Here is a 50,527-nt window from a genome sequence, read left to right on the forward strand (position 1 = left end):
AGTTTACCTTTTGAATTTGTTCATTCCTAAGTTTTGTTGACTTTTTGATGAAATCGGAGTATAATTCACATAGTAAATCTTGGAGGTGAAGAACATGCAAAGGATCAAACGCAGTGATTATCTGGATTGGCTGGTACGGCATAAGGATAAACAAATCATTAAGGTAGTATCCGGTGTACGCAGATGCGGAAAATCCACGCTATTTGCCATCTATCATGATTATCTGCTGGAAAACGGAATGGATGACCGCCAGATCATCATGCTTAACTTTGAAGATGTTGAGTATGAAGAACTTTCAAATTACCGTCTTCTGTACGATTATGTCAAGCAGCTTCTGCTGCCCGACCGTATGAACTACATCTTTCTGGACGAAATACAGCATGTTGAACAGTTTGAAAAAGCTGTGGACAGCTTGTTTCTAAAAGAAAACTGCGACGTATATATTACCGGCTCGAACGCCTATTTCATGTCAGGTGAGCTTGCTACCCAGCTTTCCGGCAGGTATGTGGAGTTAAAAATGCTGCCTCTTTCATTCAAGGAATTTTGTTCCGGTTTGGACGAGCAAAAGCAAAGCTTGACGAAAAACGAGAAATTCAATCTCTATATTGAATTAAGTTCCTTCCCGTATGTCCTGCGGTATGGCTATGACCAAAAGGAAGCGCGGGAATACTTAAGAGATATCTACAACACTGTTTTGCTAAAGGATGTTGTAGCACGGCTGCGCGTATCCGATGTGAATATGTTGGAGAACGTTACAAAATTCTTACTCCATAATATTGGGAACCGTGTTTCGGCAACTAAGATCGCCGCTACATTGAAATCTCAGGGAAAAAGCATCGACCAGAAGACGGTAGATCGATATATTCGGGGCTTGACCGACAGCCTGATGCTATACGAAGCCGGCCGCTACAACATCAAGGGTAAACAATTTCTGACACAGCAAAATAAATATTATGCCGCCGACGTTGCGATTCGGAATACCCTGGTCCGTGGAAAGGACAGCGATGTGGGCCATATTCTTGAAAACATCGTATATCTGGAACTGCTGAGACGAGGCTATGAGGTCTATGTCGGCCAATTAGACGACGGCGGTGAAGTAGACTTTGTGGCTATCGGGACGGATGGCGTAGCCTATTATCAGGTGTCGGCAACAACCCTTGAGGAAGAAACGTTGAAACGAGAGCTGGCCCCATTCAGGAAAATTGCCGACAACTATCCCAAATATCTGTTGACGCTGGATGAGGCTTTCGGAACAGCCGACTATGACGGCATTCAAAAGAGAAATGTTCTTGATTGGCTGCTTGGAGAGGTAAAAGAACAGCGCTGATAACGGACCGCGCCATTCCCGCAAGCCGCCAGGGTATTCGAGATGCTCTACAGGAATTGAAGTTGTCTTCCACGCAAAACCTGCTGGATAAGAACTTTGGCCTTAGCCTTTCGGACCAATACTGGATTTGCCCCGCTTCCGCCTCATCTTCAAATTCAGAAGATAACAATTGATGCTTCTGGCCGTCTTTCTGGTGTTCGAGCATCTGAACGCAGATGGAAGTCGGCTTAACTTTCTATCTATTCCGTAAAGAGTCAAGAGCATTAAATACGTTCACTATACCATAACCCCAATATACGTTGGGGTATTCCATATTTCTATCCCGTTCGGAGCCTGTAACCAAGAGTGTGCGGACCCGCGCCCCGTTCATGTTAGGCTCATTTCCTTCCACAACACCCCACTGTAAAAGGATTGCGCTTAATGCTGCCGTAATAGAAGCAGAAACGCTGGTTCCGCTCATGGTCCCAACACCATGGGGATAAATACCCTGCACATTAACGCCTGGAGCCACAAAGTCAGGAGACATCATAGGCAGTCTGGTAGGCCCCCAGGAAGAAGCAATGTAGAGGCTGTTGGAAGCGGAATTATACGCACCGCAAGTAATTGTGCCAATGGCAGTGGCAGGCACAACAATGGTATATTGAGGAGTCGAAATATTAAAATCCACCTCCGGACTGATCATGCCTGTAATAGGCAGCCATGCATGATACTTGCCATTTAGTATCGTATCTCCATGCAGTGTAATTTGCCAGATTCCGGGGGTAGGATCTATGACGGTAACAATAGCTACGCGACTTCCAGATTGGAAATAGGATACTCGAACCAATGATTTTTCAAAAATGAGAGTTTGCGAAAAAAGTGTGCCCCGTGTATAAGGAATATTGCGCACGGTTTCGCCTGCAGGAGACTTGATTGAAACAGAAATTTTATCCCAGGGCTCACTCCAAATATAGGTTGAAAAACAACTTACCCTGTCTCTAACATTGACCTCCATTATTTGGGTGTCTCCTGTATTCAACAGCGTCCCGTCAGTATGATGGCGGGCATTACTTTCGTTTCCTGCCGCGGTGCAAATAACCACACCCGTCATACTGGAAACGAATGACATGTATGCTTCCGGCAACGTATAGCCATCATGGCCTCCAAAATTGGTGCCTAAGGCTATGCAAATCGCAACAGGACGATGCAATTCATAAGCCCTGTCTATGATGAATTGTATTCCCAGCATAACATCCGTTGCGTCAAAAACATAGTCCATATTTTCTTTCGGAGTACAAGTTGTGCTTAGACTATAGCGACTGGCTCTCTTAAGTTTAACGGCAATAATTTCTGAATTCGGTGCAACCCCTGAAAAAGTATTACCTTCCCTGGCAGCTGCTACGGATGCCAGAAAAGTGCCATGGCCTACCGTGTCCTGATGAGGTACTATTTCGTGTGGATTTTCTGATTGTAAGGCTATGTTAATATCCTCCTGGGTAAATACCGACCCAAACCTCATATTAGGAAGAAAATTTCCCCTTATGGTTTGATCCCATATATATGCAATTTTAGAACTTCCAGCCGCATATTGAAACTCCGGAAGGGTATAATCAATACCTGTATCTACAAATCCCAGAAGAACGCCCCGTCCGCTTAAGTTAAGATCAGGAAGCCGATGGAGGCGTAAGGCGCCGGTTGCTTCTAAAACACTCTTGTCTAAAAGAGTATAACCAACGGGATGAACATCCACCAGGCTTTCACCTAACCTTCGAACGACATCTGTAAAATAAAGTTCTGATACATATAGGATTGCAAAAGAGTAGGATAAGATGGTCCCCAAACGAACATAAGGGTTTTCCTGAATAAATATTCTAACCTGTTCCGTGTACATGATGTGAAAGGATACTGTTGTGGGAAGCTCTATAAAATCCTCCAAGGGTAATTCACTTGAACCATCTTCCATAGGATTCCCGTTAATATAATCTGCCATTTCATTTTCTCCAATTGATTTATATAAACAATGATTTATATAAATCAATATATGTGAAGAAGCGTCTTTTTTGCATGAATCTATATTTTTTACAACAGTGACCGGGCGGTTCTGTATTAATGATCTTATCTTATTGTCTCGTATTTAATGCTAACTTTCCCATCTTCGTCCTTATAAACCACGATCCTTTTCTCCCCCAATGGAACCGTCAAGCTAAATATATCTACTTCATCAGGAACTGCCGGCTGAAATACAAAACCATCGGAAGTATCTGGGTTTAAGGTAATGCCTGCGATTTCTTCTATTATGATAGAAATCGGAGCACTGGCCCAGGGATGACAGAAGCTGAAATTCCATTTTTTTGTTTTTTCCCACACTTCAGAACAGGTAGTCGCGCCGTTTTTAATCATGTTCATCCAACTATTTTCCTCTTCACTGATCAGGAGCTGATAAACCACATCTTTTCTTCCTGCTCTTGCCAGATCCTTCATGATAAAATAGGTAGTCATTACGCCACAGTTAAATCCCCGTTCAATCAGCAGATTCGTCATGGTTTCTTTCGCTTCTGCCGGAGCAAAATCAAAGTACAAGGGATACATATTGGAATGAAGCGCACTGTGATTACTTCCTTCCGCATCTATAAACAATTTTGTTTGCTCATTATAAAATACCTTCAAGAAGGATTGATATAGCGTATCCCAGCCCGGTGTCAAAGGAAGGTCAAGAATCGTTTCTATCTGGTTCAATACCTTATATGCACCAAGGTAAAGTGCATTGATGACATTATGGCATCCCTTACCTACCGGATCATTCATGACATCCGCCCCTCCCAAATCAAAATCATAATCATCCCGGAACTCCTGCGGCCAGTCTACGAGATTCCATTTCTCATAAACATCTTCCAAAAGAAAATCCTGCCTTTCAAATGTTTTGAAATAGGTTACTATGCCTTTGGCAGTCGGATAATACGTTCTCAAAAATTCTTTATCTCCGGTAAAGGAATAATCCGTCATCAGTAATTGCGACCAGAGAAGTGAAAAGTCTGCGATTTCCTGCATATAACTTCCTGGTGATACGGACATTAAGCCCTCGGAAATAGTACGTGTTTGGGCAAACTGATCGACACATTTTCTCAGCATATCGGTTTTTCCCGTAAGCCATACCTGAGAACGGGAAGTGATCATCGAATCACCCAGATACTGCCCCTTTTCTCTTGTTGGACAATCAATATACCCCTCCTGAGTTCCCAGCCTTACCCCATTTTTGCATAACTGAAACACAGCATCAAGATTTGGTACACTGCTCGTTAACGTACATAACGCTTCATCCATAGGATAATGGCGCAAAAGCAACTTAACTTCAAGCAGTTCAACGCCCTCATCGACAATCAGCTCTGCATAACGGAATCCTTTATACTCATATGCCTCCAGCCGGCATTCCCCATCCGCGAGCGTCCAAAATTCCTGGTATTTTATTTTTTGGGGCCAGTCATAATGAACATCTCCATTTTCATCTAAATCTTCCGCACAGCGGATTTCAATTTTCTGGCCGGATGCTCCCTTTGCTCGTAAAACAAGGCTTCCTGTCACTTCCTGTCCAACATCAACTTTCCAATGCCCTTGGCTGATTTCGCTGATGAGTTCCACCGGCTGTTCTTTTATAGCTAAGGTCTGGGTAGGTTGCTCGATCAGCTGATAATCCGCCCACTGAGCCAAACTCATTTCTTCCCACGTGGAATCATCAAACGCCAACTGATTCCATTCCTCATCCCATTTACGGCTGTCAAAATCCTCCAAATACTGAACGGTGTAGCCCACAGTTTCTCCACTATACGCATTTGAAATCATGTGTTTCCAGGCTAATGAAGTACTGGTCAAAGTCTGTTCGTTTACAATTTCGGCTGCCACGCCAAACCTTCCATCCGCACTATTAAACACACGATTTACCGCCCCAAAATAGTAAAGATGAACTGCAATTACGTTGTCCCCCTCCAAAAGATAGGGTGTAATATCGATTTTATTGTAGTAATATTTTTCAGGATACGCTGGAGCGGGACCTTGTGTAATGAAATTGCCGTTTATATAAAGTTTGTAATAATCGTCAGCGGATAGATAAAGTGTATACTCCGATGGGGTCTGGTCCACCGTAAATGTGGAACGCGCCAGCACATGTAAATTTTCCACACCAAATTTGCGGAGTTCTTTGGGTTGTGTTTCTTTATGATAGGGATTCTCCGGTTCAATATCTTTTAGCTGATCAATGGTATACCATGTTAAAGCGGGCGTTATCATATCCTTGTGAGCTCCTTTCCTGTTATCCATGAGAATTGATAGCTTTCATTATTTACTGAGAAAGAGATTCTGATTTCTTCGCCTTCCACGTCTTCGCCAGCCTTTTGATAAGTTACCGTGCCGTTAGATTGAACCTCGACATCACTTATCACCGGAGCTGCTTCTGTTGCTTGATAAGGAACGATAACTGTACCAAAATAGCGATTTTCAGAAGTTTCCGTATCCTGATATTTTACGATGACCGATTCTCTTAAAACATCCATTGCATCGGATACATAACCGTCTGTAAGCTCCGATTCCAGATTTCCGGTGGCGCCGAAGGCAACCCGGACATCGTCGCTGCTGTCGGTAATCTCTCCATTCGTAATCTTCAAATTTTCACGCTCTGTATCTCTGTTATAATAAATCTGGACCTTGGAATCCGTCTCCAAATGTTCGACTTTATCCACGATCAGCAAATAGAGATTGTCTACGAATGCAATCAGCCGTTTATGGATAACCGGTAAGAAGTTATGCTGCTCTGCATCTGCAGCCAACACCTGCCCATCACACAGATCATTAATCCAACCGATATATGCCTCTTCCGACGGATAACTATAAGTCCAGGAATCCTTATAAGTAAATGGATCTTTGTTATCAACGGTCAGCGTGTTATGGGAGGACGCCTGTTTAAAGATTTTCCGGAAATTGCCGCTGATTTTTTCGCCGTTTACCGGAGTGACTTCCTGTTCGTTTCCATTATAGGTAAAACGTCCCGGATCTACGATCAGCGGCTTCCCTAATGCCATAAAGTCAAATCCCATAGGGTCTATATGCTGATGTGTGTCATAAATCGGTACCCGGCAGGCAAAAAAGACACTATAAGCTTGGGTGGTCCAATCGGTTCGGAAACAGATTTGCTTCAAATCCCTGGTTCCTTCATCTTTTTGAAAACTGGACGTAGGAAGGCTGATTGCAGCCTCAGCCGGTTTTCCCAGATAATCCATAAAACCGGTCAGATCTGTCATGTCCCAGATATATTCCAAGGCCAATTTTTTTACTGCGGTTTCTCCGGTCAGGCTCTTGATTCCCTCCAAGCACGTTGGATCGTTATATGCCTCATAAGCATACACACCCATCCGAACAGGGAAGGAATCGCTGGCATCAGAATCGCCCCATGGCACATTTCGCCCATTGGGACGCAATGTATGAAAGGTATAAGAAACCGCCTTGTCTAACAATGCCTGATAATCAGCAGACATTTGATCCCCGTCCCGTTTGGCTGTCATTTCGGCGAAATAAAAATAATACATGGTTTCATTATGGTAATGTGGGCACCCCTCTAAGTGTCCGCCGGCATCTGTAATTTGAATAGATGCGCAACGCTCTAACTGGAGCTTTGCAAACTCCTTAACCGTCTGGGAATCCTTTAATTCCGGAAGATTCACACTAGCTGCATAAAGTCCCAGACTTTCCATTATGTAATGGTTATGGTCTGCATTCGGATAATATTGGGGGCTGATTTCATAGAGCACTTCCAGATGCTCATAAACGGATATTGTATAGGGTTCTACAATATCCGCAGTTAATAGACCGGTACCAGCTAAATACTGAAGCACAGACGGCCATGTTTTAAACATGCGGATGCCTGCTTCCAGTGATCGCCAGGGAGCTGCTACACCCTCGCCTCCAGAGAAATTATTGGTAGTTAATGCAGGACGTGGATTCTGTTCAATCCAGTCCAAAAGTTCTTGTTTCACTTTTAAGGCATATTTTTCATCCTCCGTTAGCAAATATGCCTGAAGGAGCATGACCCAGCTTTCCATCCGATTCAGTACATACAAAAATTCAACATCACTAACTCCTTCTGGATAAGCGAACCATGCTGGCGGGTTGCCAACAAAGCAAAAAGCATTATTTGTACCTACCAGCAAAAGATTCCCCTCCATTGCTTTATCCGCAAACATCAGAATCATTTCCCGACTGGTCATCTCATAGGTTTTCTCCACCAGCTTTCCGTCGGTCATTTCCATAATCGTCAGGAATTGCGTTTCTGTTTCCGTTTTTACATAATCTGCAATGGCTTTTAAACGATCATAATCGCCTTGAAACCGCTCATTCAGGGTGTTTGTCAATTCCTCAACCGTCATATTTGGATTTTGTAAAACTTGGTTCAAAGTCGTCATAAACAGCTCTCCTTTCTTCCAGTAAGTAAGTGTATCTTGTGCTTACGATAGTAACAGTTGCTGCTTAAAGAACTCTCTCAGACCTCCCTTCTGTTAACGTTGTGATTTCTCCCAGCGGTCTTTAAAATAATGGGCTGCTAATTTGGGTTTTCTATCTCTGGTAAAAATCCCTTTTTTATTTCCTCCTACGCGCATCATGCCTTGAATCGTATTAAAATCTGCAAAATTCCACAGCTGCTCTCCTACGACAAAATCGTACTGGTCAAGAATGCTGTTCATGACGCGATAGAATTCCGTCTGGAATTCTTCGCTCCACATGTTGGGCAAGACACTATGCAAACCCGAAATAGTATCCGCCCCATACTCAGTAATCATCCAGGGCTTCTTTATCTTCTGCCAGTATTCCATTTCATTTTTAAATGCTTCACCGGCCAATTCCAAATCGCCGGATAATTCATACCAGCCATAATACCGGTTGACACATATGACATCCATAGCCGGTGCGGTAATATCCCGCAGGTAATCATTTTGGCAGGCTACCAGGGTTACCGGCCGGTTTTGGGAATCCAATTGATGCGCCAAATCATAAAGCGGTTTAAAATAATTGTAGGCCTCCTGCGGCTGCTTCTCCGTATCCGGCTCATTTGCAATAGACCACATAACAACACAGGGATGGTTTTTATCACGTTCTATTAAATCCTGAATGACTTCCCTATGGTGTTCTGTTGTTTTAAACTTCGCATATCCCCCTTCCGGATCATTCCAGCCAAAGTTTAGTCCGACCGCGGGTACCTCATCAATGACCACAATTCCCTCCCGGTCACATAAATTCATCATTTCTTCAGAATAGGGATAATGTGACGTCCGGAAGGAATTCGCATGAAGCCATTTCATCAGCGAAATATCTTTCACATTTAAAGCCTGATTCATGCCCCTTCCATAAAAGTCACTGTCTTCATGTTTTCCGAACCCCTTAAAATAGAATGGCTTTCTATTAATTAAGAACTGCGTCCCTTTTACCTCTACTGTACGGACGCCAAACTCCTGTTCATAACAATCATCACCAAAAGTTACAATCGCCTGATAAAGATATGCATTTCCCGGCTCCCATAATTTAGCATCCTTTATGATTAAACACCCGGTTTTCCCTTTCGATTCTGCGACAACCCGCTTATTTTCATCCAAGATGATCACGTTGACTTGTCCTTCACCCTGGCATTCTATCGTATATTTGACAACACCATCCGCCCCTTCAATATCCGGAGTGAGTACAATATCTTTAATATAAGATTTCGGGGTTGTATAAATTTTTACTGGCCTGTGTATTCCCGCATAATTAAAAAAATCAAAATTCGGTGAATTCCTGTCTCTTATTTTTAGCATACGGATACTTTCAAGGTCCTTTGATTCACTACCGAAGAATGCGGTTCCATGCTCATTTCCAACCGGAAGCGTTGAATAACTCACCCGATTGCTGACAGCTACGCAAAGGAGGTTTTCGCCATCATTTATCCGATTCGTAATCTCCGTTTCAAACGGCAGGAATCCTCCCTTATGCTCCGTGATCAGCAGACCATTTAGATACACTCTGGCTTCATGTGTTACCGCGCCAAAACGTAAAACCACCCGGTTATTTACCAGCATTTGCGGGACGGTAAAGGTGCATTGGTAGAATGCCCAGCCGCAATGGTCCCTGTATGCCAATTTTTCCTGCTGGTCATTATAGGAGGCCGGCACATAAAGATTGTCCGCGTATTCCAATGGCCTGGCCATCCAATTATTTTCAAAACCGGTACCGTCATCAAGTTTAAACTGCCAGATACCGGATAAATCAATGACCGCCCTGCTTTTGTTTGATTTTATATATAACATTTCGCTCTCCTTTTGCCACTTATCCTTTGATCCCCGAAGCAGCCACGCCCTGCACAAAATATTTCTGCAGGGAAAGAAAAATGATAATCACGGGAATCAGGGTAATCACGCTTCCTGCCATAATCAGTCCATACTCTGCCGTATACTGGCTGATAAATAACCGCAGCCCTATCTGGATTGTTTTAAGTTCTGTTTTCGTTAAATAAATATAGGGACCCAGGAAATCATTCCATGTACCTACAAAAGTAAAAATAATTAAGGTCGATATCGCTGGTTTTGAAAGCGGCAGCATTACTTTTGCCCAGATTCCATATTCCGATAATCCGTCAACTCTGGATGCCTCACACAATTCGTCCGGAATCCCGGCATAGAACTGCCGCATCAGAAATACGCCAAAGGCAGAAAACGCCTGCAGCATAATAATTGACATGTGCGTATTCACCAGATGTAATTTGCTCATCAGCACAAACTGAGGCACCATGTAGGCTTGCCACGGCAATGCGATAGTCGCAATATAGCCGAGGAAAATGACTTCCCTGCCAATAAAGCGCAGTTTTGCGAACGCATACGCTGCAAAGCTTGAGGTGAATACCTGCAGGAAAGTGACAATCACCGTAATTTTTACCGTATTCATGACAAACGTCAGCAAGGGTATTTTGGTCCAGATATCCTGATAATTTTCCCATCGGGGATTCTCCGGAATCCAGACAACGGGAAACGTAAATACATCTTTATTTAATTTCAGTGAGGCGGATACCATCCAGAGAAATGGTAACAGCATCAGTGCGCTCATCAACATCAGGCCGGCATATAACAACGTCTTATTCATAAACTTCATATCAGCTCTGGGCATCCTCCCATCCTCCTTTTTTATTCTAACTGTTGGCATATTTTTTCTCTCCCCGGAACTGGATCAAGGTTACTGCGAGCACCGTCAAAAAGAGGACAATGGACACCGTACTTGCGTAACCATAATCAGAATATTTAAATGCCTGGTTGTAGATATAGTACACCAGCACCATGGTCCTGTCACCCGGTCCTCCCTGTGTGATGAGGAAAATCTGGTCATATACCTTGAAACTGCCAATTGTCAGCATAACGACCACAAAAAAGGTTGTGGGCTTTAATTGCGGAAGGGTCACATTCAGAAATTGCTTCCATTTGCCGGCTCCGTCCAGTGAGGCGGCTTCATATAAGTCGGCGTTAATCCCCTGCAATCCGGCCAGAAAGATAATCATATAATACCCAATGCTTTTCCATACGCTGAATAAAATCACGGTAATCATCGCCCAGTTTTTATCCGCGGACCATCTGGGAAGATTCTCTATGCCTAACGCGGACAAGAGCATATTCACCGGTCCCATGCTGGGATTAAACAGCATATTCCAGACAGAGGCTACCGCTACAATCGAAGCAACATACGGAAAAAACGACAGGGTACGGAAAAAATTACGCCCCCGTATCTTTGCATTCAGCACGATTGCCAGAAGTAAGGATAATACCAAGGTGAGTGGCACATAGCCGAGGGTATAGACCAAGGTATTCCAGTATGCGTTCTGAAATTTACTATCCGCGAATAAACGGAGATAGTTCTGGATTCCCGTAAATTTCATGGGGTTTACCATGCCCCCATCCCATTCCATCAGGGACAGTACAAAAGAAAAGAGCATGGGTACTAAAGTGAATACGGCAAATCCGATAAAATTAGGAGCTATAAAACTATACGCTACCAGATGGTCCCTGATTTTGCGTTTTCTAGCGGAACCTGTTTTCAGTTGTTTGTTACTCACCATAAGACCTCCCGTTTTTTTATGAAAGCGGACGAACGAAAGGAATTCATTCATCCGCTGCCCATTTTTTCATTTTACCTATCAATCTGTCGGGTATCCCGACACGCTGCCTATTCCAGCAATGCACGCATTTCTTCATCAAGGCGCTTGATCCCCTCATCAATTCCTGTATTCCGGGTCATGATGTCATCATGCACCTGATTAAGAACCTCTTCCGCCTCCACTGTCACATCACTGATTGGCATTTCCAGATAGGAGTGGACTGTATTAAGCGCTTCTTTACTGTTTTCATCCTGTGGAAAGCCCTCTTTTCCACTGATGATGTCAATCACCTCATCATTTTTTGCCGCCGGGAACGACCCGGAATCCGCAATGATTTTTGCCCCATCTATACCAGCCATAAAGGAGATGAACTTCCATGCCGCGTCTTTATTTTTGGATTGGGAGTTGATTCCCAGTGAAGTCACCGTGCCGATTGTCGTACCTGCTTCCACTCCTTCAGGATGAGGGAATTTTACAATGCCCCAATTTTCGCACTGCGCCTCTCCCGTATTCAGTTTTTCGATGATAGTCGGCGCCCACCAGGTCCCCATATGCACCATGGCAAGCTGATTGTTGTAGAAGATTCCGGAATAATGCGTATTATTGGCTTTCAGGGAACCGTAATCCATCACAATTTCCTTCTGCTGTGCGTCAAGGACACTTTCATAATAGGGTTTTAAAAAATCATAGTCTGTATTAATGATACTGTGGTCTCCATCCAGCACTCCAAAAAGCTGAACGGTACTGCGCCAGGTATGAAAATGCGTACCATATATTTTCTCCGCTCCGGTTCCGCTCGTCATTTTCTCTGCCAGTTCCATGTATTCATCAAAGGTCATATCGTTCGTCGGATAATCTACCCCGGCGGCATCGAACAGGTCTTTATTATAGTAAGTAACCCAGAAATCACTTCTAAATGGAAGCGCATACAACCCATCGTCAATCAATAGTTCTTCGTTCAGACCATCATAAATACCGAGATCATAATTGTTTTGTTTTACAAGTTCATTCAGATTTTCAAGATGCCCGATTTTTGTAAGGTTCGCATAGGCCGGAATATCACCAATGGTTATCAGGTCGATGGAATTATCACCGGCCAACTGTGTGGTGAGGGCCGTTTGATAATCGTTGTAGCCAAAATTAATATATTCAATATTAATGTCGGGATATTTTTCCATAAAGCCATCCAGAATCGGCTGGTAATAGGTGACATTATCCCAATCCCATAACGCCCATTTTAACGTTATCTTGCCACCGGAGCTATCATCACCATTGTCTGCTTCACCGGCTGTATTCTCATCTGCAGCCTGTTGATTATTGCTGCAGGCTGTCATTCCCGCCAGCATACAGCACATAACAGTGCCCGCCAATGCCTTTTTCAGTGTCTGTTTTACCCATTTTTTCATCGTAGTTCCTCCTCGTCATTTTATAAAGAACCTGTTTAAGACAGATTTCTTTTCCATTATTTTTGCCCTGCCGTCAATTCGACAGCGATTTCCTCATCTTCCGTGAGTTCTGCATAAACCGGCAGATAAGTAAAACCCCCCACCGGGTGAAACTCCCTATGATAATTCCCGGTTTCTTCTCCGCGAATCCTCAATCGGCCTTTTTGGCACCGGATTCTTAGCCACTTGCCTTCTGAAAGGATTTTAATTTCCTCATTGGCGATCCGCACCACTTCATCGCTTTTCCGGCTGATGACCGGCAACGTCAGTATGGCATGAGAAGCCGCTGTTCTTCCCGTAATGCGGCAGCAAGTTTCCATAACAGAATAGGTAAACTGAAAACGCTCATACGCATTATCGGAATCCCTGGAAGAAAGATGGCCATTTACCACAATTTTTTCAAAGCCCTCGCTTTCCATCGTCTCAAGCTCCGCATTGTCATCGTAAACACTGAAACCGGCCTGTTCTCCGACGCTCCTTTGGATTCCCGGCGTCTGGCAATGAATCGGCATACTTTTGGGAATCTGCATATTGGCATCCTCCAACAGGTAATATCGCGTCATCGTAGCCGCGAGGACCGGACCATACTGCCGATTCCAGAGAAGCCCTATGGAACCGCCTCCCGGCGTGGAATCCGGAGCATAATGGTAGTCCACGGCACTGCAGCTTACATACCAATCCTGATTTTTTACCACCACAACCTGATCGCAGATATATTTCCGTATGCCTTTTTTCATGAAATCATAAGATTTTACCGGCATTTCTATGTCATAGCCTTTTGCGGAACAGATTGCCAGCATTTTTGCATGGCAAATGGTGTGGTGAACACACGCTTCTTCCCCGGCTTCTTCATACATGGGACCGCCATACAGAAGCCCGTCCCGGGTACACGCTTTGAGCAGCATCATGTTCCGGTAAGCCACCTCCATAAATTCGGGTCTCTCTTTCCCCAAAGCGGCATACGCTAACTGGCAGCCGTCCGATGTCCTGCTCCCCCAGTAGGTCCACTTTGAGTTCCGCGTTCCAAAACTGTTGTCCCAGCCTCCATCGGGAAGAAAAAAATCCATGTGGGCCTCCATCACCGATACCGCAATCTTTTTTATGTACTCATCGCCGGTAGAAAGACTGTACTGTACTAAAGACGGAATGGATTCCTCCACGTTATAGCCGATATCAACCGGGCGGCATCCCTTCCTTGTAATAAAGTCAGCCGGCTTTCCCTCGCCAAAGATCAGGCCGTCATCGCCGATATAACGGATGGAACGGTAGATAAGCTCCTTCCCCTTTTTCCGAAAACCGTCATTATTTAAATAGGCCCCGGCTAATTCAAGCGCCAACCCACAGCCGAAATAGTAGTTCACATTTGTTTTCAAGCCGTCAATCATGTTGCATAAATAGGAGGAAGAATCCTCAAGCCGTTTTCTTGCCGCTGCCCGGGTCTTTCCGCCCAGCAGATCTTCAAAAAACAATAAGCTCTCCGCAAGCTGGGTAACCATGAACACGGTGATGCCCCGCCAATCGTTATTGGGATCGTTCACCATGCTTCCGTCAGAACGGGTCACGTTATATTCTGACCACCAGAATAGTTCGTCCGCTGCCTTTTTGTACTTTTCCTCTCCTGTTACCTTTGCCATGTAGAGGAAAGGGAAGAGGGCGTCCATGCTTCTGCCGTGAATTTTGATACAGGCAGGGCAGAGGATTCCGCCACGAAACTGACGGCCGGAGGATTCCGGCATCTGCAGGTAAATCAGCCGGTCTGTCCAATCTTTTAATAGATTCATTTGTTGTATCATTTTCTGTCCCTCTGTTTGCTTAAATTTATACAAAACGAACACATCTACTAAAAATTTTCAGGCCAGAAAGTTAAAAGAGCAGGGAATAAAAACCGTTATTTTTCGCCCGTTTATTTAGTTGTTTTGTTCGTTTTCACTTTGTATTTTAGCAAATCTATGGACATATTGCCATTTACACATGAAACACATTTTTGTATAATTGAACCATATCGTAATCAGATTTTGAAATGGGAGGAAAAGTTTGACACTTACCTCCCCGGGTTCTGCAGCATGCCAGCGGCCGACAGAATAAATAGAACAGGGAAAAACAAGCGAAAGACTGTGAGGTTACAAGAACGTGTTTCATACCCCCATCAGTGCCTTTCGCGGAAAGGCGGTTTATAGCAATGAGAGAACCTCTGGGAAAAATCCGAAAAAACTATTCCTTAATTGAATTATCGCCTATGTACCGGCAGCTGCATTATTTTTCATTAAGACCCGGCTATTATATCACTTCCCACCAGCATCCCTTTTACCACGTAAATTTGTATCTTGAAGGTTCGATGACTTTTCACGCGAATGGAAAAGAACATAGTGTTAACGCAGGAGATCTGGTTATATGTCCACCGGGATTGGAACATAGCCTTTACACAGAAGAGGGGTATACGCAGATAGGTATTGATCTGATTCCTTTTCAGGATCATGCCGGATTATTTGAACAATTTGAAGCCTGTATTTCTAAAAAATTTTCAGTGATGGCTATTCAAAACCACAAACGCTTTGCGCTTTCAGAATACTTTTTTAAAGATTTATCCGATTTTAACCGGCTGAAAGCGATCCACTATATAGAATCCATTCTTCTTACTGCGATTGCGGTGATTAAAGAACAGACCTCCGTACAGTTTAAGGATGCTTTTCTTGATGTCATGAACCAGACCAATGCCTACAATCTTTCTGTTGCGGAAATTAGCAAACAGTTGAATATCAGTAGAACACATTTAGAGCGACTGACGCATAAAGAATTTGCCTGTTCCGTAAAGACTTACTGTAACAAGCTGAAGATCTCTTTGCTTTGTCATTACTTGGAATATACGGACATGTCCTCCAAGGAGTTGTGTGAAATCGTGGGATTTTATGATGCGAGCCATCTGACCACTTTTTTCAAGCGGCATATGAATTGTACTCCTACAGAATATCGCAACAACTGTAGGTAGGTAAACTGTCTATTGATGCCAGCGCTATGCAGTCTCTTCTTAAACATATAGGAAAAAGGTCTTAACAGAGAATATTGCTCCGTTAAGACCTGATTATTATATACCCCATTCAGTCCGACATAGTTAATGCGGGTATGTTATACCGTTTTTTATTAACAATCTGCCTATCTCATAAATGGCGCCCAATTCAAAGTCCTTGACTTTCTGGATAGCTTGGTTATTTTCTATATTCCTGTAGTATGTTCCATCAAATATAATTTTCTCATACAATGGAGCTAAGTTAACCATCTCCGTTGGATAAATTATGCCTTCTCGCTTAATAATGCCGCTTAAAATCGAATGATTGCCATTATAAACGATTGTAACGCCAATAGGTAAGAATAAAATTAATCTATAATTCAATTCTTGAAATTTAAACGGATTTCCGCAATCAGCACCTATTCCTGTAAGATTATCTATGAACCTGTTCCTTTCCCACGCAACAGGGATTACCAGATTGTCTTTCAAACTTATTGATATTTTTTTATCTTCAATAGTTACACTATTATAGAAATACTCATTATTTTCACTTTTTATAGTACGACCAAAATCAATAAGCATTTCTTCTACAGGAGTGACTCCTTGCCCTGTGAATAATTGCATTAATCGCTTCTGTAGAACCGAGGAGCCAATTGCATTAATATATTTAAAAATCGGATGCAAAAAATCGCCGGGTGTTTTCGATTTACCAATAATGCCTTGAGCTATAAAAAGAACGCTCTCCAGTTGTATTTTCATATCATTATTTCTTCTGTTAAAAAAAATCATACTCCATCACCTTCCCTTCCTATCACATTTGTTCCTGTATTACCCAGCTCAGGCCTGCAAAATATTTGGTATAAGTGCTTTAACCGGGTAGATGTAATTACCTCCAAGTAATGAAGTAATGGTTTTGTTGACTGTATATGTATCAAATTCCGTTTCAAAATCGTTGACGACAACCTTGGAAGAGGTGACCGCTGAGCTTTATGTTCCGGAGGCTTGGGCTGCCGAGGCGGAAGGTTTGACCTGATAGATTCTAACCTCTTGTTCTTCCTTGCCACCGTTTTGGACGAAGCTGTATGTATAGAGATAGCCGTTGTGGTAGGTAAAGAATCCTCTTATTTTAGAGTCGGTAACCTTGGTGGGCTTCTCACTGCTGTTTAAGAGTATCTGATAAATATGTCCGTCCGAACGGTTATAGTAAAACACAGTATCTTCCACGATGATGTAACGGCTGTAAGGAGCCGCCTGCCGCACATCGGAGCCGTCCGGGTTGAAACTATAACCCGCTGATGAAGTATCACCAAAATCAGCCGGAGCAGAGTAAAAGTACAACCGCCCCTCGGAAGATACCTGCAAATAATAGTTGCCAGCTCTCATACGGGCATTTTTCAAAACAAAAGTATTTACGGCGTTTTTCTTGATATCATAGCACATAACAGAAAGCGCATTTTGAGTTAATAGGAAGATTTGTCCATCGTAGATTGTCATCGCATCGCCCAAGCTGGAATTTGACTCGTATATAACTTGAGGACTGCTGCCGTCAAGGTTCATGGATATTAGTTTGTTCCCTGGTTTTACAGTAGAATCGCTATATAGCACATAGAGCTTATCGTCCACCGCCAGAATATCCCAGATGGTGACGGAATAGTCGCTGCTGGCAGCTGTTCGCGCTGTGTACAGGCGGCCAAGGTCTGTGCCGTCGGTACGAATCCGATACACATCTGCCTGTTTGCTGAAATAAATCCAACCGTCCATAAGATTAAGATTTTGAATTTTATAGTCACCCGTAGTATGTATTACCGTTTTCGCACTACCATCTTTCGCCTGTTTCACAAGACTATATGGTGTTTTTTCAGAGGAAAACATCACGTAATAAAAATAGTCATCATCCGTCACAAACATTTTTGATTCAGCGTTGGGATACCGACCATATTTTACTGATTCTGCCGCCTGTGCAGGCACAACAAATGTTGCGGCCAACAGACATGTTAACAATATAGTAATCAGACTTTTTTTCATTTTCAACTCCTCCTAAAGTAAATAATTAGAACTATCTGTTATTCGTACAAATCATTTGTAAAATTTAGTGCTGCTTAATAATTATAGTGTGCTTGAGTCTTTAATTGGATAAATATTATTTTGTATACTCAGTTTCCTCTAGTCTCAAACAACTATCTTCATATATAATCATCAATATGAAGTATCCTACATGTGCTTTTATACTAAAAATGAAGCTATTCCTAAGGAAAGAAAATAGCTCATCCTACATAGAAAAGTCTAATTAATGTATCTTATAATGTACCAAATCATATGGATAATATTTGACATCTCTTAACATACTATCATCAATATTCAAAATTTTTGCTACTGCACCACTTTCATAACTCCAGTAACCACTATATAATTTCTCATTATTATTGTGAATTTCATACCATGCCATTTCATTATGTGCTATATACCATTTGTTTTCTAAATAATCTTTTAAATCGTTTCCTTGAGTCCTACTATGACTAATAATGTTCTTAAGATAGCCATATGGGTTTTCCATTTTAAATTTCCAATGGCAATATGGACAATCTTTTTCTCGAGATGATAATAAATATCCTAAAAGCCAATCATCCATATTATTTTTAATAATTAAATCAGTTAAAATTTCCCACTCTTTTCTATCTATTTCAAACATAACAGCAATTGAAAGCATCCAAAGTATTTCAGTATACCCTGATACATGATTCCAATATTGTGGCATATTGAATACTATTTTTGAAAATTCTTCTTTAAGAATTTCTAAATCTTCTCCTTTAGAGTATTTAGCTTCAAAAATACTAAACTTTAGATCATATATTTTTTTCTTGACAGGAAAAATTCTATCTTCTCTTACTTCTCCCTTTTGTAATTTGTCAGAAAATTTCAATATTCTATTTTCCTGCTGAGCGATATATTCTTCAAAATACTGTTTATTTTTTATTTTATCTCTCAAATCAACTTCTCCTTTACTTAATAATATTTCCACTAGCGTCAATTGCGTATGTAATGATATTTCCGTTAGTATCTATTTTAGTTAAGATTTTTTCATATCCTTCTAGTAAAATATCATCTGCTAGATCAATTCCTACACTTTGTTCCAAGCGTGACACCTTATTTCCACCAGTTATCCAATCATCACTCATTTGAGGTGTACCGTCTGAAAGTATTGACAATTTAGAAGTCCCATACTTAGCTTCCCCAATAACATATGGTGGATGCCCGTTAGGATTATAATATACACCATCTATTCCCTGATGTGTAGGGGTATTTAAGTCGATAACCCTGTCCGAACTAATTCTTTGATAACCTTGGCTTTCGAAAAAGTCATCCATCTTCATTTCACCATAGTTACCTTTTTGTTTCGTGGTTACTAATTCTATGTCTCCATTCTCGATGGCTTTTATTATATCTTTCTGAGCACTTCTCGCTGTATCAATAGCACTATCCGAACCCCTACGAGCCGAATCTGCGACATCATCTACTATATTATCTGCCTGTTTACCCGCAGCTTCTACTACTTCATCAGCCTGCTTTGCACCTGCTTCCAGCACATTGTCAGCTTGCTTCGCAGCGGCCTCTGCCGCTTCTTTTGCGCCCTTACCAAAGAGTTTTTTAACACCGCGGACCACATTATCCAATACACCGAAGGAAACCGCTGCTATTCCGAAATTCAGCAGAAGCTCTCCTGCTGTTGTGTCTTGCCCAAACACCGCATTTTCCACAATGGTTTCTACTGCTCCAGCGACTCCGGCTCCCAGCATTGCGGAACCGGCTATCAATTCGGGAACGAGCACCGCACTGGTTACTGCACTGGTTGCACCGGCTACAGCTCCGACAAACCCCTTAAACAGGTATTCGCTCGTATCCGATACTTCACCGGATATTACGTCCGAAACAGCCTGCCCAATTACCATAGAGCTTCCTACTGCAATAGCCCCTATGATGGCTACTCCTGCCAGGCCTCCGGTACCAACTGTGAGTGCTATGGCGCCAGCCACTACGGCAACCATAGCCAGCCCACCTAATACATTCCCAATCAGCTTGCCCCATGAAAACTTTTTTTCTTCCGCGGCCTCTTCCACTACTTCTATTATCGGCTCATCGTCATAATTCGGATAACCGGTATGTACGGAGCCGGATAAATTCGTTGCCACTCCTATTATATCATACTGGTTGTTCATGTTCAACGCAGCCTGGCCTCCGCCAGCCTGGGCAAACGTTACCTGCAGCGGCGCCGAAACACGGATCAGCTTTTCCGACTCAAAGGCAATCTGCTCCCTGGCATGAATGAGGAACGACTTATGGGACTGAAAAAGCACCTCCAGCTTATCGCTCAGGCTCATCTGCAAGGGGGCCTGCTCGCTGCCGCCTCCGGATAACCCTAAACTGTCTGGGAGAAGCTGTAGCTGTTTGCCGTGCTCCGTGGCAAAATACCGCTTGTTGGGGTCTGCCATCAGGGAACTGGCGGAACCATTGGTTCGGATACAATTAACTGCCTTTGCACTGTGCTCGTCGTGGCTCCCAAAATACAGCGACACCCTTGTTCCTACCTGTGGCATGCAATACATCAGGTTACCGGTGGCAGGTGCCCACAGGTACGGATAAGCAGTCCCTTTGCTTTGCTGTTTGTCAATGTCCAAGTGGATTTTCAGGGTTTGCCCCTGCGTTTCCAATACCGTACCCAGCAGGGACATGCCGGTTATTTTCTCGTTATAGGCTTTTTTCGTCCCGGCTATCGTATCGCGGCCGACATAATAGGAAAAGACCAGATGCCCCTGTTCCGTGCAGGCATGCTTTTCACAGATCACAAGGTTTTTCTGTTTAAAGGTGGTCTTATCTCCCACTACGTGGTTTTGGCCGTCCCGGACCACATAATAGAAATAATTCATGCGCTTAAGACCCGCCTCCGCTCCGCCTAATGTATAGTAGGCATCGGAGGTGACGGAATCATAGTCCGTTTCCGAAAAGACGGCTTGTCCGCTGCCATTTCGCATTCCGAACCAGAACCGCGGCTTGCTGTCTGTCACCTCCGGGATGACGTAGCTGCCAAAATGGCTGGCAAGCCGTTTGATGAACTCCCAGTCCGTCTCAAGATACTGAATGAGGGGCTTTCCGATCTTTACATCCTTACCGACCGTAAAGATGGCCGCCGCATGAGGCGTATCCTCCAGAACCTTGTTCACCACATCCTTATAGGTCATGGAAATATCCTGGAAAGAACGGGACTTTTTCTCCATATCCAATAAATATGTACCGGAAGATATCCTTCCCTTTATGTAGTAGATTTCTCCTTCCCGATTTACCAGGACTTGCCGGGCCAGGCCCCGGAACAAAGAAGAGGTCTGTCCGGTATCCTCCAGAACATCGATGGAAACTTCATGACCCGTAATTTTCTTTTCGATTTCAGTAAATCCTGTATCCTCATCCACGATCCCGTTAAATTCCACTTCCGCATGATTATTGGGCCGGACATGCAGCTCAAAATCACGCAGGATAGCTAACCCAAAGCCGCCGTGGATTCTTATCCTGTCGTATGTCAACGTCGGCATATCATCACTTCCATTCCATTGCCATTACCTCGTCTATAGTTTCAATTGGGGTGAGCGTGAGGCCCCGAATATCTCTGCGCAGCAAGCTTTCAATGAAATCAAGACGTCCCACTGCTTGAAACCCTTGAACGCCGGCAAGCAGAAACACGCTCTTATCTCCGGTTTTAGAAACATTTATGATTGCTTTTTTAATTACGCTGCGGTCCAGATTGAATTCGCTTTGTTCGGTCAGGCAGTCCACTTTATGCAGGACCGGACAGAAATACAGCTCCGCAAGCTGGTTTACCGTGTCCAGCAAAACAATTTCCTTGAATATGGTGTCGGGTTCATATAGGGTAATGACCTCCTGCATTTTTTCTGAGACCAGCAAAAAAGGCCGGAAAAGAATATCAGTAAACGTCGTATGCGGATTTCCCTGCAAAAACAGCAATTCACGCTCCGGGAGCCTGCTTGCCCGGGCCCGTTTCATATCCCGGACATCGATGCGGTCAAACCAACTTTCAACAACCGGGACATCGGTATAATCTGTGTCAGCCTTGATTAAGTAATATTCCATCCTCTCCCGCCTCCTTCCCATAGGAATAAACGATCCTTCCCCGGTCAAGATATTCTCCGAACGTAAAATGAACCGGGGCGGCTTTCTCCATGTCCAAAAAACAGGGGGATTCGATGAGCAGGGGGATTAAATCGTCATAAATGAATTCGGCCAAAGCGAAAAACAGCTGCGAATACTGAATCGATAAATCCTTGATCTCATAATCCATTACATGGGTAAATTCTTTCCTTAATTGCTGCGTGAGATAAACCATATCTTCCCTGATACATTGAAACAAAAATCCAGTATGCCAATATCCCTCAATTTCACTTTTATCCAAAACGAAACTGGCATCGTACAGACCGATATGGAGCTTTGGATCCCCAGTCAGAATACTGCTACGTAAATAGGAGGTGCATATCCATTGTACTGGCTGTTTCCGTCCGACCGCCTGTAGTCGGATTGCATTAGAAAACACCTGGCTGTATGTATTTAGAAAATCCTGTTCGATAGCTACCCTTTTCTGCATGTAATTTTGATGAATCAACCGGGCGCTGGCTTCAAATCGCTCCGCAAGAACGGAGGAACTATACTGAAAGATTTGCCTTCTTCTATTTTCCATCCTTCCTCCTTTCGTATTGCTATTCCATTGCTTAAATTAAACTGTATGGAACAATCCTAACAACCTTTACCATTTGTCCACTTTCAAGAAATCGGCAATATCATTAATATCCAAAGTGATATATCCCTTCCCTCCCTGTAAAATAATATTTAAAGTATGATTTTGTACGAAGAATGAACTCCTGAACACTAACGGACCTATGGTTTCCTCAACCGTATCATACCCATTCGCTATTACCTGCTCCTGTGTAAACGAACACTCTTCCAGTTCCTTCAGCAAATCTGCAGAATCCATTCCGCTTAATTCTTTTCTAAAATATTCTTCAGGCGTATCCATAATTCCCCTTGCATATTCAGGAACTTTTGCTATATTTCTCTCTTGAATATGCTTTACAAATGCTTCATTCACTTCAATCAAATCATTGAGCATAACCCGTTTTCCTGTTCTCATATCAATTGTGATATAATCATCAATGTAATCTGTACGATTGGCACTATATTCAAATGAATTTACGAAAGACAGATATCTTTCGGAATGGCAATAAATAGATAAATATACGGCGGAAGGATTCACGACCTTCCCACTGATCCAGGAGGTCATTGCCTTTTCAATACTCTTATTTGCCTTTTTAGTAACCTCCTTTTCCTCCACACAATAAAGCTGGATTACAGGAAAGGAAAATATATTGTTCCAGTAGGAATCAGAAAAATAGGAACTGCTTCTAAATTCAATTGTATATTCTTTTCCTGGCTGTTTCACAGGGGGAGCAGTATTCCCTTCCTCTACGGATACTGTATCTTGTTCTGGCAATAGAGCTTTTGCAGCATTGTTTAGAGAAACCGAACTATTTTTATCTGTCGAAGGATGATTGTCAGTAACACTGCATCCGGTAATCGCAGCGGTCAGCATTACAAGAAATAATATTAATCCTATTTTATTTAAAGCATTCGACAGCATCATTATAATTCTTCTCCCTGTCAGTCCATCCATTTGGAGCATTACAAATTGGCTGGTTATTTACATTTAACTTCCCATCTTCAATCTTCCACGATACCTTACCATCTCTTATATTAATAGCTGCCTCATTTGTAAGTCCCTCCGGCCAACCATTTACAAGATACTGTGTTATAAGGAATACGCCTTTTGAAGACCCATATTTATCAACATATTTATTTAAACTTGTATTTCCAGCGGATTTTGCCTCTTTAGTACTCCAGAACCAGCCTGCAGCCTCCCATGGATATTTTTCTGAAATATAGGTTGCTGTGTCTTTTCCATCAAAAGAATCGTTGACTGTCTTCAAAAACTGGCGGTGAGTATCTTCCCATGTTATTTGAATATATCCAGCACCACGCTCATTTTTTTCATACTTTCCCGCAGTGGTTCCGTCTTTATTTAGCCTTTCTAAAGAGTTTAATCCCTTTCCGCTTTCATGCCCGCAAGTAGCTAAAAATAAGGTTTTGCTTTCCTTTGATGTAATGCCGTATTTTTCTAATGTGTTATTCAAGGCGGTAACTTTCTTGTCTGAGGTATCATTCCAGCCAAAAGATTTCAATTGTGCAGCAGTAATATACTCTTTTCCTGAACTTCCATCCGTTCCATTTTTATTTGCTTCCTTAGCTTTGTTACTGCCGTTAAAATATTGTTCTGCTTTTGCTCCCCCTGCTATTACGGCGGCTGCTCCGGCAGGCATTCCAGCAATTGCAGCTGCTCCGGCCCCTCCAAGTGCCATTGCTGCTGAGGCGGCAGCTCCTGATCTGGATTGTGTTTCTGTCATTTCCTGCCCTGAAGTTTTCGGCTCAATCAGTCCACCTTTGCTGCAAACCAGGAAGGAATCCGTTGTGATGGCCGGACTTCCGGAAACCATGGTTTTCGTATGGGGCTTCAACCAGGAAGAACATATTTGAGGGTCACATTTTTCTCCGGTTTTTTCACATATGCCAAAAAACATAACATTGACATTGGCCTTATTATCATCCGCATTCATCATGGGCTGATTGGTTACGTAGACCCCATGGCACAGCGGAAGATTTAGTTTTCTTGGTGCACTGCCGCACCTGCATTGAAGTTCTGCTCCCCGCACCAGATATTCCGACCCATTTCCTTTACTCATAGCCTCCTCCTTTCTGCTATTGCATCTTGGTCTGAGCTCCTTCGACAATCACATCATTCTCCAGCCGGATTTTACTGTCGCCCTGTTCCAAAGAAATGGATTGGGGCGCTACCAGAGAAATGGAGGAGGTCTCGCTTGCAATATCCATATTTTCCGTTGTCTTTATGCTCACCGCTTTGTCGCTGGTAATTTTTATCCCTTCATCGTCCAGAAGCTCCACCGACATGCCCTTGTTGTTGGTAACAAGCACGGAGCCGGGAGTAAACAGCACTTCCTTGCCATATTTGTTCTTGATGGACTTATAATCCGGGTTATCGCGGGCACCGCTGGCCGTAAGGTGAACTGCGCTGATGGCGTATGCCACATGCTCTTTTTCGTTTGGGCAATACAGTCGGACTTCATCGCCTTTTTCCGGCATGGCATAAAATCCCGTGCCATCGGGAGATGAATACACAGTGGAATAAGGGATCCATACGGCTCCGGAATTCTGTCTGTTTTCATCTTCTTTTACGCTGACCTGAACCATATCCTTGGAAATACTGGTGATGTTCGCGGCTAAAGATGCTCCAATGATTTTTTCATTATATTGTTTCACCGTTTTAAAGCCGTTTTGGGTTTTGAGATAGTAATGGTGCACAAGCTCTCCGCCTTCCAGCGTACTGTGTATTTCAAACACATAAAGCGGTTTTCCATGCAGCGACACGGGATCTGCTACATCATAAATCTCCCTGTCCGTAAATTCATAGCAAGCAGCGTCCTTTTCCGTTAGTCCTTCCACGCCGTTATTCTTTTTCCGGATATATTCTTCCACATTCAGTTTCACGCTGTAATGGGTCGGGTTGACGGTATGGGAAGCCGGGCGGTTCGGCATTCCAAAGAAAAATTTGACACCGGCGATTCTGTATTCAGCTACCACAAAACTGTTGAAGCGGCTGGCCTGGCGCTTGGTAAACTCCCAATCTGTCTCCTGGTACTGCAATAACCATTTCTGGATGCTCTGGCCCTTTCCAACCGTCATGATACAGTTACCGCTCTTGTAATTTTTAAGATAGGAATCAAATACCTGATTGTATGTAAGACCGGTATTCTGGAAAGTACGGATATGTGGTTTTATATCCATCCGCCAGCTCTCGGAAATTAAGTGGCCGCACGCCACTTTCAGGTCGTTATGTGTTGTTGTCTGAAAACTTTTTACAATCCCCTGAAATAAGACTACTTCGTTACCTGCCTCATCCCGTCCTAGAATGGCAGCCTGGACGTTTTTGAAAGAAGACTGTACATATTCCTCCGCTTTTTCTTCCGGTATGATTCCTTCAAACAACGCTGATGCGTGCATATTTACGCCTTTTGTAATTTGAAGATTTAAAAGAGATAATAAATGAAAAGGCGTAATAATTATATTGCTATCTCTCATGGTTGTTCCACATCCTTTCTGATCTAAAATATCGCATTTGGAGGCTTTAATTACTGTCCCGTTCATCAGTAAAGACTGATTTTATGACCTGTACTGCAATAGGTTTCCACGCTTCGGCCTCCTCAAATTTGCAGTTGAAGATTCCGTGCAGCAGCTTGCCCTTTATATTGGTGAAATAAAACAGGTTATACAATTGGGCGTCAAGGCCGTAGTTTTTAAAATCGAACCAGGCTGCCACTGTGTCTTTCAGGTCCTCTTCTTTTTTTTCAATGAAAAGGTTAGCTGGCTGGATCTTCTTGATAAGGCCCCGGAAGCGGTCACGGGCTTCTTTTATTTGTGATGTATTCACCTGCTCATCGAACAGGCTGAAGGTGAAGTTCACATCTCCGCCTGCATTGGAGTATATGAGCTGCGGCCGCTGCTCGGACGGATACTTTATTTTTGCAATCTCTTCCGGCATGATTTTAAAAGGAACCGGCAATAGAATGCTCATTTCTCCATCGAATAACTTTCGTCGCTCGAACGACAACAACCCTTCTTTAATGTAGACACCTTTCTCAAGGCTTGTGTGTTCTGCTTTTTTAGCTTGGTTACGCAAATTGATAATCTTCTCGTCCATATATTCCATATGGGTCCCTCCCTTCAAAACACTATGATTTCATCCGGTACCATGGTTTCGTCTATGCCAATAATGCCAAAATGTTTATCCCAGAACAGATGAACGGTATACTCAAACGGTATGAATGCATCACATAGGTATTCCACCTGCCGGCGAAGTTTAAGTGTTTCTTTCTTTCCAATATAAATCAAAAGCTCCAGCTTCTTATCCGTATTCAGATATACGATGGATCTCGGATAAAGTGCTTTTATCACTGCCCGAAGATAAATCAGGGATGAACCCGCCTGATACTGCGCAACCAAATAGGCCGAAAAATATTTTGAATGTTGCCTGTCATCGGAATCAAACAATTCCTTGTGCCGGGTCCCGAACTTTCCGTCATAAAAATCCCTTTTAAAAAATTGCTGATAATATTCCCACCGGCAAAATCCCTGCCGTAAATCCAGCAGTGCCAGGTAATGCATCAGTACATCAAACAAAGCTTCCTTAAGTTCTGCGTCGTCTTCATATTCTGTATCCAATAAGGATTTGAAGATGATGTTGAACCGGTACATTGCATTCACTTCAACAATAGGGTCGGCCAACTCCCTCTGGTTGATATCAGAAAAGGCGACTTCTGTATAAGGGGTTACCGGCCGGGCCGGGTAAAAGATGATGTCCTCAAATGACACTCCCTGCTTCTGCGCTTTTAAGGCTACGTCCCAGATATAATTCATACAAGCACCCCCACACATCGGTATTCCGGATAGATATACTGTACCTGTGAAACAAGGAAACTCATGGTGTCCCGGATCAGGAAATCCTTTTGCCCTAACGACTTAAACCGTAGGATCATCGTCTTTTGGTCTCCGTCTTCCCGGATTTCATCCATGATAAATGGATTCATGTCATAGGTTTCACCAAGTACAGGAGTTTTGGCAATGTGAAGGGAGTTAAACTCCAAACAGGCGCCAGCTTCAAAAGAATTGAGGATTCGCATTAACTCCAGTTTTGTTCTGATGACGGTTCCATAATGCAAGGCCATACGTCCGGCAAAACTGTCCGTCTGCTTGTTGGAGAGTAACTCATAATGATAGTGGTCGGTAATCGTATCCTTACGTTGGATGATTCTTGTTACGTTCCACTGGACTTCTTTCTCCTGGGAAGAAACCGCGACCAGAAAGTCTCCCTCCTGCCGGGTCGTCACGATGCTTGAACTGTCATAATCCACTAGATATCCGTGTTCCATCCCCACCTTGGATAAGTCAAACCGGTATTCAAAGTTCACTTTATCTCCTGCCGGAACCGGAAAATCATCGCTCTCCACAAGCATTTTCTCTATATTCCAAACCGGTATCTGATCCAGGCAGATATACTTTTCATATTCCTTGTAGGCAATATTTATTTTAGTAACCATATTTTCGGGCAGAGGGCTGTCCTGAGCGATTCCCACCAAATACACATCGAAAAATTTCAATAAATAGGAACAATTTACGGTAACCCAGGGAATGTGGTTGGCACAAAACAAACGATACAACTGGGATATGTTATCTACATATCTTTTGGCAGTAGACAGCTGGAAGGTTGCAGGTATCTCTCCCTGCTCCGTACTAAGGGTACCATGAAAAATCCGCTTTGATTCTTCAAGCTGTTTGCACTGTAAATAGTCGGCTTCAAGAAAGACTGTGGACATATGGCACCTTCCGGAACTTGAAAGCTCCTCTTGTATCTGTCCCATTAAATGAGCTGACTGCTGAAGATCCTCTTCCTGCATCGGTTTTAAAAACAAATGGCTGCCGTCCATTTGAGCCCGGTCCATCACGGTGGAATAGACGGTGTATTGATTTCCCAATGTTACTGTAAAACATATGATCAATGTACAGACCCGCGGCCGTATTGGAGGTTCCAAAATCAACGGCCAGAGGAACAGGGGATTCCACAGGATTCCGTACAGAAAAATCCATCAATGGCACACTGTACAGCTGAATCTCCGGCGGCAGCACACCCGTGCTTTCGGTATACAAGCCCCATATCACATCGGATAAGTTCCGCGGGAACAGGTACATGCGGTAATCCCGCACGGTTGCTTCCCGGCAAACCAGATGACTGCTGCGGGTAATATACAACTTATTGACTCCGGGAAAGGATTCAATGTTCAATATGGCGCATATATTCTCCTCTTTATCCAATATGACGGCATTCACACCATCCAGGTCACCAATGTAATCTATGGCATACCCGTCAAACAGGTTGGTATCCAAATTTTTATATACCGTCAATTTACCGGGAATCGAAATTTGATTGGGCAGGAATATCTTTTTTGACTCTCGCAGTGCGGTCTCTAAACGTTGAAAACCGCTTGTATGATGACTTTTAATCAGGCGTGGGGTACGGCTGCCGCGGAACCGAAGGATGAGATGGATCAATTCCTCCCGGTCCATGCGGTCCACAGCGGCATGAATAATGGTCTCCCGTTCACAAATATCCCGGAGCTGAAACAGTGTCATTCGATTTAACTCTTCCTTCCGGTAGAGCATACGCCGCACGGGTTCTTTTCCTTGTTTAAATGTATAAGATAGCTGTTTCATGCTTTCGCCTCCAAAATATCTTTTATCCTCAAGTCATTAGCAAAGGAATTACTGTCATCTGGCATCCTTACTTTACGGATTACTCTCCGGACTGTTTTCTGTGGTGTTATCCATATTTTTCGAAGTATCTTCCGAATTGCTTCCTGTCAGGTATCCATCCACGATTTCTATTTTCGTCTGTGTTTTTTCCAGCTTACTTTCTTCCTTCACGTCCGCATAGATCTCACGGGCAAGCAGGTACTGCTTTTTGGCATCCGCATATTTCTTCTGGGTCAGCAAGTGCTCCCCTTCTTCAATATACTGATTAGCCCTTGCAAGCCGCTCCTCGTTTTCTCTCTGCCGTTCCTCTGCCAGCGCCAGCTTTTTATCAATGGAATCCACAATCTTCTCATTCCCCAGTTCGGAGTATTTCTCTTTCGCCATGGTGTAATACAGGCGGGCCCCTACGATATCTCCCTCTTTTAATGCGTTGTCACCCTGGATTATGAAGTCAGCGGCTGCGATCTCATTTTGAGTTCGTTCCTTACCCGCTTCTTTTTCCTGTTCTGCTTCTTTCTCCATTTTTGAATATAAATCATCCAGCGCGTTGTTAGCTTTTTCCCTTCCATCTAAGTCATAGTTCTGGGTAGCGAGCATGCGTGCCTCAAGATATTTTTCCTCTGCCAATGCGTAATTTCCCTGATCTGCCAGTTGGTCCCCGAGGCTCAGCATATCAAAGACATTGATATATTTCTTGGTCACCTCCAGTTTGTCGGCAATGTATCGCTCTGCCAGATTATCGGAAAATCTGGAGCGGTCGTGGGCGTGAACATATCCTTTTAAGGCTTCCTCATACGCTTCTTTTATCAACATTTCATCGCTTTCAATGACTGCATCCGTCAACTTCTGATATTCGGCAATTTCATCCCTGCGAGAGATATCCTTGACTTTAACTGCCAGGTCATAGGCTTTGCGCAACTCTTCCTTTGCTCTTGGGAAATTACTATCCTGTATATACTCAATACCGCTTAAATAATATAAATCCATATTTCTTTTGTTCTCCTGCCAAATCCTGTGCCGGATAAACAGAGTGATTCCTAATATAAGAAGGATAAGCAATACAGGAATTGCGATTTTCAGCACTGTCTTAATTTTTTTTCCTTTGTTGGGATCCACATAAGTTTTATTAACGAATATAGCCGCAAAAGTATAATTGTCGATTTCCTCCGGATGCGCATCTAATATCAGGCGTTCTACATACCCGACGCTTTCTTCCGGTTCCCTGCCTGCCTCTTCAAACACGGCCTGCAAATCATAGCTATCGATATTTTCCCATATCCCCCTGGTGAACAAGACAATAATATCGCCGTCACGCAGCTTGGTTTTCTTAGAAACATCCGGTACCAGATTTTCTTCCTGGCCTAAATACCGCGTGAGGTTTCCACGTTCTTCGTGCTTGGCTATTTTATCCTTTGGCAGTTCGTCCTCTTCCATCAGGGACCAGCTTAGCGAGTGGTCCCTGCTTTCTAAAAGAAGCTGTCCGCCGCGATAAAGATGGAACCGGGTATTGCCCACATAGCCAAAGCGCATTGTCGTGTAGTCGGTCACCACCACGGTGATAGAAGCTTTCATACTAAGCTGCTTATGGTTAATTTTCAGCCTTTTGTGTGCTGCCATAAGATACCTTCTGACTGAACCTCTAGTCATAGATGGATGCCCATTAAAAGCAACGGCAACCGCTTCTGCCGCTATCCGGGCACTTTGACTCTCATCCCCCGTTTCAATGCCATCTACCAGGATATAACAGGCCAGTTTGTCCTGTTCTATAAAGGCGAAGTAGTCGTTGTTATGTAGCCTGGTTCCTTCATGGCTTATATAAGCGGTCTTAAATTCTGAATTATCTCTTCTCATTCGGTATACTCCTAGATCCGGTTCACTTGTGAGATGATAAGGGAAGCATTACCCTGCTCGGGATGATTGTTATTTTCCAGTTCCTCCATCACCTGACAGGCCTTTTGCGCACTGTTTTTTCTTGTTTGCAGAATCTTCTCCATCTGCCCGGCTGAAAAGAATTCATACACCCCATCCGTCATCATGACAATACTGTCTCCTCTTTTGAGGGAAACAGGAACATCATAAATCTCAACATCTTGGAACCCATCGTGTCCCACAAAACTATACAACCGCTTTTCCTTCAAAGCGGCCAGCGCCTCCATCCGGGATATTTGTCCCTTGCGGAAGGCATTTTTCGCCAATACGTCAATGGTGTGGCCTTCACTTAAGGGAATCAGCTCTCCATGCCTATACACGGATATTCTGCAATTCCCGACGGATGCGTAATACAAAAAACCTTCTTTAACCACTGCACATAAAACGCTGGCGCCGGCCGTACTATCCGTAATACGCTTTAAAATCGCCTGATTTGCACTATGAAGTGCCTGCCGGAAAAAGAAGGCCGGATTTTTTGTCGCGCCGGTTATCTCGAACATCCGAACAATGGTATTTATGGCTTCCTGTGCTGCAATCTTTCCTTTACCGCTCCGCCCGATACCACCAGCAATCACATATAAGGTTTGATTTTCATAATTTGCCCAGTCGTATGCATCTGCGTTCACCTGCTGATTTCCCACCGTCCCTGCATAGCCCGCGTCCAGTTTTGGGATACTGTTTAGACTGCCAAGGGAAATTCGAACAATCAGAAGCGCCGTCAAGATACAACTGCTAAGGATGATGTAGGGCATCGTTTCTCCTCCTGTAAAATAAGATCCCGCTTCCCTGCGGTAAACCGGCTGCTATCCCGTGGAGGATGCCAGATCAACCTCCTGGTCATCGGTCCACACGAAATTGTCACCGCAAAGGGGCCGGAAGATCAGTTTTGTTCGGCCGAGCTGAATGGCACTCATATCTGTCAGCAGGGTCGGGGTGTAAACGGCCGTTCCCCCCAGATAAGTAATACCGTTCGAATCCCCAGGCAGCAGCATAAACCGACGCGTCTTGTTATCATAAGCAACAACTGCGTGATTTCGTCGGGAGATTTTGTCGTCTCCTAAGATCCGGATATCCATATCATCCGACCTTCCAATAAAATTTTTACCCTCGTGGAGTACATAGCTTTGTCCCTGCCGGGGTCCTTCAAAGCATGCCAGCCAGCCGCATACCGGATCGATTTCCTCATACAGCAGTTTTGCTTCCAATTCATTTATAACTCCGCTGCCCAAGTTATCCGTTTCCTTTTCAACGACCATATGGCAGTAAGGGCAGATATTGCCGTGCAGGCGTGACTCGAATAGATGTCCGTTTTTACAGCGTTTAAAACTCATCTTCATTCCTCCCTATCGTTCTTCATTATTTCACTGATAATACTGTGCTATCAGCGATGTACAGCTCATCACCCGGTAATAGCTTGCAGGGAATGCCAACGGTCAGCAGTTGTTGCCGTTCTTTTCCCGGACGCCGGATACTTACATCCCCCCGTAGAGAAACATTCTCAACGTACCAACCGGTATACGTATAATTCAATACCGCGTGCTGCGCTTCAATTGTCGCACTGTATTCCGTTTGGGAAAGGTCAATATCCGCCAGTATTTTATCCGTACTTTTTCCAATCAGAAGTGATGTCTGGCCTGCCAAATCCCAGAATTGGATTTCTCGTTGGTTATCCCCAAAAAGAACAAGTGCCGAAGCTTCCAACCTATTTAGAAAAGTTCCTTCACGGGTAACCAACCCAGCCTTTATCTCGATCATCACTACACAAAGGAAGATCATCAGACAGACCGCTAAAAGTGGATATTGAACCTGAATATTATCAACTTCCCTATATATCAACACCATGCAGATAGCGGATACGATCAGAATCATGATATCCAGCAGGTATATGGCCGTTCTTTTCGCATTCATATTTTTTTCTCCATGAACCTTATTTTTTTAAGCCCATAAACTGTTCAAACAGCGCAGTGGCATCCAATGGATTCCCCTTGTTGTTGACATTCTCTTTTTCAGTGATATTCTCTTTCCTGAAATAATCATTAAACCCTCGCAATAGGTTTTCATAATCAATTTTTTTATTCTGTGTAGAACGTTTGGTTTTGACTCCTGCCGGTGCCTCTTTCGTCTGCTGCGTTTTAAAAAGCACGGAATCATATTTTTTCCGCTTTTCCACATCGCCCAACGTCTCCCATGCTTCCCCAATTTCCTTGAATCGGGCTTCCGCAGAAGAATTCCCTTGATTAAGGTCCGGGTGGAACCGTTTGGCGAGCTTACGGTATGCCTGTTTGATGGTTTCCGTCCCATCGTTTCTACGGACACCCAGGACTGCATAATAGTCTTTCATCAGCTACCTCATTTATGGAGGAGGGCGTGTCCCAGCCGGACACGCCCTCCTATGTGTTTCGCCAACGTGTAAGTCAGGCGTTGTCAGTGCATTCTGGAATGTGGTGTGGTGTAGGATCAGCTTGCAAAACCGCCTTCAACCTGTATCTGGTCCAGCTTGTCTTTCTTTTGGCGGACCGTAAGTGTAAATTGCCCCACACCGGCTACATCCTTGAAATTTTCTTTATAATCAATCACAAATGCATCTGGATATGTAATCTGCCGGACCACCTGCCCGGCCGCAATGGTAGTAACCGTGACCTTCTGGTAGGCATCTGCACTTTCTGCCGGAATCAACGACCACTTTGCCGCTTTTAATGTGCTGTCGGCCAAATCCCCATCCGCAGCCGTACGAATTTTACCGGTAACAATAATGGTGGCGCCGGTATCCCTCGCGCGGGCATTGGAATCCTTCGGAATATCCGTGACAAATTTAACGGTTTCAACCGTTTCCTGCGTTAACTCAAATGCGTTTCTACCTTCTACCTTAACAATGTATGCCATATTAAACGCTCCTTTCTCAAAAATAGATTATTCGCTATAACCACCTTCAATGGCTACGCCAGTTATCTTATCTTTTTTCTGCCGGATATGCAGGAAGAATATGCCGTTACCCGTGGTATCGGAAAAGTCCTCATCATACTCCACCACAAATGCATTTGGGATGGTAATTTTACGTACAATCACCCCTGCGTTGACTACAGACAGCTCCGCCTTCCGGTAACTGTCCAAGCGTTCCGCCGGTACCAGTGACCATCTGTGCAAGCCGATACTGGGTTCCCCTTCTGCACTGGCGATGGACGGAATGATTTTACCCCGTACTTTGATTTCAGTACCCAAATCGGTGCTGCGGGCATTGGAATCCTCGGGAGTAAGTATCTTATACTCCATCTCTTCGATCTGCTTTTCATTTAATGAAATTTCTTCTGAACTAGTGACCTTTAATCTAAAACCCATCGTTTCAACCTCCTTTGATTTGCTGTTTTATCGTCTTAAGCCATTTTACCGGCCGTAGAACGCTGTAATTGTATTCTCATATTCCTGGAACTGCCACTGAATACAAACTCAATATCACAGGTACCGTTCGCTTCATCCAGTGTGTATCTGATATCATCGCCCTTTTGTATAATGGTATTGACGTAATCCTTCTGATTTAGCCATTTACTCATCTGGCTGTTGGGATTTGCGGAGAAAAAACTGATGATGTTGTCCTGCTTGTAATCTCCGGTCGCCTGACGGAATATCCGGTTAAAGTATGCTTCCACCTGCGTCTGGTAAATCGGTTCAAAGGCGGTGCCGTCGGAGGCAAGGCTCCTGGCCTTGTATACCGTGAGCCTGTCCACTGGCAGCCCGTTGTGTTTGGCATTTTCGGAAGCAAAAATGAATCCGAAATTTTTGTTGTTGATATCTGACTTTACACTACCGGTAAAACCGGTAATTTCCTTTGCCAGCGTTGTCTTCGTCACCAGTGCATTGTTTCCGGCTTCGATATCGTAGCGTACTCCCGGAAGCTCCGGATGCACGTTTTTTACAAAATGCTCTTTCAGATACTCCGGGCACTGGCAGGCTGCCATAATTCCGGCGCCCACATAAGCCGCGCTGATATAGACTCCCTCGATCCAAAGCCGCATAATATCTTCTTTCTCTTTGGATAAATACACCTGCTCGCCGTCTGCTACCATAAGAGCTCCTGTGATGACACCGGATTTATCTTTCGGCACTACCGTGATATTTGGCAGGCATGGAACCGCATATGCACTGTACGGCTTGTCCATGAGCGGTTCGCAGCGATTGACAAAAGTATTGATTCCATCGGTAGCAATACGGTTAAACGTCGTCTCTTCCCGTGTTTCAAAAGAAAAAAATGTTTTAATTCCGTATTCATGTAATACTTTTAAGAGCTGGCCTAAGGTTTCCATGGTATTCACATCCGCATTCTCTACTTTTTTATTTCCAGTAAAGTATTCCCGGTGTGTTCTGACTCCTGCCGTCCTCGAAAGACTCAAATTAGGAAATATGCTGAACCAAACGGTATTGTCATAATCGTTTTTACTGTTTACGGTGTTTAAGTATGTAAGCAGGCGGGGCAGATTGTTACTTTTCGCAATCATTTCAGGAGCGATATTCATTATCAGCAGGGAAGGGCGCATGCCTTTTCCTTTGACGGTATACTGCTCGAAAAACTCCCGTACTCCCATCATTTTCTCAATGAGCGGTTTCACCGTCTTGATAAAATCGTTTTTCATCTCAGTGTATAATTCAAGATAGGCGTTGTGGTTTTCCGTCTCCTTTTGTATATCGATTTCTTGCTCTGATGCAGATGTGAGCGGGCAGAATGTGCGAACAACTAATGCTTTTATATAATTCGATGCTTCATCTCCGCTTGCTTCTTCATAATCCTTTTCCAACACTTCAATTAATCCTTGGTTACTTGGATTATCCGTAAGCGTAAGCGAAGTCTCATCTACCTTGGGTGCTTCCAATACCTTTAGTTCCCCATTGTCCCCCATTCGAAGAATACCGGCTGCAATTCTCTCACTTTTACCATCACTCTCCTGACGGCCTAAGAGCAGTCTTGTCTCGCAGTCTTTAATGGCAATGGGAAACATATTAAACACATTGCCATAATTTACACGTATCTCCCCAACCAGTTCATTTAGCTTGTCTCCCAGATCCCGTTTCTGGGGATCCCCATCTTCAAGTGCTGCATACTGTGCATTAGAATACTGCAATTCTTTGCGGATCTGAAGAATATCATCCATCTCTTTATTTGGCGTTATCATATCCAGATCACTTTCATATTCGCAATCTACATTCTTAATACCCAGAGCACGCTTATGATCCACAAGACCCGTAAACATTTTAAAGAAGCTGTTATTCCTGTTTATAGAAATTTCCGTCACTAGGTTATCAGGTATACCCTCTAACTTGGTAAGAGAATGCCGAACCCTTTTCGTTTTTGAATCGAATACGGAATACACTTTAGGATTAAACTTATTCTCGAACTCTTCGTATGATGTTACGAGTAGAGCTTCATTAATTCTCTTTATGTGTTCGTCGGAAAGAGAATCCACCCCCCGCACATCTCCCACAAGTGTGAGAATATCTGGTTTTTCCGGATTAAAAAAATCAAAAACCATTGTTCGGTTCGTTTGCCGAATATCGGCCATATGCAATCACACACCTTTCATTCTTTAGTTTTTTGAAGTTATATCTTGATCAAGCATGTATGTATGTCTTGTTTCTTCCTTCCGATCACCTTCTTTCACATTTCTGTAATATATCTCGATTTCATCCACGTCCTGCTCAAAAACAATGTAGAACTTCTGCCCATAAGAGAGCTTGGCGTGTCTGCCCGATACTATTTCACTTCCAGAAAAAAGAATCTTGGCTTTTGAGCTATTTTTAATCAACAAGGTTTTTTCTGGACCTACATAAAACCATATCTTCTCTGCACCGGCAAAAGGAAGCCGGATATTACTGACTGAGAGAATCTCTGAAAGATTTATCCGCTTCTGGTTGCCAAGGCGGCTTAAGTAAAAGGTGAATGGCGGGATCTCGTAATCTCCTCCTTTCGCCCAGACGATATACACATCCAATTTACCGGAGAAGCCATAATCATAATGAATCTCACTGTGAAGTTCGCCGCTTATCTGTTTTTTTCGTTTTCGAACAAACACAAACACAAGAATCGCGATCAGGATGATGCAACCACCAGTTATCGCAGCAGCTTTTTCTGTAAATCTTGATGGTTCCGGTACTGGGCGGATATCGTCTATTTGTACTTTGGCCGTTGGCAGTTCAGGAACAATGCCATCATGTTTTATATCCAGAGTGAGATGGTATTGTCCGAATTCCACCGGCGTAATGACAGCCGCTAACTTATGATCGTCATTCATTTTAAGGTCCAAAGAAATCCCTTTTTCCTCACCTGGAACTGTCAGTAATGCATTACATGAAAAATACTTAAGAAAATCGTCTTCTAATATGCTTTTGCCGGATACCGTGTCCACGATATCCGCTATCAGGGTTGTTTTTTGTATAAACTCCTTTTTACCGGACTGCTCCACTTCACTGTTTGCTGTAACGGTCACATTCAAAGTGTAATCAACAATCAAATATACCTTTACAGCCTTGCTGTTACCCTGGTCAACGGAAATCTGCAGGCCAGCTTTATCAGGCCGGCTTAAATCAACCATGGAGTAGGACCGGTTACTTTCCGTAGCTATCGTTCCTGGGTGGCTGACCTGTATCCCTTTAACAGGGGTGGTCGATGAAAACAGGATTCTCGCCCGGTTCACATGTTCCGTAGGCAACACAATCTCCATTGTCTGCTGCCCACCAATGGTATTAATTCCGGTAATCTCAGAGCGGTTATATTGGAAAGAGGAAAAATAGATTGATTCTATACATTCGGTAAATCGATTTGAATTTTCAATCCGAAGAAGCTGTCCGCCGGTCTCGGATGACAAAGCCTCTATCTCTGTAATGGTGGAATCCGATTTAGGTGCCTGACGAAGCAATATGGTATCAATAACAATTCCTTGTTCTTTGGCCTCCTGAGTAGAGTCCTTAACGATTTTGACATGCTGCTCATAATCAGCAGCAGTTGCAGCTTTTCCCAAATATAGTCCACCATCTGTAATATCAGATATCAGTATAATTTTTCTCTTTGTCGTATTTTCCTTGCTGTCTTTTAGTAGAAAGACTGCTTTTTGAATTCCAACCGCAAGATTCGTGTTTCCTGAATATGATAGGTGTTCTATTTCCGATTTAATGCGTTGTTTCTCATTCATATCCGAAACATCAATTAAATCGGAGGCAAAAACAATTTCTCCATTGACGGTGACAAGTGCAAATCGTCCTTTCTCTGGAATGAGGTCCACTGTAAGCTTAAGAGCTTCCTTTAAATACTGTTCTTTATCCGCAGTGTTCATGGAATTGCTAATGTCTGCAACAAGTACAATATCTGCCGGACTATCCCTTTGTGACATATCTGCCGCCTGTACAGGTAGAACAAGGGTACTGCAGAGAAATATTAAAAAGGCTAATCCGAGCGGTATAATCTTTTTCATTGATTTCCCCCCTTCTGAACTCACTCGACTTTTAACTAAAACAGAACTATAATTTAGTGATTTTTAATTGGTAATATTTATCATTATTACAATGAATTTACTCTGAGAATTTCTTTAGTTTTTGAGCCATGTTCCTAATTTACTTTTTTTGCTCCAAATAATAGGTATTTATTCACACTCATGGAGCCGGAAAACAGCCTCGTGAAGCTCTGACTCCATGTCTCCTTTAACAGCGTCCAGCTTTATTGAAAAAGTAAAATCCTCCTCAGATGCTGTCGTCTTTTACGCATCTAGGAGGATTCATTTTTTACTTTTATTCACACAATTTGCGATTCACGCTCAGACTATGCTGTCAGTTCTTATGACAATCTCCTTCAGCATACGAATCAGTTCCAGGGCACTTCGAAATCCCACGTAGTTTTTGTTCGTCAACTTGCCCATCACTCTTCCCTGTATGCTTGCATTCAGACGGTACTCGATTTTTATTGTCAGTGTGCTTTTTGCCCGAATGGCTCGGGTACTGAGCGCCTTCATATCCTGTAATTGAATTTTTGCCTTGACCGGCACTTTGTTTTTTCCCTTCGTCCTGTATGCATATTGTTCCGCCATCCTCTTATTAAGAAACCTGGGTTCCATTGATGGCTGGGGACTCCCAATCCAGTCGCATATTTCATCTAATTTAAGAACCAAATCCCCGAGGCTGGAAAAACAGACCGGCCTATCAATGTAACAGTTAAGAATTTCACCATACAAATCTTCCCCCTTTTTCCCGTAAAAACAAATAAGCATTGTACTGACACGGTCCGTTGCAGTTATACTGTGGCAGAGGTTCCGTGTTTCCTCGACTTTTATCATACGTTTCCCATCCTCTATTTCTAAACACTCCCTTATTGGGGAAGGGAAGATCGCAGGATTACATTTTCCCCCTCTATAAAGTTGATACTGTTTAGATTCTGGGGGTTCCTTTATCCATTTACCGCTGCCCTCCACATAATACCCATCAGGAGTTACTTCAATGCCACCACCGGCGCAGCGTCCTTTTTATTCTTAAAAGCAGACCAGCCTGCGACTCTTGTGTTTTTTCGCTGAAATCTTCCTTCGACAATACCCGAATCGGATAACGCTTTGCGATTTCCGTTGCCTTTTCTTCGCAGCCCGCGTCTTCCACCGGTACCAAGACGGGATAACAGCCCTTAATTTCCTGCAGGACATATCTTTTCTTATTGTCTGGATTGTTGATACATTCATACACTCCGTTTTTAGATCGTAAAATGTCTGCCATCCTTTCCATCCCACCTTCCATCAGTTTGTGTAGGTATCAGGATTTGCGGCGCACTTGAAACCAGACAGATCCGTCACTACATCGTCCTTTGCAAATTCAATCCCGATTGCTCAGAAACTATAAGCAACGTACCAAATTTCAGCCTAAACAAATTAAAAATGTCATAAAACCCCGTTTTAATGTCATAAGCCCGTATTTCAATGCCGTATTATTGACTTCCACTATTTCTGAACAGGGCAATGCTGTGAGTGTTTTTGTACCGTTTCAGCGCTATGCAGGATCGCCGTAACAATATTTGCCTGCGTCTGTGCGGCCATGCCCGCAAAACGCGCATGGACATCTTCGCTCATACAGGTCACATGCATAGACGGCAGTTCTTTCATCGCCAGCTCTTTTACAAGGGCACGGCACTCACTGCAACAGCACATGTCCACAAGATGCATCAGATGATCCAATTTTTCTTCCACCAGTTCATTCATTACATTCCTGGGAACAAACGGACTATTGTTATATACTTGATACATTACTGCTCCTTCCTGTCTGAACCATCAGACTTGGGTGACCATATTTTTTCTAACAGCTAACATGATGTCTGCACCGCATTTATCATGTATCCATCCCTGATAGTTTGCTGATCCGCTGGCTTTTCAGGAATTCAATCATCTGATTCTGGAGCGTTTGAAAAGACTGGTGAACCGGGCAATGGTTCTGTTCATCGATGTTATACCGGCTGCAATAGTGGTCGTCTTCTAAGCAGCGGTTGATTTGGATTTTGCCTTCAATCGCTAAAATGATGTCGTACAAGGTAATGTCGAAAGGGCTTATTGCCAGGCGATACCCGCCAAAAGGTCCCTGCACAGACTCAATAAAGCCAGCCGCCTTAAGCTTTGCAGTTACCTTAATCATGTACGAATAGGTCATACAAAGTTTTTCCGCCATCTCCCTTGAACCGCACACCTGTCCGGGATGCTGAGCCAGGTAGAGTACGACCCGGATTGCGTAGTCAGTTGTAATCTGAAATTTCATATTTATATGTACTCCTTCGTAATGCTTGCGATGGAGTCCCTTCTAATTAGGACTTTTATTTTAAAAGTTAAATAAAACATATAACCCGCCGTCGCATACATAAATGCTATAAACCCGGCTTTTCGTGTCATGAACCGGTTTGATATTTGGCCTGATACATTCCAGAAAATGCGATATGTATGCTCCGCCGAAGGGGTGTCCCCTCCGGCAGCATCATGGCTCCGACGTTTCCGCCGCCACTCCGTATTCCGGCCGCAGAAGCCCGAGAACGACATATCTCGCATCGTTAAACTCATAGGAACATGTTGAAAAAACAATGACCCGGTCGCCCTCCGCACGGGAAAGGCCGCTATCAAAGGTGGTATTGTATGCGGCATAGGAAAGCAGGGCGTCCAGATTCGTCTCAAACATGAAGGCGCGGTCCCGCCATTCTCCAGCGCCGATCACACAACCGTACATCAGGTCAACCCGGTAATTTTCCTCCTGCGTGTACAGGTACATAGATGGGTGCTGCTCAAAATACGCCTGCTTCTTGTAGCCGGTAAGGGAGCCGAACATCTTTCCGTTCTTCATGTTGTGCCCATAGATGATGCTTAAGTTTCCGCTGAAATCGGCCGGGCCGTTGAAGTCCAGGAACAGGGAGCCGTTGGCGTTGTACGTGCCGTCAGGCAGATGGTGGAGATACCAGTCATAATCGTCCGCACGCATGACGGGATAGTTAATGGGGGTATCCGGGCAGTACAGCCAGGCAGCGGCATCAATGCCTGCCTTCCACAGCGCGTCAAAGTCGATAAAAAGGGCGGGAGCCTCCGCCTGCGGCTCTTGTGGGAGGTTGCTGTCAGCTTCAGCCCCGTCCGCCGCATTTTCCGGCTGGCGCACCAGATCTTGCAGCCGCTCGTAGCTTTGATCGCCCTGCACATACATCTGCCGCGCTTCCCACAGCCTGTATCCCGACCAGGCAATTACACATAGGGCTGCAAGGAGCAGAAACCAAAGAGCCGGCTTTATCAGCCGGTTCTTTCTCGCCGCCGAAGAATACCCGTTAGTTTGCATCGGCATATTTCTTTTTCTCCCTCTTTTTCAAGTAGAGCAGGCCGAATACAGAGCCGGCGGCCGCCGTGATCCCAGCCGCCAGCACAACCATATAAAGGGTAATGCCGGTATCATCACCAGTTCTCGGACCTTCATTTCCGCCAGGATTCGTGCCGTCTCCGGGGTTTATGTCATCAATAGGATTTGAACCGCCTTCGGGATTCGTGCCGTCAACAGGATTTGAACCGCCTCCGGGATTTGTTCCATCACCAGGATTTACGCCGCCTCCGGGATTTGTTCCTCCCCCGTTTCCGCCACCTCCGCCGCTACTGATTTTATATCGATTGATGAAAATACAGGCCGTCACCGGCTTATTTAGGTGGTTGGTCACCGTGCGGCTGACCGTGAGCTGGTTATTCACCGCCTTAACGACATCGGTGATGGTATAGACGGCAGTATCGTAGGTGTAGCCGCGCTCCTGAGTGTTTACCTCAGAAATGGTGTAGTAGTACGTCCCCTCGGTAGTATAGGCCCATGTCCCGAAGTCTTTTTCTCCCGAACCCACAATGGTCATGGTTTTTACACCGTTTGCACTCCCGGCCGGCATGGGGTTGGCGGGATTTCCTGCGGTCAGTTTAAAGGTGAAAACGCTGTCCGTCCGCGGGTTTCCGGAAACTGTCTTTTTGACTGGCGGATCCACCATGATAGAGGGGTCGCTGGGGCGGAAAACATAGGAATGGCTGAACCGGAGACTGGCGCTTTTATTGTTGTCGGCTTTTTGGACGACAACCAGGGCCGCCAGTTTACCGCCGCCTTGACGGGTAACGGTAACCGTTACCCGGTAGATCTGATCGTCATAAACATAGCCGGATAGGCTGGCAGCCAACGAACTGCACCGGACGGTATAGTTGTACACTCCGGTATCCGGGAAATTCATATGGATCTTTACGCTGCCTGTGCCGGCGGCCGTAAAGGAATATACGCCGCCGGAACTGCCGGCCGGCATAGGATTTGCCTCATCCGCAATAAGCTCGTAAGAGAACACATCGTTTACGCCCGCCGCGTTGGTGCTAAAAACCTGCTCCACGGTCAGCGTGACCTCAGCTGGGGTACCGGCCGCATGAGCGGTTTGCGGCAGCATGAAACACAGGCAGGCGAAAAGCAGATAGGATAGGATCGCGGCTCTTTTCCCCTTTTTTGTTGGTAAGCGCATAACGTTATTCCTCTTTTCTTCGTATATGATAAAGAACCATGACAAGCAGCAGGAACAGCACGAGTGCAGGCACCGTGATCTTTGCCCATAAGGGAATGATTTGCCAGATTCCCTCCTGCCGGTCCGCCGAAACCTGTATGCCCGTATCGTTCGTATCGTTCAGACTGAATGTGTCGCTGTATCGTTCGTCCGTGATTTTTGCGACGAGAATATCCCGCCCGTTTGTCGCGTCTGTGGCACAGGTGGTCAACAGCAAAATGCGGCTGTCTTCCGTTACCCCGGCATCGCGGGTATGAATGGCCTTATCCAGCAGGCTTTGCAGGTACTCCCGCTGGGCCTCCTCACCTTCCACGTGGGGGGTGAAGGTCGCTGCATCGTATGCGTCCGTTTTGAAAAAGGCAAAAAACATAAGGCCGTGGTTTTCGCCATCATAGAATAAGTTGCCATAAGGGTGCTCGTCGAAAAAGGCTTTTTCGGCAAAGGAGGCAAGCTCGCCAAACATGGCGTTCTTTTCCATGTGGTGCCCATACAGGATGCTGTTAAAATCCTGAAAGCGCCCGCCGTTTCGATAATCTAAAAAAATAGTTCCCGAAAGGGAATAGTTGCCGGATACATCGGTATTGACATATTTGGCGTTGTCCCTGCCCTGCGTGACAGGGTAGTCGATATGCGTGCCGTAAACGGTGAGCCAGGCGAATACCTCCGGGTTGAGGGTGCGGAGCTCGCCAAAGGAAATGCTGTCTTCCTCCGTGGGCTTATACACTGCATACTGCGCGGCATCCGCTGCCTGATACACCTGACCGGAGTCCCATATGGCATAGCCCGCAAAAGCAATGAGCAGCAGGAGAACGGCCAGTACCGCAAAATTCACGATACTGTCCAGAAGCCGTATGATTTTTCTGCCGATTTGTTCTGCGGTAATTGTGTCCATATGGGGCTCCTTCCGGTGTTGGTTCTTTGATTTGTAAGATTTTTGGCTGCCGTTTGAGCTGCGGTTTAACGGGAAGTATAACCACGGCGTCTGCGGGCTTTCACGGCAACAAACAGAATCAGCGCGCCTACGGCCACCGCAAGCAGCAGGATAAAGGGCAGATTGTCAATGATAACGCCGGTGGGGGTGATGGGCGCCGCTGCATGTTCGTTTTCAAAGGCAGCAGCATTCCACGACTGGGTTTGAACGATCCTCGCTTCGTTACCGCTGTTAGCGTCATTGGTAGAAACCGCCATGTTCTCACCGGGAGCCGTATAGCTGGTAATCGTGCCGCCTTGGTTAAGGTCCACTTTTCCTTTGTAATCAGGTGTAGCCGCTTCCTGCATTTCATAGAAAGTGCCGATTGGCATGTCAGCAAAAATAAGTGTCTGATAGTGTTTCAATTTGATTGTCTCGTTGATGCCCGAGGTGAACTCGATGTAGTTTCCATAAGTATCGTTTTGGATGGTGCCGCTGTAGTTATCCGGCGATGTGACAACCGTATAGGTGTCTCTAGTTGGGTCATAGTTTGCCACATATGCTTTGTAGGTTGCCGCAGGCGCCGAGGATGGGGCGGTCACTTTCACAGTAAAGGTAAAATATTTAGATTTATCGGCGTAATCGCCAGCTACCGTCTTAAGGAGACGCAAATTACTTATTGATTCGCATGGATCTTCGCTACCAGTCGTCTTAGAATAATTGTTGACAAACTCCATGTCAGAACTGCCGGGCGTAGGATCGATTTTGGCCTCCGGTTGGCCCGCGTCATCGGTGGTCCAGGCTTCCACGGTATCCACATAACAGCCGTTTGAGCCGTTCTTTACGTACAGCTTGACGATGTATGTAGCGTTGTCATATGTTATGGTTTCCGTTGCGCCTGGAATGTAAGTATTCGGGGTTTCCGCCAGAGTGTAGGTGTATACACCCGCCCTGGGGAAGGTCACCGAATTGGCCGGGAACGCGGCGGACTCCTTGCTGTAGCTGGCAACACCGTCCTCCGTGGATGCCGCTGTATCCGTCGAGCTGAACGTAATGTCTGAGACGCTGATTGCCGGCATGACGGTTATCTGCTCGTCATCGCCGTCAATATCCTCCGGAGTGAGGGTGTATTGGAATGTGGCGCTGGGCACGGTGAGGTTATCCGCCAGGTTCAGCGTTTTTTTCAGCGTGATCTTTGCGTGGTTGCCCTCCGATCCTCCGGTGACAGGGGTAGGGGCTGCCAGTGCAGGCAGGGCGGTTCCAAGGCACAGCACGATGGCAAGCGCCATTGTCAGAACCTGTTTAAGAAATTTCACAACTTTTTGTTTCATAACTTTTATTCCTCCATATTGAAATAGTATAGATTTGTGAATGGTCGGTATCTATAAACGCAGGGGGCAGGGCACGAGGCTACCCGGCAGCCTGATGACGGTAAAGCGTCCCGGATGCGCCTTTGCTCCCGGCCCCTGCGCCTATATGCTTCTCCGCCGGAAAACGGCCATGACCTTTCCCAGCGTGTCCCGGATCTCGACGACGCCATAAACGCGGCTGTCCGTGGCATTGGTCCGATGGTCTCCCAATACGAATACCTGCCCTTCGCTCAGGGTAACCGGGAATTCGGGGCCGCCCTCGTAACGGTGGGTGGCAAAATAGATGTCCGGTTCCTGCTGGATGGCGCCGTTGATGATCAGTCCGTCTTCGGTAATGTCCACGGTGTCGCCCGCCGTGGCGACTACCCGGCGCACCTGCTTTTGCCCCTGGTATTCCAGCACCAGGACGTCCCCGGCGATATACCGCTTATCCAGCCTGTAGAAGATTACCAGGTCGCCGTCTTTGACCGCCGGGGTCATGTCGGCATCGGCATTGCGGTACAGGCCGAACAGGAACGTAAACAGCAGCAGGAACGCCAGACTGATTACTGCAATCTTGCCCAGCAGAAGCAGGACCTCTTTCCAGAGCGGGGGCGGTGGCATATACGTCGCGGGTTCCTGTGGTGGCTCCCGGTTCCGCTGTGGTTCTGAAATTATCGCGTGCTTGGCTGATTCTCTCAATTCATCACCCCCTTTTGGCGCCTGCGGCGCATTAGTCCGGCAGTCAGCAGGAGCACGGCGACGCCCGCAAGCAAAGAAAGCAGCAGTGCTGGCCCTGTACTGTTTGGCCGTATGCCGGTGGCTACGACATCGGCATACGTGTTTGTAAAGGCAATGGTTCGGTCCGTACCCGTCATAGTCAGCTCACCGGTGGACACGCCGGTACCGGTAGACAGGTCGCTGTCCGACCACGAGGCTGTATACCCGATAACTGACTCTGTTTCGATCCATACCTTGCCGTCTGTCGGAACATCCGCAATGGTGATTTGCTGCCCGTGGCGCAGGGTGAAGATTGCATCGCCGTTGGCATCCAGCGTCAACGTCCCGTTTGACGGACGCACGGCCCCCGAGCCGGAGACGATGCCGCCCTTGTAGGTGAGCGTTCCCGTAAGCGGCGTGCCACTGCTGTCCTCAAATCTTAGGGTGAAGGTAAAATCCCTTGTCTTGTCGGCGTAATCGCCGCTGACTACATTTGACACCGTGACGCTGTTTCTTGTGTATCTCAGGTAGATATCCGTATTGTTTGTCACATCGGACAGGGTGACAGGAACCTCGCTGCCTTGCCGTGTGCCGCTCGTACCCCACTGCCACCCAGCGTACACATACCCTGGAATGGCAGGGATTTTTTCGTGCGGGAGGGTAAACGCCGCGCCGTACACCGCGGCGTATCCAATCGAAGACAATTCACCTACAGGATTCCTATTCGTATCTACATAATGCACGGTCACAATACGCACGAAGATATCGTAGTTGTTGAGCGGATGGTTATAGATGCTACTGGTGGCGGTCGCTATTTGGGGGTAGTTGGCTGTCATATCCGGGAGAGGCTCGCCAGCTACTGACGCCGTATTGCCGCTAAACGTTACCGCATCTGAAACAGACAGTTTCGTAATAATGCTGGTGTAAATTCCGCCTCCGTTATTTGCCGTATTGCCCGTAACCTCGCCGCCCTCCACGGTGACAATGGCGGTGCTGTCGGCGTAAATTCCGCCGCCGTTGGAATTAACCGTATTGTCCGAAACCTTACCGCCCTCCACGGTGACAACGCTGCTGTTGGAGGCGCAAATTCCGCCGCCGTTGAAATTAGCTGCCGTATTACCCGTAACCTCGCCACCCGCCACGGTGACAACGCTGCTGCTGTTGGCGTAAATTCCGCCGCCGCCCTTCGCCGTATTGCCCGAAACCTTACCGCCGCCTGTCACGGTGACGCTGTTGCCGTTGTAGCTGGCGTAAATCCCGCCGCCACTATACATCGCCGTATTGTCCGAAACCTCGCCGTCTGCCACGGTAACGAAGCTTCTGTTGTTGTAAATCCCACCTCCGTAATTCGCCGTATTGCCCGAAACCTTACCGCCGCCCTCCACGGTGACAATGGTGGCGTCGCTGCCGGCGTAAATCCCGCCTCCGTTATTTGCCGTATTGCCCGAAACCTCACCGCCCTCCACGATGAGGCTGCCGCCGTTGGAATGAATTCCGCCTCCGTTATTTGCCGTATTACCTGAAACTTCACCGCCCACCACGGTGAGGGCGCTTCTGTAGGTAGCAATCCCGCCGCCGTAGGAAACCGATGAATTCAATGTATTGTTGATGATTTTACCGCCATAAATGGTGACGGTATTATTGCTATCAGCGTAAATGCCGCCGCCACTATACATCGCCGTATTGTCCGAAACCTCACTGCCGCTCTCCATGATGAGGGTGCTGCTTTTGTAGACGTAAATTCCACCGCCATACTTCCCCTCATTCCGCAAAACGGTGCTGTCCTCAATGGTGACAATAGAGGTGCCGCCATCAGCATAAATGCCGCCACCACCTCTCCCGTTGTTACCCGTTCCATTGGCTTTGTTGTCAGATAGCTCACTGCCAACAATGGTCCCAGTGCTGTCGCTGAGGTAAACCCCGCCGCCGTTGACTTGCGCCGTATTGTTCGAGATAGTCCCACCTGTCATGGAAAAACTGCTGGCGTTAACCGCCTGTACGCCACCGCCATTTTCGGTTGCTTCGTTGCCGCTGATTTCACCGCCGTTCATAACAAGAGAGGCGCCGCCCAGTATTGTCACGCCACCACCATTACTACCGGCTTTGTTCCCGTTGATTTTGCTGTCCAGAAGGGTAGCCGTACCTCCGTTGAGGTAAATCCCGCCGCCGTTAACTTGTGCTGTATTGTTCGAGATTGTACCATCATCTGCCATACGGAAGCTGCTGTTGGCGTGAAGTACATATACGCCCCCACCGTTTACGACTGATTCGTTGTAGCTGATTTCGCCACCGCTCATAACAAAAGAGGCGCCGCTCAGTATCCTCACACCACCGCTGTCACTACCGGCCTTGTTCCCGTTGATTCTGCTGTCCTGAAATGTGGCTGCACCTCCGCTGAAATAAATCCCGCCGCCCGATGATTGTGCCTCATTACCGGAGACCTCACTGTTCTTGGCAGAAATAGTGTCGTTGATGGAGTAAAGACCACCGCCGTAGGCCGCCTCATTACCGGAGAACTCGCTGTTCTCGGCAGAAATAGTGCATCTGGCGGAGTACATGCCGCCGCCGTAAAGTGCCGTATTGCTGGTGATTTCGCTGTCCTCAATGGTAATTGTGGCGTCTAATCCGTAAATGCCACCGCCATTACCATTGCTATTTGTCACTGTATTCACGGAGATTTTGCTGTCACCCGTAACTGTAAGGTACCCGTTATTCCGGATGGAAATCCCACCGCCATAGCTCGCGGAACAGCCAGAAATTTCGCTGCCTTCAATAAGAACGGTGTTGCTTCCTTTTGCGTAAATGCCCCCGCCGTAGTCGTCCGGTGCTAAGCAGTCCTGGACTCGCACACCTTGCAGCGTCAGGGAACTGCCGGTTTCAAGGTCGATCCCACCGGCCGTACCGCCGCCGTCCAGCACAACGTGATCAAGCGTAAGCGTTTTGTTGCCGGAAACAACAAAGTGGCGCCAACCTGTAGACGTCAGAGTGGCAGAGCCTGCTTCGGGGGCTGCCTTGATCGTGACATTCTTCGTTACGTTTAGTGCGCTCGTAAATTCTATGTCGTTGGTAAGCAGGATGGTATCCCCATCGGATAACGCGGGCCATACAACATCCTTCAGGTCATCAAAATTGGACACCTGTATGACGGCTCCATCAAACAACTGAACGCCCATCGGCAGCCGCATCCCCGCGTCCATACCGGAAACCGCCGTATCCTCCGCCAGTTCCAGCGGCGCAGACCAGGAGGCTGTCGCTTCCTCGTCCATCTCAAAGCGGTTGTCGTTTGCTATGAACAAGGGCAGCAGGTATTCCGTTTCGCCAATGATTTCAGATGTGACGCTCACCACGTAACTGCCGGGCGCCATGCCTTCAAACCGGTAGGCGCCGTCAGCCTCGGTGACCGTCTCCTGCACCACGGTATTCAAATCGTCCGCCGCATAAAGCACAACGGGGTATCCTTCAACGCCGGTTTCGTCCAAGTCCCTGATCCCGTCGCTGTTTTCGTCCAACCAAACCACTCCGCTGATGGAAGGGAACACAGTTGCTTCGCCATCCACCACCGTTACCAGCGCATAGGGAAGCTCCCCTGTATAGCTGTAATCTGAAACCTGTGCGGTAAAGGTGTAGGTGCCGGGTGTGTCTTTGTCATAATCATCACTGATCCAGGTCACGGGGATTTCTATCACAACGCCGGTTACCGTGCCGTTTTCGTCGCACGCATACCAGGCAGGGGCGCCGCCGTTCAGTGATCCGTAGGTGCGGTATTCATCCAAGTATGTGTAAAGCTCTCCGTCCGCAATCTGGTAACCATATGTATCGCCCGGTTCGGTCGACACAAAGAACTGCTGCGATTGGGATACGGTTGTTTGGCCCACATGAATGGACATCAGCTGGACTTTGGAGCCGGCTGCTTTGACCAGTTCAATGGATGGTACACTTTCCGATTCCGCTGACACAACCGGTTCATTGTCCGGTTCTCCCGGCTCCAACGATTCAACCGCTTCGCTTTCCGATTCTTCCAGTTCCGGCGATTCAGCCGGTTCGCTTTCCGGTTCTTCCAGTTCCGGCGATTCGGCCGGTTCATTGTCCGGTTCTTCCGGCTCTGCTGATTCAGCCGGTTCGCTTTCCGGTTCTTCCGGCTCTGCTGATTCAGCCGGTTCGCTTTCCGGTTCTTCCG

At 45.5% G+C, this 50,527-nt stretch carries 43 protein-coding genes; 3 read left to right on the forward strand and 40 right to left on the reverse strand.

Annotated elements, in window-relative coordinates:
- Positions 1-94: 94 nt before the first annotated feature.
- Positions 95-1,327, forward strand: a complete 1,233-nt coding sequence (locus DS742_RS07310) for an ATP-binding protein (RefSeq protein ID WP_117416337.1) — start codon at positions 95-97, stop codon at positions 1,325-1,327.
- A gap of 235 nt (positions 1,328-1,562) precedes the next feature.
- Here DS742_RS07310 and DS742_RS07320 read toward each other — a convergent pair whose 3' ends face one another.
- From DS742_RS07320 to DS742_RS07355, 8 genes are all read right to left on the reverse strand, one after another.
- Positions 1,563-3,296, reverse strand: a complete 1,734-nt coding sequence (locus DS742_RS07320) for a S8 family peptidase (protein ID WP_117416338.1) — start codon at positions 3,294-3,296, stop codon at positions 1,563-1,565.
- A 125-nt stretch (positions 3,297-3,421) separates the two neighbouring features.
- Positions 3,422-5,587 carry a family 78 glycoside hydrolase catalytic domain gene (locus tag DS742_RS07325; protein WP_117416339.1) on the reverse strand — a complete coding sequence of 722 codons (2,166 nt, stop codon included), beginning with the start codon at positions 5,585-5,587 and terminating at the stop codon, positions 3,422-3,424.
- Complete coding sequence (locus tag DS742_RS07330; protein ID WP_117416340.1) at positions 5,584-7,752, reverse strand: heparinase II/III family protein; 2,169 nt, start codon at positions 7,750-7,752, stop codon at positions 5,584-5,586. The genes DS742_RS07325 and DS742_RS07330 overlap by 4 nt, the downstream gene beginning before the upstream one ends.
- Positions 7,753-7,845: 93 nt before the next feature.
- Positions 7,846-9,624 carry a beta-glucuronidase gene (gene uidA / locus DS742_RS07335; protein WP_117416341.1) on the reverse strand — a complete coding sequence of 593 codons (1,779 nt, stop codon included), beginning with the start codon at positions 9,622-9,624 and terminating at the stop codon, positions 7,846-7,848.
- 19 nt (positions 9,625-9,643) lie between these two features.
- Positions 9,644-10,477 (reverse strand): carbohydrate ABC transporter permease, encoded by an 834-nt coding sequence (locus DS742_RS07340; RefSeq protein ID WP_117416342.1) that lies wholly within the window; start codon positions 10,475-10,477, stop codon positions 9,644-9,646.
- A gap of 22 nt (positions 10,478-10,499) precedes the next feature.
- Positions 10,500-11,417 carry a carbohydrate ABC transporter permease gene (locus DS742_RS07345; RefSeq protein ID WP_117416343.1) on the reverse strand — a complete coding sequence of 306 codons (918 nt, stop codon included), beginning with the start codon at positions 11,415-11,417 and terminating at the stop codon, positions 10,500-10,502.
- A 107-nt stretch (positions 11,418-11,524) separates the two neighbouring features.
- Positions 11,525-12,862, reverse strand: coding sequence for an ABC transporter substrate-binding protein (locus DS742_RS07350; protein WP_117416344.1), 1,338 nt, complete (start codon positions 12,860-12,862; stop codon positions 11,525-11,527).
- A gap of 56 nt (positions 12,863-12,918) precedes the next feature.
- Positions 12,919-14,694 (reverse strand): ulvan lysase-like protein, encoded by a 1,776-nt coding sequence (locus DS742_RS07355; protein WP_117416345.1) that lies wholly within the window; start codon positions 14,692-14,694, stop codon positions 12,919-12,921.
- Positions 14,695-15,080: 386 nt separating this feature from the next.
- Here DS742_RS07355 and DS742_RS07360 point away from each other — a divergent pair, with 386 nt between their 5' ends.
- Positions 15,081-15,887 (forward strand): helix-turn-helix domain-containing protein, encoded by an 807-nt coding sequence (locus DS742_RS07360; RefSeq protein ID WP_117416346.1) that lies wholly within the window; start codon positions 15,081-15,083, stop codon positions 15,885-15,887.
- A 123-nt stretch (positions 15,888-16,010) separates the two neighbouring features.
- On the opposite strand, the gene DS742_RS07365 is transcribed toward DS742_RS07360, so the two are convergent.
- The 32 genes from DS742_RS07365 to DS742_RS07520 form a co-directional block, all read right to left on the reverse strand.
- Entirely contained in the window at positions 16,011-16,694 is a 684-nt protein-coding gene (locus tag DS742_RS07365) for a DUF6710 family protein (RefSeq protein WP_117416347.1), read from the reverse strand.
- A gap of 198 nt (positions 16,695-16,892) precedes the next feature.
- Positions 16,893-17,930 carry a DUF5050 domain-containing protein gene (locus DS742_RS07370; protein WP_117416348.1) on the reverse strand — a complete coding sequence of 346 codons (1,038 nt, stop codon included), beginning with the start codon at positions 17,928-17,930 and terminating at the stop codon, positions 16,893-16,895.
- A gap of 262 nt (positions 17,931-18,192) precedes the next feature.
- The gene (locus DS742_RS07375) at positions 18,193-18,891 is read right to left on the reverse strand and encodes a PoNe immunity protein domain-containing protein (protein ID WP_147325732.1); all 699 of its coding nucleotides are present in this window, start codon (positions 18,889-18,891) and stop codon (positions 18,193-18,195) included.
- Between the two features lie 13 nt (positions 18,892-18,904).
- A complete protein-coding gene (locus tag DS742_RS07380; protein WP_117416350.1) occupies positions 18,905-21,487 on the reverse strand; it encodes a contractile injection system protein, VgrG/Pvc8 family in 2,583 nt (860 codons plus the stop codon).
- Positions 21,488-21,491: 4 nt separating this feature from the next.
- Positions 21,492-22,043: an imm11 family protein gene (locus DS742_RS07385; RefSeq protein WP_117416351.1), complete on the reverse strand. Its 552-nt coding sequence runs from the start codon at positions 22,041-22,043 to the stop codon at positions 21,492-21,494.
- Positions 22,018-22,644: a hypothetical protein gene (locus DS742_RS07390; RefSeq protein WP_117416352.1), complete on the reverse strand. Its 627-nt coding sequence runs from the start codon at positions 22,642-22,644 to the stop codon at positions 22,018-22,020. The genes DS742_RS07385 and DS742_RS07390 overlap by 26 nt, the downstream gene beginning before the upstream one ends.
- Before the next feature lie 66 nt (positions 22,645-22,710).
- Complete coding sequence (locus DS742_RS07395; protein WP_117416353.1) at positions 22,711-23,604, reverse strand: hypothetical protein; 894 nt, start codon at positions 23,602-23,604, stop codon at positions 22,711-22,713.
- Positions 23,579-24,757: a PAAR-like protein gene (locus DS742_RS29210; RefSeq protein ID WP_205692742.1), complete on the reverse strand. Its 1,179-nt coding sequence runs from the start codon at positions 24,755-24,757 to the stop codon at positions 23,579-23,581. Before DS742_RS29210 ends, DS742_RS07395 begins: the two co-directional genes overlap by 26 nt.
- 16 nt (positions 24,758-24,773) lie before the next feature.
- Positions 24,774-26,171, reverse strand: coding sequence for a phage baseplate assembly protein V (locus tag DS742_RS07405; protein WP_147325734.1), 1,398 nt, complete (start codon positions 26,169-26,171; stop codon positions 24,774-24,776).
- 46 nt (positions 26,172-26,217) lie between these two features.
- The gene (locus tag DS742_RS07410; protein ID WP_117416355.1) at positions 26,218-26,799 is read right to left on the reverse strand and encodes a hypothetical protein; all 582 of its coding nucleotides are present in this window, start codon (positions 26,797-26,799) and stop codon (positions 26,218-26,220) included.
- 14 nt (positions 26,800-26,813) lie between these two features.
- The gene (locus tag DS742_RS07415; protein ID WP_117416356.1) at positions 26,814-27,506 is read right to left on the reverse strand and encodes a hypothetical protein; all 693 of its coding nucleotides are present in this window, start codon (positions 27,504-27,506) and stop codon (positions 26,814-26,816) included.
- A complete protein-coding gene (locus DS742_RS07420) occupies positions 27,503-28,462 on the reverse strand; it encodes a normocyte-binding protein (protein ID WP_117416357.1) in 960 nt (319 codons plus the stop codon). The genes DS742_RS07415 and DS742_RS07420 overlap by 4 nt, the downstream gene beginning before the upstream one ends.
- The gene (locus DS742_RS07425; protein ID WP_117416358.1) at positions 28,443-29,357 is read right to left on the reverse strand and encodes a hypothetical protein; all 915 of its coding nucleotides are present in this window, start codon (positions 29,355-29,357) and stop codon (positions 28,443-28,445) included. Before DS742_RS07425 ends, DS742_RS07420 begins: the two co-directional genes overlap by 20 nt.
- Before the next feature lie 72 nt (positions 29,358-29,429).
- Entirely contained in the window at positions 29,430-31,247 is a 1,818-nt protein-coding gene (locus DS742_RS07430; RefSeq protein WP_117416359.1) for a PP2C family protein-serine/threonine phosphatase, read from the reverse strand.
- An 11-nt stretch (positions 31,248-31,258) separates the two neighbouring features.
- The gene (locus DS742_RS07435) at positions 31,259-32,077 is read right to left on the reverse strand and encodes a PP2C family protein-serine/threonine phosphatase (RefSeq protein ID WP_117416360.1); all 819 of its coding nucleotides are present in this window, start codon (positions 32,075-32,077) and stop codon (positions 31,259-31,261) included.
- Positions 32,078-32,128: 51 nt separating this feature from the next.
- On the reverse strand, positions 32,129-32,656 hold the full coding sequence (locus DS742_RS07440; protein WP_117416361.1) for an FHA domain-containing protein: 528 nt from the start codon (positions 32,654-32,656) through the stop codon (positions 32,129-32,131).
- A gap of 25 nt (positions 32,657-32,681) precedes the next feature.
- Positions 32,682-33,233: a hypothetical protein gene (locus tag DS742_RS07445; protein ID WP_117416362.1), complete on the reverse strand. Its 552-nt coding sequence runs from the start codon at positions 33,231-33,233 to the stop codon at positions 32,682-32,684.
- A gap of 19 nt (positions 33,234-33,252) precedes the next feature.
- Positions 33,253-33,666, reverse strand: coding sequence for a J domain-containing protein (locus DS742_RS07450; RefSeq protein ID WP_117416363.1), 414 nt, complete (start codon positions 33,664-33,666; stop codon positions 33,253-33,255).
- A gap of 116 nt (positions 33,667-33,782) precedes the next feature.
- On the reverse strand, positions 33,783-34,208 hold the full coding sequence (locus DS742_RS07455) for a membrane-associated protease 1 (protein ID WP_117416364.1): 426 nt from the start codon (positions 34,206-34,208) through the stop codon (positions 33,783-33,785).
- A 27-nt stretch (positions 34,209-34,235) separates the two neighbouring features.
- A complete protein-coding gene (locus tag DS742_RS07460; RefSeq protein ID WP_117416365.1) occupies positions 34,236-34,661 on the reverse strand; it encodes a membrane-associated protease 1 in 426 nt (141 codons plus the stop codon).
- Between the two features lie 35 nt (positions 34,662-34,696).
- Positions 34,697-36,874 (reverse strand): transcriptional regulator, encoded by a 2,178-nt coding sequence (locus DS742_RS07465; protein ID WP_117416366.1) that lies wholly within the window; start codon positions 36,872-36,874, stop codon positions 34,697-34,699.
- A gap of 24 nt (positions 36,875-36,898) precedes the next feature.
- Complete coding sequence (locus tag DS742_RS07470) at positions 36,899-38,779, reverse strand: vWA domain-containing protein (RefSeq protein WP_117416367.1); 1,881 nt, start codon at positions 38,777-38,779, stop codon at positions 36,899-36,901.
- A gap of 339 nt (positions 38,780-39,118) precedes the next feature.
- Positions 39,119-39,634, reverse strand: coding sequence for a hypothetical protein (locus DS742_RS07475; RefSeq protein WP_117416368.1), 516 nt, complete (start codon positions 39,632-39,634; stop codon positions 39,119-39,121).
- Positions 39,635-39,791: 157 nt separating this feature from the next.
- On the reverse strand, positions 39,792-40,061 hold the full coding sequence (locus DS742_RS07480; RefSeq protein WP_147325736.1) for a hypothetical protein: 270 nt from the start codon (positions 40,059-40,061) through the stop codon (positions 39,792-39,794).
- A gap of 221 nt (positions 40,062-40,282) precedes the next feature.
- Positions 40,283-40,585 carry a late competence development ComFB family protein gene (locus DS742_RS07485; protein WP_117416370.1) on the reverse strand — a complete coding sequence of 101 codons (303 nt, stop codon included), beginning with the start codon at positions 40,583-40,585 and terminating at the stop codon, positions 40,283-40,285.
- Positions 40,586-40,667: 82 nt separating this feature from the next.
- A complete protein-coding gene (locus DS742_RS07490) occupies positions 40,668-41,087 on the reverse strand; it encodes an RrF2 family transcriptional regulator (RefSeq protein WP_117416371.1) in 420 nt (139 codons plus the stop codon).
- Positions 41,088-41,300: 213 nt separating this feature from the next.
- Positions 41,301-42,146, reverse strand: a complete 846-nt coding sequence (locus tag DS742_RS07495) for a class B sortase (RefSeq protein WP_117416372.1) — start codon at positions 42,144-42,146, stop codon at positions 41,301-41,303.
- Positions 42,130-43,332, reverse strand: a complete 1,203-nt coding sequence (locus DS742_RS07500) for a Spy0128 family protein (protein ID WP_117416373.1) — start codon at positions 43,330-43,332, stop codon at positions 42,130-42,132. Before DS742_RS07500 ends, DS742_RS07495 begins: the two co-directional genes overlap by 17 nt.
- Positions 43,333-43,336: 4 nt before the next feature.
- Complete coding sequence (srtB, locus tag DS742_RS07505; RefSeq protein WP_117416374.1) at positions 43,337-44,263, reverse strand: class B sortase; 927 nt, start codon at positions 44,261-44,263, stop codon at positions 43,337-43,339.
- Between the two features lie 65 nt (positions 44,264-44,328).
- Positions 44,329-45,612 carry a DUF7601 domain-containing protein gene (locus tag DS742_RS07510; protein ID WP_117416375.1) on the reverse strand — a complete coding sequence of 428 codons (1,284 nt, stop codon included), beginning with the start codon at positions 45,610-45,612 and terminating at the stop codon, positions 44,329-44,331.
- 141 nt (positions 45,613-45,753) lie between these two features.
- On the reverse strand, positions 45,754-46,332 hold the full coding sequence (gene lepB / locus DS742_RS07515) for a signal peptidase I (RefSeq protein WP_242996422.1): 579 nt from the start codon (positions 46,330-46,332) through the stop codon (positions 45,754-45,756).
- Positions 46,329-50,186: a right-handed parallel beta-helix repeat-containing protein gene (locus tag DS742_RS07520; RefSeq protein WP_205692743.1), complete on the reverse strand. Its 3,858-nt coding sequence runs from the start codon at positions 50,184-50,186 to the stop codon at positions 46,329-46,331. Before DS742_RS07520 ends, lepB begins: the two co-directional genes overlap by 4 nt.
- Positions 50,187-50,262: 76 nt before the next feature.
- On the opposite strand from DS742_RS07520, the gene DS742_RS29215 reads away from it, so the two are divergent.
- Positions 50,263-50,527, forward strand: a 265-nt coding sequence (locus DS742_RS29215) for a hypothetical protein (RefSeq protein ID WP_205692744.1), incomplete at its 3' end; no start/stop codon positions are given.

The sequence above is a fragment of the Lacrimispora amygdalina genome (genome assembly GCF_003432035.1).
GTDB lineage: Bacteria > Bacillota > Clostridia > Lachnospirales > Lachnospiraceae > Lacrimispora > Lacrimispora amygdalina.

Excerpts from the sequence above, each read along its gene's own strand:
- DS742_RS07310 (WP_117416337.1), top strand. The coding sequence starts at position 95 with ATGCAAAGGATCAAACGCAGTGATTATCTGGATTGGCTGGTACGGCAT.
- DS742_RS07320 (WP_117416338.1), bottom strand. The coding sequence starts at position 3,296 with ATGGCAGATTATATTAACGGGAATCCTATGGAAGATGGTTCAAGTGAA.
- DS742_RS07325 (WP_117416339.1), bottom strand. The coding sequence starts at position 5,587 with ATGATAACGCCCGCTTTAACATGGTATACCATTGATCAGCTAAAAGAT.
- DS742_RS07330 (WP_117416340.1), bottom strand. The coding sequence starts at position 7,752 with ATGACGACTTTGAACCAAGTTTTACAAAATCCAAATATGACGGTTGAG.
- uidA (WP_117416341.1), bottom strand. The coding sequence starts at position 9,624 with ATGTTATATATAAAATCAAACAAAAGCAGGGCGGTCATTGATTTATCC.
- DS742_RS07340 (WP_117416342.1), bottom strand. The coding sequence starts at position 10,477 with ATGCCCAGAGCTGATATGAAGTTTATGAATAAGACGTTGTTATATGCC.
- DS742_RS07345 (WP_117416343.1), bottom strand. The coding sequence starts at position 11,417 with ATGGTGAGTAACAAACAACTGAAAACAGGTTCCGCTAGAAAACGCAAA.
- DS742_RS07350 (WP_117416344.1), bottom strand. The coding sequence starts at position 12,862 with ATGAAAAAATGGGTAAAACAGACACTGAAAAAGGCATTGGCGGGCACT.
- DS742_RS07355 (WP_117416345.1), bottom strand. The coding sequence starts at position 14,694 with ATGATACAACAAATGAATCTATTAAAAGATTGGACAGACCGGCTGATT.
- DS742_RS07360 (WP_117416346.1), top strand. The coding sequence starts at position 15,081 with ATGAGAGAACCTCTGGGAAAAATCCGAAAAAACTATTCCTTAATTGAA.
- DS742_RS07365 (WP_117416347.1), bottom strand. The coding sequence starts at position 16,694 with ATGATTTTTTTTAACAGAAGAAATAATGATATGAAAATACAACTGGAG.
- DS742_RS07370 (WP_117416348.1), bottom strand. The coding sequence starts at position 17,930 with ATGAAAAAAAGTCTGATTACTATATTGTTAACATGTCTGTTGGCCGCA.
- DS742_RS07380 (WP_117416350.1), bottom strand. The coding sequence starts at position 21,487 with ATGCCGACGTTGACATACGACAGGATAAGAATCCACGGCGGCTTTGGG.
- DS742_RS07385 (WP_117416351.1), bottom strand. The coding sequence starts at position 22,043 with ATGGAATATTACTTAATCAAGGCTGACACAGATTATACCGATGTCCCG.
- DS742_RS07390 (WP_117416352.1), bottom strand. The coding sequence starts at position 22,644 with ATGGAAAATAGAAGAAGGCAAATCTTTCAGTATAGTTCCTCCGTTCTT.
- DS742_RS07395 (WP_117416353.1), bottom strand. The coding sequence starts at position 23,604 with ATGATGCTGTCGAATGCTTTAAATAAAATAGGATTAATATTATTTCTT.
- DS742_RS29210 (WP_205692742.1), bottom strand. The coding sequence starts at position 24,757 with ATGAGTAAAGGAAATGGGTCGGAATATCTGGTGCGGGGAGCAGAACTT.
- DS742_RS07405 (WP_147325734.1), bottom strand. The coding sequence starts at position 26,171 with ATGAGAGATAGCAATATAATTATTACGCCTTTTCATTTATTATCTCTT.
- DS742_RS07410 (WP_117416355.1), bottom strand. The coding sequence starts at position 26,799 with ATGGAATATATGGACGAGAAGATTATCAATTTGCGTAACCAAGCTAAA.
- DS742_RS07415 (WP_117416356.1), bottom strand. The coding sequence starts at position 27,506 with ATGAATTATATCTGGGACGTAGCCTTAAAAGCGCAGAAGCAGGGAGTG.
- DS742_RS07420 (WP_117416357.1), bottom strand. The coding sequence starts at position 28,462 with ATGTCCACAGTCTTTCTTGAAGCCGACTATTTACAGTGCAAACAGCTT.
- DS742_RS07425 (WP_117416358.1), bottom strand. The coding sequence starts at position 29,357 with ATGAAACAGCTATCTTATACATTTAAACAAGGAAAAGAACCCGTGCGG.
- DS742_RS07430 (WP_117416359.1), bottom strand. The coding sequence starts at position 31,247 with ATGAGAAGAGATAATTCAGAATTTAAGACCGCTTATATAAGCCATGAA.
- DS742_RS07435 (WP_117416360.1), bottom strand. The coding sequence starts at position 32,077 with ATGCCCTACATCATCCTTAGCAGTTGTATCTTGACGGCGCTTCTGATT.
- DS742_RS07440 (WP_117416361.1), bottom strand. The coding sequence starts at position 32,656 with ATGAGTTTTAAACGCTGTAAAAACGGACATCTATTCGAGTCACGCCTG.
- DS742_RS07445 (WP_117416362.1), bottom strand. The coding sequence starts at position 33,233 with ATGAATGCGAAAAGAACGGCCATATACCTGCTGGATATCATGATTCTG.
- DS742_RS07450 (WP_117416363.1), bottom strand. The coding sequence starts at position 33,666 with ATGAAAGACTATTATGCAGTCCTGGGTGTCCGTAGAAACGATGGGACG.
- DS742_RS07455 (WP_117416364.1), bottom strand. The coding sequence starts at position 34,208 with ATGGCATACATTGTTAAGGTAGAAGGTAGAAACGCATTTGAGTTAACG.
- DS742_RS07460 (WP_117416365.1), bottom strand. The coding sequence starts at position 34,661 with ATGGGTTTTAGATTAAAGGTCACTAGTTCAGAAGAAATTTCATTAAAT.
- DS742_RS07465 (WP_117416366.1), bottom strand. The coding sequence starts at position 36,874 with ATGGCCGATATTCGGCAAACGAACCGAACAATGGTTTTTGATTTTTTT.
- DS742_RS07470 (WP_117416367.1), bottom strand. The coding sequence starts at position 38,779 with ATGAAAAAGATTATACCGCTCGGATTAGCCTTTTTAATATTTCTCTGC.
- DS742_RS07475 (WP_117416368.1), bottom strand. The coding sequence starts at position 39,634 with ATGATAAAAGTCGAGGAAACACGGAACCTCTGCCACAGTATAACTGCA.
- DS742_RS07480 (WP_147325736.1), bottom strand. The coding sequence starts at position 40,061 with ATGGCAGACATTTTACGATCTAAAAACGGAGTGTATGAATGTATCAAC.
- DS742_RS07485 (WP_117416370.1), bottom strand. The coding sequence starts at position 40,585 with ATGTATCAAGTATATAACAATAGTCCGTTTGTTCCCAGGAATGTAATG.
- DS742_RS07490 (WP_117416371.1), bottom strand. The coding sequence starts at position 41,087 with ATGAAATTTCAGATTACAACTGACTACGCAATCCGGGTCGTACTCTAC.
- DS742_RS07495 (WP_117416372.1), bottom strand. The coding sequence starts at position 42,146 with ATGCCGATGCAAACTAACGGGTATTCTTCGGCGGCGAGAAAGAACCGG.
- DS742_RS07500 (WP_117416373.1), bottom strand. The coding sequence starts at position 43,332 with ATGCGCTTACCAACAAAAAAGGGGAAAAGAGCCGCGATCCTATCCTAT.
- srtB (WP_117416374.1), bottom strand. The coding sequence starts at position 44,263 with ATGGACACAATTACCGCAGAACAAATCGGCAGAAAAATCATACGGCTT.
- DS742_RS07510 (WP_117416375.1), bottom strand. The coding sequence starts at position 45,612 with ATGAAACAAAAAGTTGTGAAATTTCTTAAACAGGTTCTGACAATGGCG.